The 56,761-nt window shown below is 63.6% G+C and carries 53 protein-coding genes and 2 tRNA genes (2 of these 55 running past the window's edge); 18 read left to right on the top strand and 37 right to left on the bottom strand.

Features of this window, described 5'->3' with window-relative positions:
• The 3 genes in view from KHO41_RS07380 to KHO41_RS07370 are tightly spaced (at most 15 nt apart) and all read right to left on the bottom strand, a layout consistent with a single transcriptional unit that may run on beyond the window.
• Positions 1–802 carry the 5' portion of an ABC transporter permease gene (locus KHO41_RS07380; RefSeq protein WP_211952633.1) on the bottom strand. It extends 323 nt beyond the left edge of the window, so 802 of the gene's 1,125 nt are visible here — the first part of the coding sequence; the start codon lies at positions 800–802; the stop codon falls past the left edge of the window.
• Entirely contained in the window at positions 799–1,851 is a 1,053-nt protein-coding gene (locus KHO41_RS07375; protein WP_211952632.1) for a microcin C ABC transporter permease YejB, read from the bottom strand. Before KHO41_RS07375 ends, KHO41_RS07380 begins: the two co-directional genes overlap by 4 nt.
• A 15-nt stretch (positions 1,852–1,866) precedes the next feature.
• A complete protein-coding gene (locus KHO41_RS07370) occupies positions 1,867–3,750 on the bottom strand; it encodes an extracellular solute-binding protein (RefSeq protein WP_211952631.1) in 1,884 nt (627 codons plus the stop codon).
• 208 nt (positions 3,751–3,958) lie between these two features.
• On the opposite strand from KHO41_RS07370, the gene fabI reads away from it, so the two are divergent.
• Entirely contained in the window at positions 3,959–4,741 is a 783-nt protein-coding gene (gene fabI, locus KHO41_RS07365) for an enoyl-ACP reductase FabI (protein WP_211952630.1), read from the top strand.
• A 93-nt stretch (positions 4,742–4,834) separates the two neighbouring features.
• Here the strand turns inward: fabI and KHO41_RS07360 are convergent, their stop codons facing one another.
• Complete coding sequence (locus KHO41_RS07360) at positions 4,835–5,170, bottom strand: hypothetical protein (protein ID WP_211952629.1); 336 nt, start codon at positions 5,168–5,170, stop codon at positions 4,835–4,837.
• 438 nt (positions 5,171–5,608) lie between these two features.
• Between KHO41_RS07360 and KHO41_RS07355 the strand changes: the two genes are divergently transcribed.
• From KHO41_RS07355 to KHO41_RS07345, 3 genes are all read left to right on the top strand, one after another.
• Complete coding sequence (locus KHO41_RS07355) at positions 5,609–6,931, top strand: MFS transporter (RefSeq protein WP_211952628.1); 1,323 nt, start codon at positions 5,609–5,611, stop codon at positions 6,929–6,931.
• Positions 6,932–6,966: 35 nt separating this feature from the next.
• Entirely contained in the window at positions 6,967–7,536 is a 570-nt protein-coding gene (locus KHO41_RS07350; protein ID WP_211952627.1) for an RBBP9/YdeN family alpha/beta hydrolase, read from the top strand.
• A 143-nt stretch (positions 7,537–7,679) separates the two neighbouring features.
• On the top strand, positions 7,680–8,843 hold the full coding sequence (locus KHO41_RS07345) for a porin (protein ID WP_211952626.1): 1,164 nt from the start codon (positions 7,680–7,682) through the stop codon (positions 8,841–8,843).
• A gap of 551 nt (positions 8,844–9,394) precedes the next feature.
• Here KHO41_RS07345 and KHO41_RS07340 read toward each other — a convergent pair.
• The 8 genes from KHO41_RS07340 to KHO41_RS07305 all read right to left on the bottom strand — a co-directional run bounded on the left by KHO41_RS07340 (position 9,395) and on the right by KHO41_RS07305 (position 17,986).
• The gene (locus tag KHO41_RS07340; RefSeq protein WP_211952625.1) at positions 9,395–9,904 is read right to left on the bottom strand and encodes an SgcJ/EcaC family oxidoreductase; all 510 of its coding nucleotides are present in this window, start codon (positions 9,902–9,904) and stop codon (positions 9,395–9,397) included.
• 256 nt (positions 9,905–10,160) lie between these two features.
• Positions 10,161–11,003 (bottom strand): poly(3-hydroxyalkanoate) depolymerase, encoded by an 843-nt coding sequence (gene phaZ, locus KHO41_RS07335; protein ID WP_211952624.1) that lies wholly within the window; start codon positions 11,001–11,003, stop codon positions 10,161–10,163.
• Positions 11,004–11,064: 61 nt separating this feature from the next.
• Positions 11,065–11,478 (bottom strand): phasin family protein, encoded by a 414-nt coding sequence (locus KHO41_RS07330; RefSeq protein ID WP_211952623.1) that lies wholly within the window; start codon positions 11,476–11,478, stop codon positions 11,065–11,067.
• A gap of 53 nt (positions 11,479–11,531) precedes the next feature.
• Positions 11,532–13,271, bottom strand: coding sequence for an alpha/beta fold hydrolase (locus KHO41_RS07325; protein ID WP_376989338.1), 1,740 nt, complete (start codon positions 13,269–13,271; stop codon positions 11,532–11,534).
• A 54-nt stretch (positions 13,272–13,325) separates the two neighbouring features.
• Entirely contained in the window at positions 13,326–13,790 is a 465-nt protein-coding gene (locus KHO41_RS07320; protein WP_211952622.1) for a MaoC family dehydratase, read from the bottom strand.
• A 37-nt stretch (positions 13,791–13,827) separates the two neighbouring features.
• On the bottom strand, positions 13,828–15,630 hold the full coding sequence (locus KHO41_RS07315) for an acyl-CoA dehydrogenase (RefSeq protein WP_211952621.1): 1,803 nt from the start codon (positions 15,628–15,630) through the stop codon (positions 13,828–13,830).
• Between the two features lie 246 nt (positions 15,631–15,876).
• Positions 15,877–16,875 carry an AraC family transcriptional regulator gene (locus KHO41_RS07310; RefSeq protein ID WP_280519691.1) on the bottom strand — a complete coding sequence of 333 codons (999 nt, stop codon included), beginning with the start codon at positions 16,873–16,875 and terminating at the stop codon, positions 15,877–15,879.
• Positions 16,876–16,966: 91 nt separating this feature from the next.
• Positions 16,967–17,986: an AraC family transcriptional regulator gene (locus KHO41_RS07305; protein ID WP_211952620.1), complete on the bottom strand. Its 1,020-nt coding sequence runs from the start codon at positions 17,984–17,986 to the stop codon at positions 16,967–16,969.
• A 162-nt stretch (positions 17,987–18,148) separates the two neighbouring features.
• Here KHO41_RS07305 and KHO41_RS07300 point away from each other — a divergent pair, with 162 nt between their 5' ends.
• The 3 genes from KHO41_RS07300 to KHO41_RS07290 all read left to right on the top strand — a co-directional run bounded on the left by KHO41_RS07300 (position 18,149) and on the right by KHO41_RS07290 (position 20,226).
• Positions 18,149–19,207 carry a BKACE family enzyme gene (locus tag KHO41_RS07300; RefSeq protein ID WP_211952619.1) on the top strand — a complete coding sequence of 353 codons (1,059 nt, stop codon included), beginning with the start codon at positions 18,149–18,151 and terminating at the stop codon, positions 19,205–19,207.
• Positions 19,208–19,286: 79 nt separating this feature from the next.
• Entirely contained in the window at positions 19,287–19,487 is a 201-nt protein-coding gene (locus KHO41_RS07295) for a DUF1289 domain-containing protein (RefSeq protein ID WP_211952618.1), read from the top strand.
• 40 nt (positions 19,488–19,527) lie between these two features.
• Positions 19,528–20,226, top strand: coding sequence for a DsbA family oxidoreductase (locus KHO41_RS07290; RefSeq protein WP_211952617.1), 699 nt, complete (start codon positions 19,528–19,530; stop codon positions 20,224–20,226).
• Between the two features lie 912 nt (positions 20,227–21,138).
• Here the strand turns inward: KHO41_RS07290 and KHO41_RS07285 are convergent.
• Genes KHO41_RS07285 through KHO41_RS07275 form a run of 3 tightly spaced genes read right to left on the bottom strand, consistent with a single transcriptional unit; the run spans position 21,139 to position 24,649 of the window.
• On the bottom strand, positions 21,139–22,785 hold the full coding sequence (locus KHO41_RS07285) for a fatty acid--CoA ligase (RefSeq protein WP_211952616.1): 1,647 nt from the start codon (positions 22,783–22,785) through the stop codon (positions 21,139–21,141).
• A 23-nt stretch (positions 22,786–22,808) separates the two neighbouring features.
• Positions 22,809–23,657 (bottom strand): TauD/TfdA dioxygenase family protein, encoded by an 849-nt coding sequence (locus tag KHO41_RS07280; protein WP_211952615.1) that lies wholly within the window; start codon positions 23,655–23,657, stop codon positions 22,809–22,811.
• Positions 23,658–23,668: 11 nt separating this feature from the next.
• Positions 23,669–24,649, bottom strand: a complete 981-nt coding sequence (locus KHO41_RS07275) for a quinone oxidoreductase family protein (RefSeq protein ID WP_211952614.1) — start codon at positions 24,647–24,649, stop codon at positions 23,669–23,671.
• Positions 24,650–24,851: 202 nt separating this feature from the next.
• On the opposite strand from KHO41_RS07275, the gene KHO41_RS07270 reads away from it, so the two are divergent.
• Positions 24,852–25,886: an AraC family transcriptional regulator gene (locus KHO41_RS07270; protein WP_211952613.1), complete on the top strand. Its 1,035-nt coding sequence runs from the start codon at positions 24,852–24,854 to the stop codon at positions 25,884–25,886.
• Positions 25,887–25,905: 19 nt separating this feature from the next.
• On the opposite strand, the gene KHO41_RS07265 is transcribed toward KHO41_RS07270, so the two are convergent.
• The 3 genes from KHO41_RS07265 to KHO41_RS07255 are packed head-to-tail and all read right to left on the bottom strand — an operon-like array spanning position 25,906 to position 27,845.
• Complete coding sequence (locus KHO41_RS07265) at positions 25,906–26,493, bottom strand: hypothetical protein (RefSeq protein ID WP_211952612.1); 588 nt, start codon at positions 26,491–26,493, stop codon at positions 25,906–25,908.
• Between the two features lie 53 nt (positions 26,494–26,546).
• The gene (locus tag KHO41_RS07260; protein ID WP_211952611.1) at positions 26,547–27,563 is read right to left on the bottom strand and encodes a hypothetical protein; all 1,017 of its coding nucleotides are present in this window, start codon (positions 27,561–27,563) and stop codon (positions 26,547–26,549) included.
• 27 nt (positions 27,564–27,590) lie between these two features.
• Positions 27,591–27,845 (bottom strand): RNA-binding protein, encoded by a 255-nt coding sequence (locus KHO41_RS07255; RefSeq protein WP_211952610.1) that lies wholly within the window; start codon positions 27,843–27,845, stop codon positions 27,591–27,593.
• Between the two features lie 200 nt (positions 27,846–28,045).
• Between KHO41_RS07255 and KHO41_RS07250 the strand changes: the two genes are divergently transcribed.
• A complete protein-coding gene (locus tag KHO41_RS07250; RefSeq protein WP_211952609.1) occupies positions 28,046–28,396 on the top strand; it encodes a hypothetical protein in 351 nt (116 codons plus the stop codon).
• 228 nt (positions 28,397–28,624) lie between these two features.
• On the opposite strand, the gene KHO41_RS07245 is transcribed toward KHO41_RS07250, so the two are convergent.
• Both KHO41_RS07245 and KHO41_RS07240 read right to left on the bottom strand, forming a co-directional pair.
• The gene (locus KHO41_RS07245; protein ID WP_211952608.1) at positions 28,625–29,008 is read right to left on the bottom strand and encodes a hypothetical protein; all 384 of its coding nucleotides are present in this window, start codon (positions 29,006–29,008) and stop codon (positions 28,625–28,627) included.
• A gap of 147 nt (positions 29,009–29,155) precedes the next feature.
• Positions 29,156–29,359, bottom strand: coding sequence for a cold-shock protein (locus KHO41_RS07240; RefSeq protein ID WP_010812830.1), 204 nt, complete (start codon positions 29,357–29,359; stop codon positions 29,156–29,158).
• A gap of 748 nt (positions 29,360–30,107) precedes the next feature.
• On the opposite strand from KHO41_RS07240, the gene KHO41_RS07235 reads away from it, so the two are divergent.
• Positions 30,108–30,839, top strand: coding sequence for a S1 family peptidase (locus tag KHO41_RS07235; protein ID WP_211952607.1), 732 nt, complete (start codon positions 30,108–30,110; stop codon positions 30,837–30,839).
• Between the two features lie 753 nt (positions 30,840–31,592).
• Positions 31,593–31,814 (top strand): translation initiation factor IF-1, encoded by a 222-nt coding sequence (infA, locus tag KHO41_RS07230; RefSeq protein ID WP_211952606.1) that lies wholly within the window; start codon positions 31,593–31,595, stop codon positions 31,812–31,814.
• Between the two features lie 314 nt (positions 31,815–32,128).
• Here infA (KHO41_RS07230) and KHO41_RS07225 read toward each other — a convergent pair whose 3' ends face one another.
• Positions 32,129–33,265 (bottom strand): zinc-binding dehydrogenase, encoded by a 1,137-nt coding sequence (locus KHO41_RS07225; RefSeq protein ID WP_211952605.1) that lies wholly within the window; start codon positions 33,263–33,265, stop codon positions 32,129–32,131.
• Between the two features lie 159 nt (positions 33,266–33,424).
• Here KHO41_RS07225 and KHO41_RS07220 point away from each other — a divergent pair, with 159 nt between their 5' ends.
• The gene (locus tag KHO41_RS07220) at positions 33,425–33,583 is read left to right on the top strand and encodes a hypothetical protein (RefSeq protein WP_211952604.1); all 159 of its coding nucleotides are present in this window, start codon (positions 33,425–33,427) and stop codon (positions 33,581–33,583) included.
• 273 nt (positions 33,584–33,856) lie between these two features.
• Here KHO41_RS07220 and KHO41_RS07215 read toward each other — a convergent pair.
• Together KHO41_RS07215 and KHO41_RS07210 are read right to left on the bottom strand one after the other, a co-directional pair.
• Positions 33,857–33,933 (bottom strand) — tRNA-Arg (locus KHO41_RS07215).
• Between the two features lie 41 nt (positions 33,934–33,974).
• Positions 33,975–35,210, bottom strand: coding sequence for a GGDEF domain-containing protein (locus KHO41_RS07210; RefSeq protein WP_211952654.1), 1,236 nt, complete (start codon positions 35,208–35,210; stop codon positions 33,975–33,977).
• Between the two features lie 395 nt (positions 35,211–35,605).
• On the opposite strand from KHO41_RS07210, the gene KHO41_RS07205 reads away from it, so the two are divergent.
• Positions 35,606–35,682 (top strand) — tRNA-Pro (locus KHO41_RS07205).
• Between the two features lie 500 nt (positions 35,683–36,182).
• Here the strand turns inward: KHO41_RS07205 and KHO41_RS07200 are convergent.
• Positions 36,183–36,716: a hypothetical protein gene (locus KHO41_RS07200; RefSeq protein WP_211952653.1), complete on the bottom strand. Its 534-nt coding sequence runs from the start codon at positions 36,714–36,716 to the stop codon at positions 36,183–36,185.
• Between the two features lie 614 nt (positions 36,717–37,330).
• Here KHO41_RS07200 and infA (KHO41_RS07195) point away from each other — a divergent pair.
• From infA (KHO41_RS07195) to KHO41_RS07185, 3 genes are all read left to right on the top strand, one after another.
• Entirely contained in the window at positions 37,331–37,552 is a 222-nt protein-coding gene (gene infA, locus KHO41_RS07195) for a translation initiation factor IF-1 (protein ID WP_006578938.1), read from the top strand.
• 227 nt (positions 37,553–37,779) lie between these two features.
• Positions 37,780–38,256, top strand: coding sequence for a SixA phosphatase family protein (locus tag KHO41_RS07190; RefSeq protein ID WP_211952652.1), 477 nt, complete (start codon positions 37,780–37,782; stop codon positions 38,254–38,256).
• Positions 38,257–38,606: 350 nt separating this feature from the next.
• On the top strand, positions 38,607–39,449 hold the full coding sequence (locus KHO41_RS07185; RefSeq protein ID WP_211952603.1) for a GNAT family N-acetyltransferase: 843 nt from the start codon (positions 38,607–38,609) through the stop codon (positions 39,447–39,449).
• An 82-nt stretch (positions 39,450–39,531) separates the two neighbouring features.
• Here KHO41_RS07185 and ppx read toward each other — a convergent pair whose 3' ends face one another.
• Positions 39,532–41,064 (bottom strand): exopolyphosphatase, encoded by a 1,533-nt coding sequence (ppx, locus tag KHO41_RS07180; RefSeq protein ID WP_211952602.1) that lies wholly within the window; start codon positions 41,062–41,064, stop codon positions 39,532–39,534.
• 133 nt (positions 41,065–41,197) lie between these two features.
• Between ppx and ppk1 the strand changes: the two genes are divergently transcribed.
• A complete protein-coding gene (gene ppk1, locus KHO41_RS07175; RefSeq protein WP_211952601.1) occupies positions 41,198–43,321 on the top strand; it encodes a polyphosphate kinase 1 in 2,124 nt (707 codons plus the stop codon).
• 92 nt (positions 43,322–43,413) lie between these two features.
• On the opposite strand, the gene phoR is transcribed toward ppk1, so the two are convergent.
• The 11 genes from phoR to KHO41_RS07120 all read right to left on the bottom strand — a co-directional run bounded on the left by phoR (position 43,414) and on the right by KHO41_RS07120 (position 55,560).
• Complete coding sequence (phoR, locus tag KHO41_RS07170) at positions 43,414–44,748, bottom strand: phosphate regulon sensor histidine kinase PhoR (RefSeq protein WP_211952600.1); 1,335 nt, start codon at positions 44,746–44,748, stop codon at positions 43,414–43,416.
• Positions 44,749–44,871: 123 nt separating this feature from the next.
• Positions 44,872–45,579: a phosphate regulon transcriptional regulator PhoB gene (phoB, locus tag KHO41_RS07165; RefSeq protein ID WP_211952599.1), complete on the bottom strand. Its 708-nt coding sequence runs from the start codon at positions 45,577–45,579 to the stop codon at positions 44,872–44,874.
• Positions 45,580–45,607: 28 nt separating this feature from the next.
• Positions 45,608–46,312, bottom strand: coding sequence for a phosphate signaling complex protein PhoU (gene phoU / locus KHO41_RS07160; RefSeq protein WP_211952598.1), 705 nt, complete (start codon positions 46,310–46,312; stop codon positions 45,608–45,610).
• Between the two features lie 57 nt (positions 46,313–46,369).
• A complete protein-coding gene (gene pstB / locus KHO41_RS07155) occupies positions 46,370–47,158 on the bottom strand; it encodes a phosphate ABC transporter ATP-binding protein PstB (protein ID WP_011298322.1) in 789 nt (262 codons plus the stop codon).
• 56 nt (positions 47,159–47,214) lie between these two features.
• Positions 47,215–48,117 carry a phosphate ABC transporter permease PstA gene (pstA, locus tag KHO41_RS07150; RefSeq protein ID WP_211952597.1) on the bottom strand — a complete coding sequence of 301 codons (903 nt, stop codon included), beginning with the start codon at positions 48,115–48,117 and terminating at the stop codon, positions 47,215–47,217.
• On the bottom strand, positions 48,114–49,079 hold the full coding sequence (gene pstC, locus KHO41_RS07145) for a phosphate ABC transporter permease PstC (RefSeq protein ID WP_211952596.1): 966 nt from the start codon (positions 49,077–49,079) through the stop codon (positions 48,114–48,116). The genes pstA and pstC overlap by 4 nt, the downstream gene beginning before the upstream one ends.
• Before the next feature lie 106 nt (positions 49,080–49,185).
• Entirely contained in the window at positions 49,186–50,217 is a 1,032-nt protein-coding gene (gene pstS, locus KHO41_RS07140; protein ID WP_211952595.1) for a phosphate ABC transporter substrate-binding protein PstS, read from the bottom strand.
• Positions 50,218–50,464: 247 nt separating this feature from the next.
• Positions 50,465–51,808, bottom strand: a complete 1,344-nt coding sequence (gene glmM / locus KHO41_RS07135; protein ID WP_211952594.1) for a phosphoglucosamine mutase — start codon at positions 51,806–51,808, stop codon at positions 50,465–50,467.
• A gap of 49 nt (positions 51,809–51,857) precedes the next feature.
• On the bottom strand, positions 51,858–52,658 hold the full coding sequence (folP, locus tag KHO41_RS07130) for a dihydropteroate synthase (RefSeq protein ID WP_211952651.1): 801 nt from the start codon (positions 52,656–52,658) through the stop codon (positions 51,858–51,860).
• A 207-nt stretch (positions 52,659–52,865) separates the two neighbouring features.
• Positions 52,866–54,749: an ATP-dependent zinc metalloprotease FtsH gene (gene ftsH / locus KHO41_RS07125; protein WP_211952593.1), complete on the bottom strand. Its 1,884-nt coding sequence runs from the start codon at positions 54,747–54,749 to the stop codon at positions 52,866–52,868.
• A gap of 133 nt (positions 54,750–54,882) precedes the next feature.
• A complete protein-coding gene (locus tag KHO41_RS07120) occupies positions 54,883–55,560 on the bottom strand; it encodes an RlmE family RNA methyltransferase (protein ID WP_011298329.1) in 678 nt (225 codons plus the stop codon).
• 206 nt (positions 55,561–55,766) lie between these two features.
• Between KHO41_RS07120 and KHO41_RS07115 the strand changes: the two genes are divergently transcribed.
• Entirely contained in the window at positions 55,767–56,267 is a 501-nt protein-coding gene (locus KHO41_RS07115) for a YhbY family RNA-binding protein (RefSeq protein WP_211952592.1), read from the top strand.
• A 42-nt stretch (positions 56,268–56,309) separates the two neighbouring features.
• Here KHO41_RS07115 and KHO41_RS07110 read toward each other — a convergent pair whose 3' ends face one another.
• Positions 56,310–56,761, bottom strand: the 3' portion of a protein-coding gene (locus KHO41_RS07110; RefSeq protein WP_211952591.1) for a DUF4149 domain-containing protein. Its footprint extends 52 nt past the window's final position; 452 of the gene's 504 nt are visible here — the last part of the coding sequence; its start codon lies off the right edge, out of view — the gene reads right to left on this strand; its stop codon occupies positions 56,310–56,312.

Below are 56,761 nucleotides of genomic sequence, written 5' to 3'. Positions count from 1 at the left end.
TGGGCAGGATATGGCGCCACATGATCTGTACGTTCGACAAACCCAGCGCCCGTGCCGCCTTGACATAGTCGAGCGAACGATTGCGGTAGAACTCCGCGCGTACGTAGTCCGACAGGCCCATCCACCCGAACAGCGACAGCAGGATAATCAGCAGCGCCAGGCTCGGCTCGAAGATCGAGGCAAAGATGATCAGCAGGTACAGCTCGGGCATGGAACTCCAGATCTCGATGGCCCGCTGCGAGAACAGGTCGAACCGCCCACCGAAGAAGCCCATCAGCGCGCCAGTCAGGGTACCGATGACCACGCCGATCAGCGTAAGCGCAAGCCCGAACAGCACCGACACGCGGAAACCATAGATCAGGCGCGCGAGCACGTCGCGGCCGCGATCGTCGGTGCCGAGCCAGTTCTCGGCCGACGGCGGCGCCGGGTTCGGCTCCTTGGCGAAGTAATTGAGCGAATCGTACGAATAGTGGTTCAGCGGGAATACCGCGAAATTGCCATTGGTAGTGATGCGGTCGCGGATATACGGATCCAGGTAATCCGCAGGCGTAGCGAAATCACCGTCGAACGCGGTTTCCGGATAGACCTTGACGATCGGGAAATACCACGCGTCCTTGTACCGCACCACGAGCGGGCGATTGCTCGACAGGACTTCCGCGCACAGGCTGAGCACGAAGATCGCGACGAACAGGATCAGGCTCCAGTAGCCCAGGCGATTGCGCCGGAAACGCTGCCACGCCCGCTGGCGCGGGGACGGCGAATGCGGCAGGCCGTTCGGCACCGATTGCGAGAGGACTTTCATTTGTGCAGGGCCTCGAAGTGGATGCGCGGGTCGACCAGCACGTAGCAAACGTCGGAAATCAGCCGGGTCACCAGGCCGATCAGCGTGAACAGGTAGAGCGTGCCGAGCACGACGGGATAGTCGCGCCGCAGTACAGCTTCATAGGACAACAGCCCGAGGCCATCAAGCGAGAACAGCGTTTCGATCAGCAGCGAGCCCGTGAAGAACGCGCCGATGAACGCAGCCGGAAACCCCGTCACGAGCGGGATCAGCGCATTGCGGAACACGTGCTTCCACAGCACGCGGCGCTCCGACAAACCCTTGGCCCTTGCCGTCAGTACATACTGCCGGCGGATCTCGTCAAGGAACGCGTTCTTGGTCAGCATGGTCACTACGGCAAAGCTGCCCACCACCGACGCAGTGATCGGCAGCACCAGGTGCCACAGGTAGTCCATGACCTTGCCCATCAGCGAGAGCTGGTCCCAGTTGTCGGAAGTCAGGCCGCGCAGCGGGAACCATTGCACGAAGGTGCCGCCGCCGAACAGCACGAGCAGCAGCACGCCCAGCACGAAGCCCGGAATCGCGTAGCCGACCAGCACGATCATGCTGGTGACCACGTCGAAGCGGCTGCCCGCGCGGATTGCCTTCGAAATGCCGAGTGGCACCGATATCAGGTAGGTCAGGAAGAACGTCCATAGCCCGAGGCTGACCGAAACCGGAAGCTTGGACCTGACCAGCTCCCACACGCTGCGGTGCTGGAAGTAGCTCTGGCCAAGGTCGAAGCGCGCAAAGCGCTTGAGCATCAGGAAGTAGCGTTCGAGCGGCGGCTTGTCGAAGCCGTACAGCGCCTGGATTTCCTTGATCTTTTCGGGATCGACGCCGCGCCGGCCACGGTACTCGGCACCTCCGCCGCTGGCTTCGCCGCCACCGCCGCCACGCCCCTTCAGTTCCAGCATCATCTGCTCGACGGGGCCACCCGGCACGAACTGGATGACGACAAAGGTCAGCGTGATGACGCCGATCAGCGTCGGGATCATCAGCAAAATGCGCTTGAACAGATAGGCAAGCATCGCCGTTCCTTTTGCTCAGCGAGCCTTCGGTTGCACGTCGGTGCGCCACCAGTTGCTCAGAATCCAGCCTTCGGCCGTGTAGTAATAAGGCAGCCGGTCCTTGGGGTAGCCCAGTTCCTTGCGATACGCCACCCGATGCGAGGCACTGTACCAGTTTGGCACGATGTAGTACCCATGCATCAGCACACGGTCCAGCGCCCTGCCCGCAGTGACGAGTTCTTCACGCGTGTTGGCATGCAGCACGTTGTCGACAAGCTGGTCCACCTGCGGCGACTTCAGCCCGAACAGGTTGTCCGAGCCCGGTGTGTCGGCCGCCTCGCTGGAAAACCGGTCACGCAGTTCGTTGCCGGGGCTCTGCGAATCGGGGAAACGGATCGACACCATGTCGAAATCGAAATCCTCGAGCCGCTTCTGGTACAGCGCGTAGTCGGTGGTGCGCTGGTTCACCTGGATGCCGAGCTTCTCGAGATTGCGGACATAGGTGGTGATCACCCGGCTCATCGCGCCGCCATCGTCGAGGAACTCGAACACCATCGGCTCGCCCTTGGCGTTGCGCAGCGCATCATCGGTATAGGTCCAGCCGGCCTGCGCCAGCAGGCGGCGCGCCTCGCGCAGGTTGTCACGCAGCGTTCGCGGCGGGTTCGTGGACGGCTGCACGACATCGGGGCCGAAGACTTCGGGCGCCAGTTTGGCGTGCATCGGCTCCAGCAACTTCAGTTCGCCCGGCCCCGGCTTGCCCCCGAACGCGGCGCTGGCAGCGAGTTCGCTGTTGGAAAACCAGCTGTCCAGGCGCTTGTATGCGCCATAGAAAAGCTGGCGGTTGAGCCATTCGAAATCCAGCGCGAGGATCAGCGCCTGCCTGACCCGCACGTCCTTGAAGATGGGCTTGCGCATGTTCATGACGAAGCCCTGCATGCCCGCGCCGTTGCGGTGCGGGAACTCCGTTTTGATCAACTCGCCCTTGCTGAATTTCGTGCCCTGGTAGCTCTTGGCCCAGTTCTTGGCGCGGTACTCGACGATCGCATCGAACTCGCCCGCCTTGAAGGCTTCGAGCTTGGCGGTTTCGTCCTTGTAGAGCCGGTAGATGACGCGGTCGAAATTGAAGGTGCCGCGCCGTACGGCCAGCTTCTTGCCCCAGTAGTTCGGGTCGCGCTTGAAGATGATGCCGCGGCCCGCGTCATAGCGATCGATGATGTACGGGCCGCTGGTCACCGGCTCCTCGAACGTCAGCTTCTCGAAGGGCACGGCCTGGGTCCACTTTTTCGAGAACACGGGCAACGAGCCGACGATCAGCGGCAGTTCGCGGTTGCGTTGCTTGAAATCAAAGCGCACGCTGCGCTCGCCCGTGACCACGACCGACTTCACGTCCATGCACATGCTGCGGTAGCCCGGGCTGGACGCCTTGCTCATCAGCATGTCGTAGGAATATTTCACGTCCGATGCCAGCACCGGGTCGCCGTTGGAAAAGCGCGCTTCTGGCCGGATATGGAAGACGACCGAAAGCTCGTCCGGCGCCACCGTGACATCGTCGGCCAGCAGGCCGTAGGAACTGGCGGTTTCGTCGGCGCTGCTGATCAGCAGCGACTCGAACATCAGCGCGTTCAGCCCCGGCGCGGCGGTGCCCTTCAGCGTGAATGGATTGAACTTGTCGAAGCTCGTGCGGCGGTCCGGGTTGGCCAGCACCAGCGTGCCGCCCACCGGAGCGTCCGGATTGACGTAATCGAAATACTTGAAATCGGCGGGGTATTTGAGATCCCCGTGCAACGCAAAGCCATGCGCCGCATTCGCCGTTGCGGGAATGCCCGCAGCGAGCGCCAGCGCCAGCCCGAACCGCAGTACCGTGTCTCGACGGAAGCACTGCCATGCCGCCTGAAGCGGCCAACGTGCTTGTATAGGCATCCCGCTGGATTCCTCCAATATGACTCTGGGGTCCGGCGTTCTGCGGCCGGGCCAAGTTGTGAGACAATTTTACATGCGTCCGGGTAGGCTCCAGCCATCCGGACATTCCCTCTACTCGGCGCAATAAAGTGGCCGTCGGACACCGCGGCATGCCACGGCCGTGTGGCCACAGCACGAAGCGTGCCCGATACAACACCTTGGAGAATTTATGGGATTTCTGGCAGGTAAGCGGATCCTCATCACCGGCTTGCTATCGAACCGTTCGATCGCCTATGGCATCGCATCGGCCTGCAAACGCGAAGGCGCCGAACTCGCCTTCACCTACGTCGGCGAACGGTTCAAGGACCGGATCAGCGACTTTGCCAAGGAATTCGGCACCGATCTCGTCTTCGAATGCGACGTCGGCAGCGACGAGCAGATCGCCGCGACCTTCGACGGCCTCGGCAAGCGCTGGGAAAAGCTCGACGGCCTGGTGCACTCGATCGGCTTCGCCCCGCGCGAAGCCATCGCCGGCGATTTCCTGGAAGGCCTGTCGCGCGAAGGCTTCCGCATTGCGCATGACATCTCCGCCTACAGCTTCCCCGCACTGGCCAAGGCCGCGCTGCCGATGCTGTCGGACAAGGCTTCGCTGCTGACGCTGACCTATCTCGGCGCCGAGCGCGTGGTTCCGAACTACAACACCATGGGCCTGGCCAAGGCAGCGCTTGAGGCGAGCGTGCGCTATCTGGCGGCGTCGGTCGGCCCGCGCGGCATCCGCGCGAACGGCATCTCGGCCGGCCCGATCAAGACGCTGGCTGCGTCCGGCATCAAGGACTTCGGCAAGCTGCTCAATGCCTTCGAGAATTCGGCCCCGCTGCGTCGCAACGTGACCATCGACGAAGTGGGCAATGTCGCGGCCTTCCTGCTGTCCGACCTGGCCAGCGGCGTAACCGGCGAGATTACCTACGTCGACGCCGGCTTCAACATTGTTGGCGCGGGTCTGCCGGAATAAACGCAAGCTGCAGTTCGCCAACCGGCCCTGAAGGGGTGCCAGCATTGCTGGCACCCCTTTTTCATTGGATCAGCACGGGCACATCCGCCAGCCTCAGCGGCCCATGCGCCGATCGTAGCGATTCGATATGCGGCCTAGCAGGTTGGGATCGCGCGAGTCGCTCGCATCGAACTGCACGCGCACCGAGCCGTCGGCCTGCCGCTGCACACTGGCGCGGACGACCGTGTTGCCGTAGTTCCCCGCAATGGAGCCGCTCGCGTAGTCCTGCACGCTGACGGCCACCCCTTCATCGCGCATGGCGCCCGCCGCGGCATCGAAGGAACGATCGAAACTCGCCGGCGCCCCGGGTGCGGGAACGCCATAGTAGGTACACCCGCCCTGCAGGAGCAGCAGGACGACGGCAAACACTGCCAGCAGGATGCGTTTCATGGCGCCACCTTCGTCCGGACCGGACCGAGTGCTGTTCCCGATACGACCTTAGTGCGTCGCTGCCACTTTTTCAATTTCTACTGCGACAACGCGGCCTGCCGCTGCGCAATCCGCGCGCCGTTCCCTTCCCAGCCCAAGTCGTCGTCGCCCTTTTCCTGCCATGTGCCTACTCCCTGCCTAATATGGGGAAACACCGGGTCGCCTCATGCCTCGCGACCCTGGCGCAATGCCTCTTTCCGCACGCCTGAGACCGCCGCCGGTCGCGCCCTACGCGTTTTCCCCGACTGTCCCGAGATGCAAACAGGTTGTCCCGCATAGTCAAACCGCGCCCTGCCAATCTCCGATACTTCGCCAGTCGCTTCCGAGGCCATGTCTGAGCCTCGGGCCGCCCGGCCGGCAGGTCCGAACGGGCGATCAAGATTCTCAGGAGAAGCATTCATGCTTGGACATTCTTCCACTCAACCCGCCATGGTGACCGGCACGCAGACCGTGGCCGCATCCCGCTTTTATCCATGGCTGGTTTTCGCGCTCAGCTTTGGCCTGCTGCTGTCGGACTACATGTCGCGCCAGGTGCTCAACGCGGTATTCCCGCTGCTGAAAGCGGAATGGGCACTCACCGACACCGAACTCGGCGCCCTGGGCGGCATCGTGGCGCTGATGGTCGGCCTGCTGACGTTTCCGCTGTCGATCCTTGCTGACCGGTGGGGCCGCGTCAAAAGCCTGACGCTGATGGCCGCGCTCTGGAGCGTGGCGACGCTGGGCTGCGCGCTGGCCAACAACTTCGGCGAAATGTTCATCGCCCGCCTGTGCGTCGGCATCGGCGAAGCAGCCTACGGCAGCGTGGGCATCGCCGTGGTGCTGTCGGTGTTTCCGCGCCACCTGCGCGCCAGCCTGAGTTCTGCCTTCATCGCTGGCGGCGCGTTCGGCTCCGTGCTCGGCATGGCTGCTGGCGGCACGCTGTCGGCCCAGTTCGGCTGGCGCTGGGCGTTCGCCGGCATGGCGATCTTCGGACTCGTGCTCGTGGTGATCTATCGCGCGCTGATCACCGAACCGCGCCTGCAGGCGCAGCGCCGCGCATTGGGCGAAGATGCAGCCCCGGGGGCACAGCGCGAGAGCCTGGCCATTCGTCCGCTGTTGTCGGCCCTGTTCTCGGCGCGGTCCATCCTTTGCGCCTATGTAGGCAGCGCGCTGCAACTGCTCGTGATGGGCGCACTGCTCGCCTGGATGCCCAGCTTCCTGTCCCGCTACTACGGCATGGCCACGGACCGTGCAGGCATTACCGCTGCGGCGTTCGTGCTGGCCGCCGGCGCGGGCATGGTGGTGTGCGGCGCGCTGACCGACTGGGTCGCCCGTCATTCGCCGTCACGCAAATGGCTGATGGCCATCGGCTACAGCGTCACCTGCTGCGTGCTGCTGGCCGTGGCGTTCCGGCTGCCGGCCGGTGCAGCGCAGCTTGCGCTGATCGGTGCGGGCATGCTGCTGGTCGGCGGCACGGCCGGCCCCGCCAGCGCCGTCGTGGCCAACCTGACGCGTCCTGCCATCCACGCCACCGCGTTTGCCACGCTCACGCTGGCCAACAACCTGCTGGGCCTGGCCCCGGGCCCGTTCGTCACCGGCGTGCTCGCCGACCGCATCGGCCTGCTCGGCGCCCTGCAATGGGTTCCGCTGACCGGCCTGCTCGCCGCAGTGTGCTTCATCGCCGGCCGCCGCTACTACGCGGCTGACCTGCAGCGCCTGGAACGTCAGCGCGGCGCCCAGTAACTCAATACCCGACCCACTCGATCTCCGGAAATTCAATGAGCCTTACCCCTGACACCACCGTCCTGCTGGTTCCCGGTTTGCGCGATCACGTCGCCGAGCACTGGCAGACCCTGCTGCAGGCGCAGCTGCCGAACGCCCGCTCCGTGGCGCCGCTGGAACATGACAAGCTGAGCCGGGACGCGCGCGTGGCCGCCATGGACGCCGCGCTCGCACAGATCGACGGTCCCGTGGTCCTGGTCGCGCACAGCGCCGGTGTGATGATCACCGTGCATTGGGCCGCGCAGCACCACCGCAAGATCCGCGGTGCACTGCTGGCGACGCCAGCCGATCTCGAAACCCCGATGCCGGCCGGCTATCCGCAGCCCGAGACACTGGCCGACCACGGCTGGCTGCCTGTACCGCGCAAGCCGCTGCCCTTCCCCAGCATCCTCGCGGCCAGTCGCAATGATCCGTTGGCGAAGTACGAGCGCGCCGTGCAACTGGCAAGCGACTGGGGCAGCGAACTGGTCGACCTTGGCGAAGTCGGCCACCTCAATCCGGCTGCCGGCTTCGGGCCGTGGCCGCGCGCCACCGCGCTGATCGATCAGCTGCTCCGCAAGAACTGAAGCCGGCCCCTAAGAAGCCGGCTGCAGACCGCAGGGGCCGCTCCGGCCCCGCAAGCTCCCATGCCGTCACCAGCAGTACCCATTTCGACGGGAAGCCCCGCCTCACAACCCCATCCCCAAAGGAAAAGAAGGAGATTTACCCCATGAAGCTCAGGAGCATGGCCCTGGCCACATTGCTTGCCTGTTCTGGTAGTGCATTCGCGCAGTCGACAGTGACGCTCTATGGCGTCGCTGACATCAACATCGAGTATGTCAACCACGTCGGCGCCATTCCGACGGCAGCCAACCAGTTCAATCCGGGTGCGGCCCACAGCGTGTTCCGCATGGACTCGGGCGGCGTTTCCGGATCGCGCTGGGGCCTGCGCGGCACCGAGGATCTCGGCAACGGCGTGAAGGCGCTGTTCGTGCTGGAAAACGGCTTCAGCCTGGATTCGGGCGCGCTGCAGCAGCAAAGCCGCATGTTCGGCCGCCAGGCGTACGTCGGCGTGCAGAGCAGCAGCCTCGGCCAGATCACGCTTGGCCGCCAGTACACCTCGATCTTCGAAGCGCTCGCCAACTTCGTGCCGGGTGCCTATGCCACGCAGTACGAGCCCGCAGCACTGCTGACGGGTGCGAACTTCCGTGAAGACAACACGGTCAAGTACACCGGCCAGTTTGGTCCGGTCACGGCGCTGGCTCACTACTCGTTCGGCACCGGCCTGGCACTGCCGGCCTTTGTCGGCGTGGCAACGCCGATCGGCGGCAACGGCGAAGTCCCGGGCCAGGCCCGTCGCGACAGCGCGTACGGGGCGGCACTGGCCTACACACAAGGTCCCTTCGGCGTGACCGCAGGCTATGACCAGTGGAATCCGACCATTGGCACCAGCAGTGGCACCGCCAGGAAGGCTGTCATCGCTGCCAGCTACACCTACGGACCGGCCAAGGTCATGGGCGGCTACCGTTGGGGGCAGAGCAAGAATGCGGCAGACGTCCTGATCGGGCGTGATGACTTCTATTGGATCGGCGCCGCTTACCAGGTGACGCCCGCCGTCGCCCTGTCCCTCGAGTACGACTACGACAACCTCAAGAACCAGTTCGGCAATACCAGCCTCGCCAACCCCTGGCAGGTTGCGTTTATCGCGAACTACGCGTTCTCCAAGCGTACCGATGTGTACCTGAGCACGGCTTACGCCAAGAACGCCGGCCTCGCGCTCGACTCGGCGTCCAACTTCTACGCCACCAGCCTTGCCACGGGCAACAGCTACGCGCTGCCCAATGGGAAGAATTCGATGCTGGGTGCGGCTGTGGGCGTGCGCCACAAGTTCTGAGCGCAGCAGGTCTCAACTGATGCTCGTTTGGCCATGCCAGGGAAACTTGGCATGGCTTTTTTTTGGTTCTTCGCGGAATTTAGAGGTGATCGTTCTTGGCTGGCGCCGCTGTTTCGCCGGCGTAGCCGGCGGGGGTTTTGTGGTTGGGATTGAGGTGATCGCTCTTCGCTGGCGCCGCTGTTTCGCCGGCGTAGCCGGCGACTTACTCTTTTGTCCGAGCGACAAAAGAGTAAGCAGAAAAACGCGTCGTTGCCGCTGGCCATCAATTCCACGGCGGCAGTGATTCCAACGGCTTTGGACGCCTGTCACGGTGGTCAGCCGTTCCAACCTGCTACGCCATGTGAGTCAGAACCTATGCCTCACGCGGCACGACTTTTGTACGATCCCCAAGACGGACTCAGGTACAGCGTTCCAATCAGGTCGGTGGTGGGACGCCTGCGGCTGCGCTGCGCGCACGTCGTAGTCGGGGTGCGATCGGCATTACCACTGCTCGCCCCCGAGGGCACTCATGACACGCTTTTGCCGAAGCGCCAGCCAGGAACGACAACCGGCTACATCTTCTCCGGCATGGCCGACGAGTGATGACTCGTAATCAGCCACTGCGAGCCATCCCACCGATACGTGTAGGTGTAGCGTGCCTTGACCACGGCGCCCGTCCGCGCGAAGGTGAACGTGTAGAGGCCGGCATCCACGGCGGAATTGCATCCGATTTCGATCGTGCGGAAGTCGATCTTCCCGGATGGCCTGTCTTGCAGGAAGTGCTGGAAGTAGTCTTCCTTCTCCGCGACCGTCAAGCGGGGCTTGTTCGATACCGTCGGAAGAAGAATGGAGCGATCTGCATAGTTGGCTGCCACCTTGTGCGGGTCGCCTGTCTGCAATGAGCGATTCCATCGATCAAACAGCGCCGAAATCTCCTGCTCCGACGTCGCCTTGCAGCTTTCCGTGCGCAACGCCTGCGTGCTCCCTGTCGTGCCTGTAGTGCCTGCGGTGCCTGGCGTGCCCTGATTCATGGCACATCCCGCGAGTACAAGCGTCAACGCTGCAATGCGATAGGGCTTCATGACAGAGCTCCTCAATTTCAGTTCTTGGTATTGAGAATGGAGCCTGGGCTCAACGCATGGAGTATGGTACATCCCGACAGCGTTAGCCATTTCCATCTGCCGTCCGCAACGTCCGCAGCCCGCAAAGGGGTCTGGGCGCCACTCCGGATGACCCGTACAGATGGGGAGCGAAATCTCGCGTACCGGCACTTGGCGCGCCGCCCTTTCGCTACCAGGCGTGAAAGCAAAAACGCCCCGTCATGGACGGGGCGCTGTGTCAGCGGCCTTCGCGCAGGAACTCTCCCACGACCCGCGCCGATTCGCGTGCGGCGGTCAGAAGGAAGAGATGGCCATCGTCGTGGAACACATGCAGCGCCGAGTCCGGAATACAACCGGACAGGATCTTTGCATTGATCAGCGGCACGATCGGATCATCGCTGCCGTGCAGGACCAGCGTACGCTGCTTCAGCGCACGCAGCCACGGCAGGCTGCTCCAGCCCCATGCGGCCAGCAGTTGATACAGGTAGCCGCGCCCCCGTGGCGGACGCATATGGCACCCATGGACATCGAGCAATGACGGGTCGTCGCGAAAGGCGCCGCCGTAGATGTCCGCACCGACCCGCCGCAGGTACTCCGCATCGGTGTAACGCCGTATGCCGATCATCTTGGTGAGGACGGATGGGCTGCCCGGTACCATGAGCACGCCAGGCGATGTGGCGGCCAGCACCAGGCGGCGGCAGCGCTGGGGATACAGCCGCGCGAATTCCTGTGCCAGTGCGCCGCCCCATGAAACGCCGAGCGTATCGACTGGCCCCGCATAGCCAAGGTGCGACAGCAGCTTGTCTGCCATCACACAAAGATTGGAGAAGCGATAGGGGAACAGGGGCGCCGGAGAGCCGCCGGCACCGGGGATGTCGAAGATGATCACTTCCACATCCGGCAGCGCATCGACGAAAGGTTCGACGAGTTCGAGGTTGGCGCCGATGCCATTGAAAATAAGCAGCGGCGGATGATCGCCGCTGCCGGGCCGGATGCCGACCCTGAGTGCCTGCCCGTCAAGGTCTACCGTACGGGTCTGCATGATATGTCCAGCTTCGGGGCTGGCATTGTTAGTTGTCATCAAGTCGTCCCGGAGAGGTTGGCGGTGAAGCATGGCCACCGGCGGCCATGCTTCCTTGCGCTTACTGCCTGGGACGCAGGATCCCCTTTGCCTCTTCGACGTTTTCCGCCAGGCGCTTGCCCACCGTGGCAATGCTGTCGGCCTGGACCTTGTACACGGTGTCGGTCAGGTTGCGCAGGCCATCAACGGCCTTCTGCAGCGAACGCGGCAGCACTTCCGTGACCTTGGCGACCTGGCCTTCTGCGGCCTGGTCGCGACGGGCGAGCGACTGCAGTTCGGCAGCGGTGTCGGTCATGAACGCAGCCTGCTGGCGCACCAGTGTTTGCAGGCCGCCCAGCAGCGTGGCGTTGACGCTGGCGATTGCCTCGATGTCCTTGCGGCGCGATTCCAGGATCGCGGCCGGATCCAGCCGGTTCTGCTTGACGAAGTCGAACAGTTTGCGTGACGCAGCGGCTGCGGCATTGGTGGCTTCCATCTTTACTCTCCTTACAGATTACAGTTGACGTTACAGAAATCGGGTAGCCGGGCTTACGCCTCGGTCACATAGCGCCCCGGCGCGTCGGCGCATGGCGCATGGCGGTCGCTGCCCAGGCGGGACGGCGCTGCGCCCAATGGGCCAGAACGCGCCTTCAGCCACTCGCTCCAGTGCTCCCACCAGGACGACGGGGTGACCGCGGCACCCTCCAGCCAGGCTTCCGGGTCCGCCGTCTGCGCGTCGTTCAGGAAGAACTTCGCCTTGGCATTCCCCGGCGGGTTGATCAGGCTCTGCACATGGCCGCTGGAGCTGAGCACGAACTCGGTGTTGCCGCCGAACGCGCGCACCGAGCGGTACACGCCCTTCCACGGCGTGATGTGGTCGGTCATGCCGGCAAGCACGTACTTGTCGCAATCGACGGCCGAAAGGTCGATCGGCTCGCCAAGGACGCGCAGCGCGCCCGGTGTCGAGAACTGGTTCAGCGTCAGCATGTCCAGCAACTGGCCATGCAGGCCGGCAGGCAGACGCGTGGTGTCGTTGTTCCAGTAGAGGATGTCGAACGCCGGCGGCGCCTTGCCCAGCAGGTAGTTGTTGACCCAGTAGTTCCACACCAGGTCATTGGGCCGCATCCAGGCGAACACGCGCCCCAGTTCTCCGCCATCGAGCACGCCGCGCGCCTGACTGCCCTGCCGCGCCGCATCGATGGCTTCCGGCGTGGCAAACAGTCCAAGCTGGGACTGCGAATCCAGGCCGAACACGGACACCATCAGCGTGGCCGAATGCACGAGCTTTTCACCGCGCGCCGCGCAGTAGCCCATCAGCGCCGACATCGTCATGGCGCCCGAGCACGCGCCATGCAGGTTCACGTCGGGGCTGCCGGTGATGTCGCGGATCGCGTGGATCGCTTCGATCAGCGCACCCACGTAGGTGTCGAGGTTCCAGTCACGGTGCAGCGAAGTGGGATTGCGCCAGCTCACCATGAACACCTGCATCTCGTTGCGCAACAGGTACTCGACCATGCTCTTGCCCTGCGACAGGTCAAACACGTAGAACTTGTTGACCTGCGGCGGCACGATGAGCTGCGGACGGGCATGCACGTTGGCCGTGGCCGGCGTGTACTGGATCAGTTCCAGGACATCATTGCGGAACACCACCGCGCCCGGCGTGGCGGCCAGGTCCTTGCCGATACGGAATGCGCTCTTGTCCACCTGCGACGGCATGCCCTGGTTCGTCAGCGTATCGGTCAACAGGTTGACCAAGCCGCTGACCAGGTTCAGCCCGCCCGACTCGAAGGTCTTCCGCAATGCGGCCGGATTGCCCAGCAGCGTATTGGTCGGAGCCACGGCGTCGATGAGCAGGTCAGTGAAATACTGCGCACGCTCCTTGCTGCGACCGTCCATGACCGAGCCGGTGACGAAGCCAGTCAGCGCATCGCGCCAGGCCTGGTACCCCTGCAGGGCCATGCGATAGATCGGGTTGTCCTGCCATGCCGGATCGCCAAAGCGACGGTCACGCGTGCACGGCGGCGGCGCGGAGCCGTCCACCACCGCGAACAGGTCTTGCGCGAGCTTGGTCTGCTGTTGCAGCAGCAAGGTCGGTTCCTGCACGCACTGCGCGCCGATCTGCTGGGCGGTGCTGACCATATCTTCGGGGCGCAGGCCCACGAACGGGTTCGGTCCCGTCATGGCCGGCACGTCGTTGACGATTGCCGCCGCAGCGGCTGCGCCTGCTGCCGGCTTCTTCGCCTTCTTTGTTGTCTTCGCCGGCGTTTTTGTACTCACGGCTGTCGTCATGCTGCTACTCCTCGTCCTGCTTGTTCGTACTTTGTTCGTTGCTTTCGTCAGGCGTCAGGCGACCAGCAGCGCAAGCGCTTCGGCCACCAGCGCGGGCTTGCCCTCGCCTTCGATTTCCACCGTGCTCTGCGTCCTGACCAGCACGCGGCCATCGCCCTTGCTGTCGGCAGCCAGCAGGACCACGCGGTTGCGCACGCGCGCACCGGCCTTCACCGGCGTCAGGAAACGCGTCTTCTCCAGCCCGTAGTTCACGGCGGCGCTCGCGTCGTGCGGCACCACGCCCAATTCGGTAAGCTGGCTCGCCACGAGTGAGAGCGTCAGGTAGCCGTGGGCGATGGTGCCGCCGAACGGGCTTTCCCGCCGGGCGCGTTCCACGTCCACGTGAATCCACTGGTGGTCGCCGGTGCACTGCGCGAATGCGTTAATGCGCGCCTGGTCGATCTCTTCCCACGCCGATACGCCGAGTTCCTTGCCAACGAACGCGCCGAGCGTGGCCATGTTGTAGCCTTCGATTGCCATCTCTATTCCTTCCTGATCTTGTGTGCCGAGCGCTGCGTCAGAAGCAGGCTTCGTCCAGACCCAGGAATCCGTCCTGGCCGGTCGTGCTGATCACTGCCGCTTCGAACGCGGAGGCGCGCGGCAGGATGTGGTTGGCGAAGAACTCGGCCGTCGCAATCTTTGCGCCGTAGAACGCTTCGTCTTCACTCCGCTTCTGCGTGGCGACGATCAGCGCCCGCGCCATCTGCCAGCCCGTCAGCACGATGCCGGTCAGCTTGAGATAGGCAACGCTGGCGCCGAACACCGCGTTCGGGTCCTTGCGGCCCTTCTCGACCACGTGGTCCACCGCATTGCCGAGCGCCAGTCGCGCAATACCAAGACGCATCAGCATGGCACTGCACGCGCCGTTGCGGCAGCCGTCGGCGTATTCCTTGAGCGCTTCCAGCGTCTTGTCGATTTCCGCGAGGACGGCCTGCGCCGCCGCGCCGCCGTCGCGCATGGTCTTGCGGCCAATCAGGTCGTTCGCCTGGATTGCCGTCGTGCCTTCATAGATCGGCAGGATGCGCGCATCGCGATAGTGCTGCGCCGCGCCGGTCTCCTCGATGAAGCCCATGCCGCCATGCACCTGCACGCCGAGGCTGGTCACCTCCAGCGACATCTCGGTGCTCCAGCCCTTGATGACGGGCACCAGGTATTCGTACGCGGCACCATAGTGGGCGCGCGTCTCGGCATCCGGCGACTGGTGCGCCAGATCGGAATAGCCTGCCGCCACCAGTGCCAGTGCGCGTGCGCCTTCCGTCAGCGCGCGCATCTCGATCAGCATGCGGCGCACGTCGGGATGCTGGATGATCGTCACAGCGTCCTTCGACGAGCCATCCACCGGGCGGCTCTGCACGCGCTCCTTCGCATAGGCGACAGCCTGCTGATAGGCACGGTCCGAGATGGCGATGCCCTGCACACCCACGCCGAAGCGTGCGGCGTTCATCATCACGAACATGTACTCGAGGCCGCGGTTCTCTTCACCGATCAGGTAGCCGATGGCACCGCCGTTGTCGCCGAACTGCAGCACCGCGGTCGGGCTCGCCTTGATGCCGAGCTTGTGTTCGATCGACACGCACTCCACGTCGTTGCGCGCGCCGAGCGAACCGTCGTCGTTGACCAGGAACTTCGGCACCAGGAACAGCGAGATGCCCTTCACGCCTTCGGGCGCGTCCGGCGTGCGCGCCAGCACCAGGTGCACGATGTTCTCCGCCATGTCGTGCTCGCCGTACGTGATGAAGATCTTGGTGCCGGACACCTTGTAGGAACCGTCCTCCTGGCGATCGGCGCGGGTGCGCACCAGGGCCAGGTCGGAGCCGGCTTGCGGCTCGGTTAGGTTCATGGTGCCGGTCCACTCGCCGGCGATCAGGCGCGGCAGGTAGCGTTGCTTGAGTTCGTCCGAACCTGCCGTGAGCAGCGCTTCAATGGCGCCATCGGTCAGCAGCGGGCACAGCGCAAACGACATGTTGGCCGCGTTCATCATCTCGATGCACGGCGTCGCCACCAGCTTGGGCAGGCCCTGGCCGCCAAACTCGGCCGGATGGACGATGCCCTGCCAACCGCCTTCGCCGAACTGGCGGAAGGCATCACGGAAGCCCGCGGTGGTGGTGACCTGACCTTCGTGCCAGCTACTGGGCTGGCGGTCGCCAGCGGCGTTCAGCGGTGCCAGCACCTCGCCGTGGAATTTCGCGGCTTCCTCGAGCACCGCCTCGACTGTCTCGGGGGTGGCATCTTCGTAGCCGGGCAGCGTGGCAATCTTTGTCAGTCCGGCCAGTTCGCGCATGGCGAACAGCATGTCCTTGGTGGGCGCGGTATAGCTCATCTCATTCCTCTCGCGGAGATGCAGCGTCGGCTCCGGCTCTATGCCCTGCGGCGCTGCGACATCATTGATGGCCCTGATCGTAAGGGCCATCTACGCGAAAGCTATTACCCAAACCCGCCCTTCGAATGACAAATCTTGCCGCATTGCACCATGCCACGACCGAGGCATGCATAGTGCGGCGTTACAGGCGCCTGATGTGGCAGGATTTGTCAGTGGGCGGCCAGTCTTGCCAGCCGCCGCGTACGCTCACAACGCGCGTCGGTAGGCGTTTGGCGTGCTGCCGGTCCAGTGGCGGAACGCGCGATGGAACGCGGTGGGGTTGTCGAAACCCACATCGAACGCAATGGCCGCGATGGGGTCTTCGGAGCGCGTGAGGCGCCGGATGGCGATATCGCGCCGCACCTCGTCCTTGATGGCCTGGAAGGTGGTCCCTTCCGCCGACAGCCGGCGGCACAGCGTGCGCACCGAATGGTGCAGCGCCTGTGCCACCTCTTCGATGGTCGGCGATGCCGGCAGGCAGTCGGCCACGTGTTGGCGGACCCTGTGACAGGTCATCTCCTCGGCGAACGAGACGAAGATCCAGTCCTCCGGTGCGCGCGCGAGGAATTTCTCGAGATCGGGCTTGCGCTGCCGGACCGGCAGATCGAGATACGCAGCATCGAAGACGATGCGCGTGTGCTGCCGATCGAAATGCACGGGTCCCGGAAACAGGTACAGATGGTCGCTGGCGAGCGCTGGGCGCGTATCCGGCAACTCGACCGCCTGCAGCGGTATGCGCTGGCGGATCAGCCACGACGCCACGCCATGCACGAGCTTGAGCATCAGCTCGCGCCCCAGCATGCTCGCGGCCGGTCCGGCCGGGTTGTCCGCCAACTCGACGATGCCGCTCGGACCGTCGCGCCGGGACTCCATGCGGAAGTCGTCAAGGATCAGATGGAAGAACTGCCCGAAGCGGCGCAGCGCGACTTCCAGTCTTGGCGCGTCGAGCAGGCTCAGGCAGAGGTACTTGAGCACGCCATTGCGCAAGGGCCGGCTGAAGATGCCCGGCATTTCGTCGTCCAGCTCTTTCGCGAGCAGGCGGTAAAGCGTCGAAAACTGTTCCTGCGTGACCCGCGCGGCAGGCTCCGACAACAATTCCGATGCGATACCGGAGCATTCGGCCAGCCGTGCCATGGCCGCAGGATCGGCACCGGACAGGAAGCCGTTGACGACAGAGATGGGGACAGTAGCGGAAAAGTCGTTCACGTCATTCACACGAGGCACTGGCAATGCGTGCGATGAAAAGGTGGCGGCTGGTGCATTCTGTCACAGCCGCCGCGCCGTGAGAATCCGTCAGCTACGCGGTGTCCCTCGCCTGGCCCTCATGCTGCAAGCGCCATTTCGACACGCTGCAGCCAAACTGGCTGCCGAACCAGCGCGAAAACGCGCTCAGCGACGAGAAGCCCAGCAATGTGGCCACTTCGGACAGCGGCCGCTCGCGGTTGTCGATATAGCGCACGACCAGGCTCGCACGCGCTGCATTGACGATATCGGAATAACTCGTCTTCTCCTGCGCCAGGCGCCGGTGTACCGTGCGGCGGTCCACCCCGAGGTGCTGCGCCACGCGGTCGACCGAGCACATGCCGGACGGCAGCAGCACGTGGACGAGTTCGCGCACCTTGTCAGGCAACGTGGTGTTTGCCTGGGCCAGCAAGGTGCCGAGGTAGCGCTTGACCTGATGCGCCATGACCGGGTCATACGAAGGCAGCGGCGCTTCGAGGTCCGCGGCAACACAGACAATGCCGTCGAAGTCCTGGTTGAACACGCACGGCATGCCGAACACGCGCTGGAAAGTCGCCTGGCTGGCGGGCGCCGCGTGCGTGAAGCAGATGCTGCGCGGCCGCCACGATGCTCCCAGGCACACGCTCAGCAGGCGGTAGACCACGCCGACCGCAAGGTCGGTGGCCTGGCGTAGCGTACCGGGTTGGTCGTTGAGGATATGCAGCCGGATCATCAGCAATCCTTCGGACTCTTCCATGCGCATCGCCAGCGCTTCATTCTGGACGCCCATGTACCTCACCATCGACTCCAGCGCGCGCCGCAACGTCGGCTGCTCGCGCACGACGAAGGCGAGCGGCCCGAGGTTGGAGACCTGGCGCAGTTCCGCCATGCGCAGGCCGAAATCATCCACGTGCGCAGCGCGCGCGGAGTCGTCCAGCAGGCGGCCGACCTTCTTGGCTGGTATGCGGATATCGGGATCGAGCAGCACATCGCGGCTGATCTTCGCCGCGCGCAGATACTGATGCGGATCCAGGCCCACGGCGCGGGCCACTTCCACGTAATTGGTAAGGCTGGCACTGCGAAGGTAGTAGGACATCGCGTTTTCCCTGACTGTCCCGAAATGTAAATCGTGCGTCCCGAATCGTCAAATTACTGCGCACCATTCGCCGATACTTTGACCATCGGAACAACGGTTCCCAGGACAAGGCAGGACGGCAGCAAACATAGCCGGCAGCCAAATACATTCAGGAGCAACGCAATGCAATTCCTCGACGATTCCCTGCACCCCGAAAACCAGGACAAAGTGGTCATCACCGTGGCCCCGTACGGCCCCGAGTGGATGCCGCAAGATTTTCCGGAAGACATTCCGGTGACCATGGAAGAACAGGTGCAGAAGGCCGTGGATTGCTACAACGCGGGCGCCACCGTGCTGCACCTGCATGTGCGCGAACTGGATGGCAAGGGCTCCAAGCGACTGTCGAAGTTCAACGAGCTGATCGCCGGCGTGCGCGCTGCGGTGCCCGACATGATCATCCAGGTCGGCGGTTCGATCTCGTTTGCACCGGAAGATGACGGCCAGGCCGCCAAGTGGCTGTCGGACGACACCCGCCACATGCTGGCCGACCTCGACCCGAAGCCGGACCAGGTGACCGTGGCGATCAACACCACCCAGATGAACATCATGGAACTGCTGTACCCCGAATACCTCGCGGGTACGTCGCTGTCCCACCCGGCCTACGTCGAGGCCTATCGCGAGATGACCGTGCCGGCCGGCCCGGGCTGGGTCGAAGAGCACCTGCGCCGCCTGAGCAACGCCGGCATCCAGCCGCACTTCCAGCTCACCGGCATCCACGCGATGGAAACGCTGGAGCGCATGGTGCGCGCCGGCAAGTACAAGGGCCCGCTGAACCTGACGTGGATCGGCATCGGCGGCGGCTTCGACGGTCCCAACCCGTTCAACTTCGTCAACTTCGTGCATCGCGCTCCGGACGGCTGCACGCTGACCGCCGAGTCGCTGCTGAAGAACGTGCTGCCGTTCAACATGATGGCGATGGCCATGGGCCTGCATCCGCGCTGCGGCATCGAGGACACCATCATCGACCAGCACGGCAACCGCATGACCTCGGTGCAGCAGATCGAACAGTGCGTGCGCGTGGCCAAGGAACTGGGCCGCGAGATTGCCTCGGGCAAGGAAGCGCGCGAGATCTATCGCATCGGCACGTGGTACGACAGCGCCGAAGAAACGCTGGCAGCCCACGGCATGGTGCCGAACCGCAAGGCCGGCCAGAAGAACCTTCCGCTGCGCAAGGCAGCCTGACACGCCCAGCTGGCCGACCCGGGGCACATCGCCCCTGCGTCGGCCTTTGTCGTAACCGGCGTCTCACGCAAAGGACATCATGACCCCGTCTACTTCCGTCGCGAACCCCTGCATCAACATCTGCCGAATGGACCAGGCGGGCAAGTATTGCCAGGGTTGCGGCAGGACCCTGGTGGAGATTGGCCGCTGGGAGCAGATGACCGAACCCGAGCGTGCCGAGGTGATGGCCGCGGTGTCGGCGCGTCGCCCGCGGCGCAGCGTCCCGGTGTCTTGCGCCTGAGCGCCGCGCGCATATTTCCCTGCGCCCTCCCGCAGTAGCCATGACCCCTTCCAATATTCTCTCGGTCGAAGCGTATTTCGACCTGATCTGTCCGTGGTGCCTGATCGGCAAACGGCATCTTGAAACCGCCATCGACCTGCTCGCGCGCGAACGCCCCGACGTTACCGTGCAGTTGGAGTGGCGCTCTTATCCGCTGATTCCGGCCACGCCGCCCGATGGCATTCCTTACCGCGATTTCTACGTAGCGCGGCTCGGCAGTCCGCAGGCCGTGGCCGTGCGTCAGGCGCAGGTCATTGCCGCGGCACGCGAAGCCGGCCTCACGCTCGCACTGGACCGCATCGAGACCTTCCCCAACACCATGCTGGCCCATCGCCTGGTGCGCTTCGTGCGCACGCAGGACGGGGCAGCTGCCGCCGCCACGCTGGTCGACAACCTGTTCACGCGGTACTTCATGCGCGGCGCGAACATCGGCGATGGACATGTGCTCCGGGAAGCCCTGGCCGAGTGCGGCATTCAATCCCCGCTCGAACAAGGTGCCTCTGTGCAGCACGACATGGACTGGCTGCCACCGCTGAACGGCCCAGACGATCCGCCACCGCGCGCCGGCCTTGGCGTACCGCATTTCATCTTCAACGGCACGCACAGCGTGTCCGGCTCGCGGCCGCCTGAAGCGCTGCTCGAAGCCATGCTTCGTGCGCTCGCACGGGCCAAGCAAATCGCCACGCGGGCAGTTGCCTGAGGTGTTGGTTTGGATGGATTTGAAATCGCCCTCCTTTTTGGAGGGCGATTTCGTTGGGGGGTTTGTGGTTGGGATTGGGATGGCGCTCTTGGCAGGCGCCTCTGTTTCGCCGGCGTAGCCGGCGAGTCACTTTTGTCCGAGCGACAAAAGTAACCAAAAACGCGTTTTGGTTGCCCCAAAGGGGCGAATTTTTATCGTAGTGTGCCAGGGGTGTTGTACGGGTATGGGCTTCAGAGTCCGTCAGGCTGCCTGCCGCGTGGTGCACGACCGTGGTCGGGAATACGGCGATGATTGAACGAGCCCTGCAAGCGTCTGTGGACCCTGCTGCGAGCGATATCGTGTGATCGCCTTCGGCTGCGCTATGCGCAGAGCCCAAGTCTGAGCACGCAGGCCCAGGGTGAACTACTCCTCGGTGACGATGCCTGCCAATGCATGAGCGGAGTAGAGAGAGGGGCGAGAAGAATGCAGACCTCGGGCGCCAGCGAGGTTGATCAGCTTGCGCCCAGACGACGACGTGCGCGCAGCGCAGCCGAAGGCGTCCCACCACCGACCTGGTTGAAACGCTGTCCCCGAGTCCGTCTTGGGGATCGTCCAAAAGCCGTGCCGCGCAAGGCACAGGTTCTGACTCACATGGCGTAGCAGGGTCGAACGGCCGACCACCATCGCAGGCGTCCAAAGCCGTTTGAACCACTGCCGTCGTGGAATTGATGGCCAGCGGCAACGACGCGCTTTTTGGTTACTTTTTGTCGCTCGGACAAAAAGTGACTCGCCGGCTACGCCGGCGAAACAGCAGCGCATGCCAAGAACGACATCCCCCCAAAAACCTTAGCCCTCTAAATCCACCCCCCCCAAAAAAAACACGCTGACTCCCCCTTCAAAGAGCCAGCGCACAATCCCTTCCTACCTTTCCCTTCAGGCTGCCTGTTCCCGCAGCTGCTTCTTGTTGATCTTCCCGACACTAGTCTTCGGTATCTCCGCGACGAAGGCGATCCGTTCCGCTTCGGGCACCGCGTACTTGCTGATGCGACGCGAATCGACATGTCCCAGCAGCTTTTCGCGGATGCTGTCCGCACCGACTTCCGCGCCGGCCTTGCGGACGACGAAGGCCATCGGCCGCTCGCCCCACTTGTCATCCGGCACGCCGATCACCGCGCATTCCTGAACGCCCGGCACTTCGGAGATGAGGTTCTCGACTTCGATCGACGACACCCATTCGCCGCCGGTCTTGATGACGTCCTTGATGCGATCCACGATCTGCACGAAGCCGTCCTTGCCCATGACTGCAACGTCCTGCGTATGCAGATAGCCACCCGCCCACAGCTCTTCGGAGGCGCCAGGCTTCTTGAAGTACGACTGGGTCAGGTAAGGCGCACGCAGCACGATCTCGCCGCGGTTCTGGCCGTCGCGCGGCAGGTCCTGCATGTCTTCGCTGACGATGCGGAAATCTGCCATCACCACCGGTCGGCCCGTCGAGCAGCGCATGCGAACTTCTTCGGCGCGATTCGCCGGCTTCACGTTGGGCGGAAGTTGCGCGAGCGAGACGATCGGGCCGGTCTCCGACATGCCATATCCGGCGAAGATGTCGATGCCGCGATCAAGCGCTGCTTCGCACAGTGCCGGCGGCAGTGCGGAGCCACCGATGATGATCTTCCAGCCGGAGAGATCCTGCCCGCTGTCCTGCGAGGACTGCAGCAGCATCTGCAAGATGGTCGGCACGCAGTGCGAGAACGTGACCTTTTCCGCTTCACGCAGCTTCAGCAGCACGTCGGGCGCGTAGCGGCCAGGCAGCACGGTGCGCAAACCCAGCGTGACGGCCAGGTACGGAATGCCCCACGCCAGCACGTGGAACATCGGCGTGATCGGCATGTACACGTCTTCGCGGTGCATGCGCTGCCCGTCGCGCGGCGAGCAGAGGCTGGCCGACGTGGACAACGTGTGCAGCACGATGTCGCGATGGCTGTAGCAAACGCCCTTCGGATCGCCGGTGGTACCGGTGGTGTAGAACGTTGCCGCCTTGGTGTTCTCGTCGAACTCGGGAAAGTCGAAATCCGGCGAGGCATCTGCCAACAGCGCTTCATACTCGCCCGCGAACTGCAGTTCCGTCTGCGGCGTGGCCTGGCCGTCGGCCAGCAGCACGAAGCGCGGATTGCAGGTGAGCTGGTCGCGAATCTGGTCGAGCACCGGGACGAAATCCGGATGAACCAGCACGATGTCCGCGTCAGCATCGTTGAGCGTGTACAGGATCTGCTGCGGTGACAGGCGCACGTTCACGGTGAACAGCGTCGCGCCCATCATCGGCACGCCGAAGTAGCACTCGAGATAGCGATGGCTGTCCCAATCCATCACGGCCACAGTGGAACCATGTTTCGCGCCGAGCGATGCGAGCGTCGAAGCGAGCTGGCCGACACGGCGGCGGAAATCGCGATATGTGTAGCGCATTTCGCCGCGGTAGCTAATCTCCTGGTCGCCGTAGAGGCTCATCGAGTGGATCAGCAACTGCTTGACCAGCAGCGGATAGGAGTACGCCGACGGCGTGGATACGATCAGGTTTTGTTGCATGTAAGTCTTCCTCCAGCGTTCGGTCAGTACGGCTTGCTGCCGATGATGCCGGCACGCTCCATCTTGCGGTGGCAAGGCGGGTAATCCATCACGGCATAGTGCTGCGTGGCGGTGTTGTCCCAGATTGCCATGCTGTTGGGTTCCCAGCGCCAGCGCACCTGGTACTCGGGGATGTACGCCTGGCTGATCAGGTAACGCAGCAGGTCGGGCGCGCCCGGGTTGGCGTCCTGGCCGAAACGCACGCGATCCGCCGTATGGAAATTGGTGAAATGCGTCGTGAACGCATTCACGTAAAGGATCTTCTCGCCGGTCTCCGGATGCGTGCGCACCACCGGGTGCTCGGCATCGGGATACTGCGCCTTCAGCGCCAGGCGCTTTTCGATCGGCATGGCCGCACCGAAGCTCGCCTCGATGCTGTGGCGCGCGCGCAGGTCGGCAATCTGCGTCTTGATGTGTTCGGGCAGGCGCTCATAGGCCAGTGCCATGTTCGCCCACATGGTGTCGCCACCGACCGGCGGGCATTCCACGCAGCGCAGCACGGCACCGAACTGCGGCGCCTCACGCCACGTGGTGTCCGAGTGCCACGCGTTCTCGTAGCGGTCGTTGGGCTGGTCAGGCGTCTTGTAGATGCGAACCAGGCCCGGGTGCTCCGGATCGCTGCCGGCAACGGGGTGGTCTTCGAGCTCGCCGAAACGGCGTGCGAACGCGACGTGATCGGCACGGCTGATGTTCTGGTCGCGCAGGAACAGCACGCGGTGCTGCAGCAGCAGTGCGCGGATTTCCGCGAACAGGCCATCGTCCCTGACAGCGTCAGCGAGGTTTACGCCGACCAGTTCGGCGCCCAGCGAGCAGGTGATTTGCTTGACTTGCATGACGCGCTCCCTCAGATGACAAAGATCGACGAACCGGTGGTCTTGCGCGACTCCAGGTCCCGATGGGCTTGCACCGCGTCTTCCAGGGCATAGCGCTGGTTGATCTCGATCTTGATCCGGCCTGCGCCGACATGGCCGAAGATCTCGCCGGCCAGCTCGGCCTTCTCGGCGGGATCCGCGATGTAGTCGGCCAGGGCCGGGCGCGTCAGGAACAGGGAGCCCTTCATTGCCAGCAGTACGGGATCGAACGGCGGGATCGGGCCCGAGGCCGTGCCCACGCAAACCAGGGTGCCGCGGCGCTTGAGGGAATCCAGCGAAGCCATGAAGGTGTTCTTGCCCACGCTGTCGAAAACCACCGACACGCCGACGCCGTCGGTCAGCTCACGCACGCGCTTGGCCACGTCCTCGTGGCTGTAGTTGATGATGTGGTCGCAGCCATGGGCACGCGCCACTTCAGCCTTGGCCTCGCTCGATACCGTGCCGATCACCGTCAGGCCGAGCAGCTTCGCCCATTGCGACACGATCAGGCCGACACCGCCGGCGGCAGCATGCAGCAGGATGGTGTCACCCGCCTTGAAGTTGTAGATGCGGCGCATCAGGTACGCCGAGGTCAGTCCGCGCATGGTCATGGCGGCAGCAGTCTCGAAGCCGATGGTCTCCGGCAGCCGGATCAGCGGCGCGGCCGGCACAAGGCGTTCCGTGCTGTATGCCCCCAGCGTGTTGATGAAGCCGGTATAGGTCACGCGGTCGCCCACGGCAACATTGGTCACGCCCGGACCGATCGCCTGCACCACGCCGGCCGCTTCCACGCCCATGCCGGCAGGCAGCGGCACCGGGTACGTGCCATTGCGGAAGTAGGTGTCGGCGTAGTTCAGGCCGACCGCCACATGGCGGATCCGGACCTGTCCCGGTCCCGGCTCGCCAACGTCCATGTCCTCATAGCGAAGGACTTCCGGTCCACCGGTTTCATACATGCGCACGACTTTTGCCATCTTGCTCGTCTCCGAAATCTGTGTCGGCGCGAAGGGGCGCCGCTCATGCAGTGAAATGTAGGGGGTGCCGGAACGCACCGCTTTGCATTGGCTTCCGCCAACTTTGCATTTCATGCCACGGCCGCCTATCATGCGGCTGCATGGACAAAGCGGGCGCACCGCAACGGCGCGCACTGCACAAAGAGCGAGATGGAGACATGCCTTGGACACACTGGTGCGCGCGGGCGCGCTGACCAATTTCTTTGAAGTCGCCCGGGACCTGGGTCTTAACCCGCAGCCACTGCTGAGCGAGGTCCGTTTGAGCCGCGCACTGCTCGGCGATCCGGATCAGCGCGTGTCGGTCAATGCCTGCGCCCGGCTGCTGGAACGTGCGGCACAAGCGGCGAACTGCGAGACCTTCGGCCTGCGCATGGCCGAATCGCGCCAGCTGTCCGACTTCGGCGTAATGAGCCTGCTGATCAGCCAGCAGCCCACGCTGCGCGCGGCGCTGGCCACGATCATCCGTTACCGGCACCTGGTCAATGAATCCCTTGCGATCCTGCTCGAAGAGACCGGCAAGATCGTCATCATCCGTCAGGAAGTGGTGCTCGATACGCCTTCGCGGCAGGCCAGCGAGTTGGCCGTCGGCGTGGCGTTCCGCCTGTGCCGCGCGCTGCTTGGGCCGCACTGGCACCCCCTGAATGTCAATTTCACGCACGCGGCTCCGGCAGACCTGCAGGTCCACCGGCGCCTGTTCGGCTGCCCGATCGAGTTCGAAAGCGAGTTCAACGGGATTTCCTGTCTCGCGGCAGACCTTGATGCCGCCATCCCGACTGCGGACCCTGGCATGGCACGCTATGCGCAGCGCTTCGTCGATACGCTGCCGCGCGTCAATGCGCCGTCGATCGGACGCGACGTGCGCAGCGCCGTCTACCTGATGCTGCCCATGGGCCGCGCCACCTGCGAAGGCGTGGCTCAAGGCCTCGGCCTGAGCCTGCGCACCATGCAGCGCCAGCTTGACGATGCCGGCGAAACCTTCACCGACATCCTCAACGAAGTCCGACGCGAACTGGCGCAGCGCTATGTCGAGAACCCGCAGTATTCCTTGCTGCGCGTAGCCGAATTGCTGGGCTACGGCTCGGCAAGTTCGTTCACGCGGTGGTTCTCCGCCCAGTTCGGCGAAGCGCCGCTGCTCTGGCGGCGCCGGCACGACGGCCGCCCCCGGCAGCCAGCGCAGCCGGCGCACGGCACGCTGTAACGCCGGCAGGCGCCGAGCGTCAACGGCTGGCCTTGGGTGTCACGGAGACGGCCAGCGCTTCGGTGTAGACAGCCTGCACCTGGTCACCCTTGCGGATGCCCTTCAGTTGGGCCGGATCGTCGACATGCAGGTCCACCGTCTTGCCTTTCGGGCCCTTCAGGGTGACCTTGCCGGTCTTCTGGTTCACGGCGACGACATCAGCCGTGACGGTCACCTCGCGCCCGACCATGCCGCCGGGCTTGGCGCCCGGCGCGGCCCGGTCCTCAATCTGCCGCTCGGTGCTGGACCGCATGCCGGTCTGCTTGCTCAGATTGACCGACAGCGCCTCCTTGTATTCGGCGGTGACCACGTCGCCAACGCGGAGCTGGTCGAAATTGCGCACTTCGTCGCCGACCTGCAGGTCCGTGACCTTGCCCTGCTTGTTCTTCAGCGACACCGTGCGCGTGGCGGCATCGATCGCCGTGATGGTCGCCGTGGACTTGACGGTGCCGGTCACCATCGCGGCCCCGACGCCCGATGCCATTTCCACGCGGGCTTCCGGCTGGGCCATGGCCAGGTGGGATGCCGCGGCCAGGGCGGCTGCTACCAGTAGCTTGCTGGAATTCATGCTTTGCTCCTTGCGGGAGTTCAGGAAAACCGCGGCGGTGGGCGCCCGCGGGGCTACAACATGCGTGCTGCCTCGTCCAGCAGCGTAGCCTGCGACAACATGTCGGCCCGCGCGTACCGCACAAGGGAAAACCAGCGCACGAGCGGCGGATCGCCCGGCACGTGCGCACACAGCAGTTCGAGGTCTTCGCCGGGCACGGTGCTGTCCGCGGACAACAGCACGTTCACCTGGCTGAGCCGTACCGTGCGGCTGTCGACATGCATGCGGTTGGCGGCGTCCGCCAGCACTTCGCCGAGGCATTCGAGCTGCCGCTCGAGCGTATCGCCGCCGTGGCCCAGCGCCGCGAGTTCGCTGTCGTTGCTGGCGATCTCGTCCTTGACGGCCTGGATGGCCGACGCATCGGCCATCGCGCCGCCCACCATCGAACGCAGGCCGGTGCCCTGGCGCTCATAGAGCTTGAGCTGCGCCTTGAGCAAGGTGATTTCGCGCTCCAGTGTGTCGCGCCGGCCCTTGCCCGCGGCAAACTGCGCAATGGCTTCGATGGCAAGCTGATCCAGCATGCGCAGCAGGATCTCGGCACGCAGCCCCGCATCCGAGTCGGCGCAGATCCTCACCTGGTGGTCGGTGAAAGACACGAGGGTCTGGGGCACGTCGGCGCGCATGACATCGCCCTCCAGCGCCACCCCGAGCGTGCGCCGCTCGTTCATGGCCATGCCAAGCACGGCATAGGCGTGGTCCGCTTCGGGCGTACGTTCGAAGAATTCACGCAAATCGGGGCAACGGCTGAAGGCGCGCGGGACATCGGCAGGCGTGCCGAAATACGCATGGATATGCGGATCGGTCGCCCATGCGGCCTCGCTCGCCTCGCGCGGCGCGGGCAGGCTCGTCACGGTCGGCCGGATTGCTTCGAGCGCTGTGGCGAGCCGGGACGCCAGCCGCTTCTCATAGTGCGGGACAAGGCGCAAGCGCGGGCTGAGCGCTGTCAGGCGCTCGGTGAGTCCGGCCAGTTCCTGGTCGTCGCGGCGCCGGGGGGTATCGCCTCGCCGTCGGATCCACTGCAGAAAGCCCATAGCGCGCGTAACCGTGAGAACCCGTGATCACCGGAAGCGTTCGGCCATCACCATGGCGTTGATCTTGTGTCCCTTCCAGAACATGCCGTGGATACGGGGCTGGAGCTTGCGCAGCGCATCGGGGTCGAGTTCGTTGAAGACCACCGTCACACCAGGATGCGTGCCATCGCCCGCGACATGCTCGATTTCGTCATAAGCGGGCAAACCGTACTTGACCAGGAAATCACGGACCTCCTCGTCAGTGGCGGCAGCATCAACATTCCCGAGATACAAGACAGCCATGATGAGCTCCCATTCGCAGCGGCGCACGCGGCCGCGTCCTCGTATGTTCTAGATCATCCTTGGTGAAGTACAAGGCTGTTTTCTTGGGGTGGCCGCATTCCGCGGCAACGCACGCCGCTTTGACAGACTGAGCCCGGCTTCGCTACCCTTCGTCTTGCCCGACGGTTTCGCCGGCGGCGCTGCCACATTCCGGAGAGCCTATGCGCAAGCACTTGCCGCTGTTGCTGACCGCCCTGATGACATTGGGCGTGGCCACCACCTCCCAGGCGCAGTCGGCCCCGGGCACCGGCGCGGCTAACGCCATATCGGATGCCGTGCAGGAGGGCTCCAACCCCTATCGCCCACCGTCAGGCGGCAGCACCGATCCGGAAGAAGCCAGGCGCGCCAAATGCGAGGCACTGAAGGAAGAGTTCAACGCGACGTCGAAGAAGAGAACCTACGAGTCGTCGGGCACGTCAACGCAAAACGCACAGGGCCGACCCGTCCCGAAGATCGAACGGGGCACGACACGGAAGGACCTGCAGGAGACATACCGCGCCAATTGCACCTGACGGTACAAGCGTGCAGGCTACACTTCCACGCGCTCTCCTTGCCCGGCAGCACGATCGCATTCCCCAGTGCTTTGCGCTGATCAACAACGTTGAGGGAACCGAGCCTGCCCGCTCACGACGCCCGTGCCGCAAGCATCTGAACACGGTCTGCTCGCGTACTTGATGCACTGGGCCGGCACACCGACGCGCACGTTCACATGGAAACGGTGCTTCCTGCTTGCCCCTGGATCAATCGCCCGAGCCGGCCCAGCGCCGCCGTGGAGGCTTTGCAGTACTGCTGGTCCCCACGGGTCTGAGTTCGCCCTCCCATGGCAATGCCTCCGGATCCAGCACGTGCTCTCCTTCCGTGGCCCTGTCATAGAGATGGTCTCGTACAACCTGGCCAATCGCGATTCGACACAGCACTTCAGCGGGCTGGTCGATTGCAGACTGCAGATCGGTAGCGACGCCTCGTACAGTAAAAGAACGTCTTCCCGTGCCGACAAAGCTGGTGAACTGGATGCCCGCGGCATGGGAGCTGTCGCGGACGCTGACGGACACGTGATAGGCGAGACCCTTGCCATCAGCGATCAGCGTGCAGAGAAAACTGGATGGCGAGGTTGCACTATGCATGACGGGAGCGCGAGAAGTTTAGGGAGAGTCTCCAGCTTCAAGACCTGCTTCCGACTCTACTCCTTCCGCACCCCTCACGGTGAAACCAGCAATGAAAAAGCCCCGCGGTTTCCCGACGGGGCTTCTTGCACAACTTGGGCGGATGCTTCAGATCGGCTCGATCTTGGTAGCGGCCGGACCCTTCTGGCCGACACCAGCCACATAGCGCACTTTCTGTCCTTCCTGAAGTGACTTAAAGCCGTTTCCCTGAATTTCAGAGAAATGCGCGAACAGGTCGTTTCCACCTGCATCAGGTGTAATAAAGCCAAAACCCTTTGAATCGTTAAACCACTTTACCGTACCGGTTTCCATGTGAGGACTCCATAAAAGATTCTCGCCCAGCCGAAAGAGCAAGCGAGGCATGACGATCAAGGAGGAAACATGGAGAGAAAGTGGCGCCGCCGGGGCGTGTACCTAACACTTCGAGGTTACGCTTGAAGATCCTGCACCGATTCTTATACAGGCATGCCGCATCGCGGTCAACGAAGATCTCACTGCAACCGATACTCCGTCGCCAGGCTCGCCAGACGCCAACGTGATGAAGACTTCCGGTGAAAGAGTTCCTGACTCTTCAGCGATGCATGCTACAGTCGGATTCCTTCAGCACAAGAGGTCGGTATGTTGCTCTGCGCAACTTGTCTTGCAGTGTTGCGTGACGCCTCCGGTGCCCCTGGACATCTCTCGTTGCGCATCATCGATACGCGGCGGAGCAAGATTCCTCGATCCGTCACGGTCACTATCAGCACATTCCGTTGCTCGGACTGCGGCGCAATCTGGCGCTACCGCGAAGCAAAGGACAGCGGTCCGCAAGGCTGGGCGCTGGTGCCCAGCGACGAAACAAGCGATGGTGGCTGATACCCGAGACCGATGCGGGTAACTTGCGCAGACTCGGGGAGATAACCGGTCTCTTGCACCGCCCACATTCCCATCAGCGCCTGTAGTCGATGGATGCCAACCCCGGCACGATCTTTTCAAGCAGTGACAGCGACCGAATTGGCAGGCGTGTAATCGCGGCGCATTTCGACCATGCGGTCGAGCGAGCAGGAGATACCGGCGAATCATGATCGAACCAATCCTGCTGGCCGTCACGCGTGTTGCCACATTCGAGGGCCAACAAGCCAAGACCAACGCCACTGGCTTTTTCTTCGAACGAGCGCAGCGACTGTTCGTTGTCACGAGCCGGCATGTGCTGATCGATGAGCCGACCAAGCACTTTCCCGACCGGATCGAGATAGAACTGCATGTCGATCCGGACAACATGGGAGCGTCCACCGGCTTCTCGATTCCGCTGTATCGCGACAGCAAGAGTGTCTGGCGTGACGGACTCGATGGCGGCGGCGGCATCGACGTGGCCGTGATCGAACTCGACCGCGCCGCGCTGCCGCCGAGCATGGTCTATCGTGCCTTTACGCCCACCCACCTTTACCGGCCACGCGACCGCATCGAAGCAGGCACGCCTGTGCTGATCGCCGGCTTCCCGCTGGGATTCCATGACACGCTTCATCATTTGCCCGTCGTGCGCCAGGCAATCATCTCATCCTCGTTCGGCATGCGCTTTCAAGGGCATGGCTACTTCCTGACCGATGCGAGGACGCATCGCGGCACGAGTGGAGCACCGGTGGTCATGCGCATGCCCAGAACCGACGCATCCACGCGCGCGCTGCCATGGATGCTGCTTGGCACACACTCGGCGCGACTCGACGTGGGCCCCCGGGACTTTGTACTAGATGAAGCCCTGGGCTTGAACACCGCCTGGTATGCCGACATCCTGCTGCCTCTGACCGAAGCATGATCCGGTAACGGCGGTCCGACTTGATGGATCCTGCGCTCCATGGAGCTATCCTGGATCCGTGGTGCTTGCCCGCGCAGGACATCCTCAGGCAAGAAATTCCCAGGCGTGGTACCATTCGCCCCTGTCGACAGATCGTCGATTTGCGCCGTCCGCCAAAGATCATCATTAAAAGAGTACTGGCGGCAGCACGGGTGTACACCCGAACCTTTCGCGGCAACAACCGGCCGCAACCATTTCCGACCCGCGGCACGTCCGCTCCGCAGCCACCGCACATGTACCAGGCGCGCTGGCTGATGCAAGAACGGTCAATCCCATACCAGTTTCTCCGTCTGCGCTAGCGCGCGGGACGCGACACTGACATTTTCAATGGCCACCGATTGCCGGGACCACGCGCGCCGCTTCCACAAGGAAGGACCAGACGCGCACCCCCAACCGCGCGCCTACCGAGCAGGAAACAGTTTGAATCAAAGCACGACCCCGTTCACCGTTTCGGTGTACCCCATCCAACAAGAGCCCGGCGTATGGTTCGCGAACTACATGATCTCCGAGTACAAAGACGGCGCTGAATGCGTCGTCGCCAACGTCTCGATGCGTCATGCCACGCACCACACCGAAGCCAAAGCCCGGCATGCCGCCCGCCGGGCAGGGGAAAGCGCTGTCGCGCGCATACGGTCCCAACCATCCCCTTACCGGCACACGACACTCGTATCCACGTTGTCGCGTGGCACTCGCTAACGCCCAAAGGAGCATCCCATGGCAAAAGAAGAACTAGTGGAGTTCGGCGGCAGGGTTTCGGAAGTCCTCCCGGATAGCCGCTTTCGCGTCACCCTGGAGAATGGCTTCGAGGTCTGGGCCTACTCGTCTGGCCGGCTCAAGAAGAATCGCATACGGATTCTCGCAGGCGATCGCGTCACGCTTGAGATGTCGCCATATGACCTGACAAAGGGCCGCATCAACTATCGTCACAAGAACTGAGGGAATGCTATTCCCGCATTCCTGATCCCTGAGCTGGCATGGAGTGCTGAGGTTCCCAGGCAGCCGCCGAGCGCTCGGCTTACCGATGCGACGTCATCATCGCCATGGGGCCTCGAACAAGCGGCACCGAGCAATAGTTGGTCGACTTGCGACGTCGGCGACTGCTTCTGTCTGCAACCCTCTTTCCTGTCGAGCAGATCGAAAGGCCCTTCGCAAGATCATTGCAGCCATGCGATATAGCGAAGGAGAACGACAGAGACGGGTCGACCAGAGACGGCCGTGGCATCTGGGCGCCAAAGGCGCCCACGGGCGATTTATCCAGCCGAGCCCTTGTTCGGATTGATCAGGTACTTCTCCCCCGTCGCTCGCTTGTTGTAGAGGGCGATCATGTCCAGATCCAGTACCTCGGCCAGCGAGATCTCTTTTGAGTAGTGGCTGGCAAAGGTGGTCTTCAGCTCTGCGACCACACGTTGCTTCAGCGCGTTGGCGCGCTCGCGCCCGATCTTCTGCAGGAACGGGAACAGCAGCCAGCCGCCCATGCCCCACGCCATGCCGAAGTTGCGGCTAAACTCGGTCGGGCTTGTGTCCAGGCCGCCGTAGAGGTAGACCTGCTTGTGGGTGGTCGAGCCATAGCGGCTGTATTCGCGGGCCGATTTATTCAAGGCCGCTTCCATGCAGGTGAGGATCTGGCCGCCGAGCTTGCCGCCGCCCGTGGCGTCGAACGCGATCGTTGCACCAGTGGCGATGAGTGCCTCGGTGAGGTCCTGCATGAACGTGGGCGACGCGGCGTTGCAGACGTGGACCGCACCTTGTGCCTTGAGCAGGTCCGCCTGCTCTTGCTTGCGCACGATGTTCACCAACTTGATGCCATCCTTGAGACAGATCTGATTGAGCATCTGGCCAAGATTGGAGGCCGCGGCGGTGTGCACTAGGGCGCTATGTCCTTCGAGCCGCATGGTCTCGACCATGCCCAGTGCCGTGAGCGGATTGACGAATGACGACGCGCCGTCGGCAGGTGTGGCGCCCTCGGGAAGAACCAGGCACTGGTCCGCGGAAATGCAGCGGTACTGCGAGTACATCGCGCCGCCGATGGCAGCCACAGTCTTGCCCATCAGTGCTTGCGCCGCTGTGGACGAGCCCGCCTCGACGACCACTCCCGCGCCCTCGTTGCCAACCGGCATGGACGCATCCAGGCGGCCCGCCATGCTGCGCATCGCGCCTTCCGGAACGCGTGCGGTGACGATGGGGCGTTCGGCCGTGCCGCTGGCCTTGGCCGTGCTCATGTCCGCAGCACCGAACAGCAGGCCGAGATCCGACGGGTTGAGCGGAGACGCTTCAATGCGGATGAGCACTTCATCCGGGCCAGGGTGCGGCGTGTCGATGCTGTCTAGCGACAGCTCGAGTTCACCGCTGCCCTTGATTCGCGAACGAAGTTGAAGTGCACTGTGCATTCGATGTCTCCCTGGTCTGTCGGTTTGCGGTGAGCGGGGCTGCAGCGTGGAGCTGTTTTTGCCGGCAGTCAGCAATGTAGCAAGTTCCTGGGAATCCCGTACTGGGTGAGCGATTCAGGTCATGCGTGGGCCGACAGGCCATCATGCATTGCACTGATAGTGGCTGATCTCCAACTGGACATGTTCCGCGCGGCGGTCCTGCGCACGCCTGACGCCGTGGCGATTCACTACTTCGACGCCGCGCTGACCTACACGGAACTCGATGGACTGAGCGACGCCCTCGCCGAGATCCTGCGCCGCGAACTCTGCGACGACTGACCGGTGCGGTCCCGTCTCACGCCCACCTCCAGACGGAGAACACCGCATGAACTACGAAATTGTCGCCGGAGGCCTTCGGTTTCCCGAAGGTACGTCTGGATGCAGGACGGGTCGGTGATCGTCGTCGAGATCGCCGCCGGCAGGCTCACCCGGATCGAACCGGACGGGAGCAAGGAAACCATCGCAAGGGCGGCTTCCCCTCAGGGCTGTCACTGGGGCCGCAGCCGGGGTGCGTCCCGTACGGGCCGATCGCCCGCAAACCCGCGCCAGGACTGGCGCGTCCTAGAGGACTCGAACCTCTGACCGCTCGCTTAGAAGGCGAGTGCTCTATCCAACTGAGCTAAGGACGCGGAGGGCAGCATTCTACCGCAGTGCGATGCCGCACGGCGGATCAGGATGCCGCCTGCTGTTGCCAGTGCGCGGAGTCGTCAAGGGCTGCGCCATGCGACGGCTTGGTCGCGCGATGCAGCGATACGCAGTTGCGCCCCCGCTGCTTGGCATCGTAGAGCGCCTGGTCGGCGCGGCGCATCAGGCTGTCTACACCCTCCCCCGGCTCGCGCTGTGCCATGCCGATGCTGGCGGTATAGGCAATGGCGTCCGGCTCGGACGGGCACGGGGTGTTCCTCACGGTCGTGCTGAGATGCATGCTGACCGCACGGCCGCGCTCGAGCGTGGTGTCCGGCATGACCACGGCGAACTCCTCGCCGCCGAGCCGGCCGATGATGTCCTCTGCCCCCGCCGTCTTGCGCAGCAAGCCGGCGAAATGCCTCAGCACACTATCGCCCGCCAGATGTCCGTACACATCGTTGATGGCCTTGAAGTGATCCAGGTCGACAAAGGCAACCGTCAATGGCTTGCCGTGCCGGTCCGCGTGCGTGCTGGCTGCCTCGAGCGCCTGCCAGAATGCGGTGCGCGCCAGCAGGCCGGTGAGATCATCGTGACTGGCCTTGTGCTCCAGCATCCGGCGCAGACGGTCATGAGCCATCAATGCAAAGCTCACCGACAACCCCACCACGGCAAACACATTCAGTACGACAAGGGATCCGTCGCGCAGCAACGGGCCGGCAACGCCGGACTCGCCGATCGAACCGGCGAGACTCCACGCGTTCAACCCGGCGCAAGCTGCGGCAATCACCACCAGCGACAGCGCAGCCAACCTGCCTGTTCCGCGCTTTTGGGCAAACAACGGCGCAACGCTGCGCGCGAGGTCGAGCAGCAGCAGCACCTGCCCAAACTTCAGCACTAACGGCACCCATGGACGCAACGTCTCCAGCCAGTCCACATGCGTCAACCATGTGCCGCCGGCGATCGCCGCAACCAGCAGCACATTCACGGCGAGCAGCACGGAGGCACGCCCGGGCTTTCCGGCGAAATGCCGAGTGCCCACGGCCATGAGGGAAACTGCCAAGAACAGGCCCATATCGACGGCATCTGCCGCCAGCCAGTACCCGGCGAACCCCGCCGCGACCGGCATCGCTGCCGCCAGGGCGGCCAACAGATCGCCGATCGCCCAGGAAGTCAGGCCGCTCATCGCCATTCCCGGCGTGCGGCGCAGCACGGCGCAAACTACCGCCATCTGCAGGGCAAACAAGCCTGCAATGAGCACAATCAAGTGCGACTGAAACATCTTCATTCCCGTCCAGCGACAAGCAGCGCCCCGCACGACGCCACCGCCCCTTTTTTGTCGGTCCTGCTTTGGGACCGTTGTTTTCAATTTGCCGCCACACCGGGTCCGGACGTTCTACGCAAGGGTGCTGACGCGTCCGGATGCGCCCTTCTAAAACGAGGCGCCTTTTTGATGATGGTCAGATCAGTCCGTCCAGCAATGGCCCGGCCGTCGAACACAGCAACGGCAACGGATTCCGGCGGTCTGGCGATTATCGCCGGGCGCGAAGGCAAGTCAAGCCGAAGTTGGCACGTCCCAAGGCCGGCGCTCGTGCCAGCAGGCATCGGGGCGCCGCAGGCGGCACCTTTACGTATGGATTGACCGTTGGGTGAGAAGCCAGCTACAATCGCCGGCTTCGGAGCGTAGCGCAGCCTGGTAGCGCATCTGATTTGGGATCAGAGGGTCGTAGGTTCGAATCCTATCGCTCCGACCAGTTTTGGCTTGATGGAACAACGGCCTGGACAGCAATGTCCAGGCCGTTTTTCTTTGCCTCCAAGGAACACGCCACCTTAGTATCGCGGCCCTCCTTGCCAATGATCTCTGTCTCCGTAGTCGCGATGATCGCCCCGGTCATGGTCCCAATGACCGCGGTCGTGGTCCACCCGGCCGTCTCCGTGGTAATACCCGTCCCGGTATCCGTCGTGATCAGGTGCCACAACGCAGCCGCTCAGCAATGCAACGGACGTGGCAAGCAAAACAAGAATGGTCTTCATAAGGCTCTCCTGTTCGTCCTTCGATCCCTTTTTCAGCTTATGCCCCGGAGTCAGGCTCGAATGTAGGAAAGCAGGCTCCCGTCGCAGGCTCGATTCCTACAGCGGGGGTGCTTTCGGTTTTGGGATCAACGCGCTATGAACGAAAAAGAACAGCTTACGTCGCAAAGACATAAGCCGTTCTTCTCTTGGCCGCCTTTCTGTTTCTTTTGCGGATCGCGTGTTACGGCGGCGAACTGCTCTGAGGGGCCCCCGCCGCCGCGTTGCGCCGCTCGAAATGGCAATAGGCGTCCGCAGCCACCAGCCCGAACAAGGCATGGGCAAACAGGCTTTCCCAACCGCGGGCCTCATCGAACCAGTTGAAGTAGCGGCCCAACACGTAGAAATTCAGCAAATAGGCCGCCACGCCGAACACGATGCCAACGACGGAAGCCAGGCCCATGCTGGAATCCAGACGGAAAGAGCCGAGGATCAGCGCCAGTGCAGCAGCCAGGATGATGGACAGCGCGTAATGGACGGTCGCCGCCGCCAGCACAATGGTCCAGTTGAAGGCATCGGGAGACGACAAGGCTTCCCGGCCAAGGATAATGGCCGCCACCATTTTCACGGTGTCCCAGGCACCCAGGTAGAACAGGAAGCGCGCTGTCAGCAGCTCCAGCACCATGTAAGCCGTGCCTGCGATCAGGCCAGCGACGACAGCCGCCCGCCAGTCGGGCCGGCAGCGCACATAATGGTGCGATTGCAAGTGGAGTTCCATGGACACCTCCGGTTTGCAAAGGCCTCTGCGGACGCAGGCCAGTGAGTTAGTTCTAGCTCATATCGCGCAAATACCAAGGCTACCCGCACACCGAAAGTGCCTTATAGATTGCAATAAGCGAGTCCGACAGCTTGTGCCGGCAGAATGCACACCTTTCGCGCTCACGCAACGCTGCGCTCATTGAAAATTGCTGCACGTGCTACAATATATCGTTAGCCCGGGGTGTTCCGCGCATCCCTGTCACCGGGCGTTCTCTCCAGCGTGAAGGCCGGCCCTTCAGATCCTTCCGCAACGCACAACTATGGCGAGCGACCGGTAACACGGTGCGCGCGCATCCGCGACTCGCACGGCCGAGGTTCTGCGGCCGCAATCGGCAAGACAGATCGGCCGGGCAGACTGCGCCCCCTGGACGATTCCCTAACTGGACCGGATGGCACGTGGCCTGCTGCGTCGCCCGGCCCTGTCAGCTTGCCGGGGACCATCCAAGGCGCGACCCGCCGCCGTGCGGCAAACCCGTGCACATGTGCTGGACCGGCATGCCCGCGCGTCGCGTCACAACGGATCGGTAAAACGTAACCATTGCAGCCCCCGGGCTGCCGAAAGAGGAAGATAGATTGGCTAAGGAAGAACTCATTGAATTTGGCGGTGTGGTGTCGGAAGCCCTGCCCGACAATCGTTACCGAGTCCTGCTGGAGAATGGCGTCGAGATCTGGGCCTATGCGTCGGGCAAGATGCAGAAGCACCGAATCCGCATTCTGGCGGGCGACCGCGTCACCCTGGAAATGTCGCCGTACGACCTGACCAAGGGCCGCATCAACTTCCGCCACAAGTCCTGAGTCTTTGCCAGCGCCGGTGCAGCGGAACAATGCCCGCTTCCGCCGGCGTCAGCACATTGAGTGCGCACCAGCGTGTGTCACGCGCCTGACACCACGCTTGGAGACACTTGCGGGCTGCCCCACCGGCAGCCCGCATTGTTTGGGCAGCGCGCCACCGCGTCCTGCCCCGATTGCGCCTGTCGGACGGCTTCACCATACTCGAAGCACGACCTTTGCCTCGCTCCGACATGAACCTGATCCTGTGGCGTCACGCCGAAGCCGAAGAACTCCCTGATCCGCTCAGCCTCAGCCGGCATGCGGACCTGCAACGTCCGCTCACGCGCCGCGGGCGCAAGCAGGCGGACGCCTCTGCGGCATGGCTGCGCGCCCATTTGCCAAGTGGCACCCGCGTGCTGTGCAGCCCTGCGCTGCGCACGCGCGAGACGGCGGCGGCGTTCAGCAGCCACAGCGAGGTCGTGGGTGACCTGGCTCCCGGCGCCGACGTCAGCGCCGTGCTCGCCGCAATCGGCTGGCCACAGGGCGACGAACATGTCGTGGTCGTGGGCCACCAGCCGTGGATCGGACGGATCGCAAGCCTGCTGCTGGCCGGCACGGAAATGGACTGGAGCGTGCGCAAGAGCGGCATCTGGTGGTTGACCAGCCGTACCCGCGAAAGCGAAGCGCAAACCGTGCTGCGGGCGGTCATCAATCCCGAGTTCCTCTGACGACATTCGATAAGTCGATTCCGAATTCCCGCCCATGGCGACGTGGGCGAGCCGGCCGCCGCCGTGCCGCCCTGGAAATTCAAGAAAGTGCGATAGCCCCCTGTTTCTCCGCTCAATAGAGTCGCGTGGTTCGCCGGCCCATCCGGCACTGGTGACCCGGAGAAACAAGCATGCCCCACCCGCCCGCCCCGCCACTTTGCCCTGCCCAGGCCGAGCCCTTGCCGGCGGCCGGGCCACGCGACCCCACCGCCCCGGGGTGCGTCATGGAAGCGTCATCACCGGTTCACGGCACTGTCACCGCCACTGACTACATTGCTTCGCAGCAGTTTCGTCACCAAAAGGACACACTGATGCGAGACCTTCCGACGCCTACCCAGCCGCTTTTCGACTCCCTGCCCAATGGCCTCGGCGGCCAGTCGGCGCGGAGGCGTCTTCATCGCCCGTCGGATACACCGGCAAGTGAACCGCCTGTTCTCAGCGTGGCGTGGGCGCGCCACCAGGATGAAGTAATCGAAGCGCAGCGCCTGCGCTACAAGGTGTTCGCCGAAGAGATGGGCGCACGCCTGACGTCGAAGGTGCCCGAACTGGACGTCGACATGTTCGACGCCTTTTGCGATCACCTGATCGTGCGGGACATGGCGACGCTCAAGGTCGTCGGCACCTACCGCGTACTCCCGCCGCACCAGGCCAAGCGCATCGGCTGCCTGTACGCCGAATCGGAGTTCGACCTGGTCCGCCTGTCGCACCTGCGCCCGAAGATGCTCGAGCTCGGCCGTTCCTGCGTGCATCGCGACTACCGCTCGGGCAGCGTCATCATGGCACTCTGGGGCGGGCTGGGTGAATACCTGCAGCGCTGGGGAATCGAGTCGATGCTGGGCTGCGCCAGCGTGCCGATGAGCGATGGCGGCCACTATGCCGCAAGCCTGCACCGCCTGTTCAGCGAGCGCTTCTTGGCGCCGATCGAATACCATGCGTTCCCGCGCCTGCCGTTGCCCGTGGAAGACCTCAACCAGCAGCTCGATGTCGAGCCGCCCGCGCTGATCAAGGGCTACCTGCGCCTCGGCGCCCGCATTTGCGGCCTGCCAGCCTGGGATCCGGACTTCAACGTGGCCGACTTCCTGACGCTGCTGCGCGTGAACGACATGAATCCGCGCTACGCCCGCCACTTCCTGGGACTGAACAAGACCGACTGAAACAAGCTGCCTGAAGCGCTGCGGCGCAATGAAAACGGCGGCCAATGGCCGCCGTTTTCCGTTTGGCGTCTGGCGCCCCAACTCAGGCGTACACGACCTTGTAGCGCTTGCCGATGCGCTGCCATTCATCAGATTCTTGCGCCAGGCTGTATTCGACCAGCGGATTGGCTTCGATCCAGACCTTGGGCACACGCACCTCGAAGCCCTCGTCGAGTGCGTCCGATCGCTGCGACACCTTGATGTCGGGCAGTGGCGAGTCCGAGCGCCGCCGACACAGCACGAAGGCAAGCCGCAGGCTGAAAAGCATGCGCCAGTCGAGGAACTTGCCGCTGCCGGAGAGCTTGCCCAGCTTCCCGGCATGGCCAAGCAGCAGTGCCGCCAGGCGAGCCTGGTCGGTCTTTGAGAAGCCCGGCATATCGGCATGGGTCGCGATATACGCCGAGTGCTTGTGGTAGCCGCTATGGGAAATCGACATGCCGACTTCATGCAGGCTCGCGGCCCAGCCCAGCAGCCCGAGGTTGTCCTCGCGCCGCTCATGGCGCGGCTGCGGAAACTGCGACAGCAAGGTGGTCGCCGCACGGCGCACGCGAGTCGCCTGAGCCCGGTCCACACCGTAGCGCCGCATGAACTGGTCCACCGTCACGGTGCGCATGTCCTCGTGATGACTGCGTCCCAGCAGGTCATAAAGCACGCCGAGGCGCAACGCGCCGTCGGTCACGTCCATGCGATCGATGTCGAGTTCGGCAAATACGCCCAGCATGATCGAGAGCCCGCCTGGCAGCACCGGAATACGGTCGGCCTTCAGGCCGGTCAGCTTGACGCGGTTGGTGTTCTCGGCCTTGACCAACGCGCGCTTGAGCCGCTCGAGCCCTTCGCGCGTGATGCCATGCTCGGCCGCGCTGTCGTTCATGCCGTTGAGCTCGATCAGTTCGGCCAGCGCACGCGCGGTGCCCGATGAGCCGACCGCCTGCTCCCATCCTGCCGCACGATACTGGCGCACCAGCACCTGGATCTCTCGGCGCGCGGCGAGTTCGGCCTGCTTCATCGCATACTCGTCGACGTTGCCGCTCGGAAAGAACTGGCGGCTGTGCGACACGCAACCGATATAGAGGCTTTCCATAAGCTTCGACTGGTAGCCGCTGCCGATGATGAATTCGGTCGAGCCGCCACCAATGTCCACGACCAGGCGATTGCCCTGGCACACCGGCGCATCGTGCGATGCGCCCAGGTAAATCAGGCGCGCCTCTTCACGACCGGCGATGACTTCAATCGGGAAGCCAAGCGCGGACTCGGCCTCGATCAGGAATTCCGATGCATTCTTGGCCACGCGCAGCGTGTTGGTCGCGACGGCACGCACCTGGTCCGGGGCGAAGTCGCGCAGCCGGTCGCCGAAGCGGCGCAGCGCGTCGATGCCACGGCGCCGTGCCGGCTGGTCGAGGTACTTGTCCGGGGTCAGGCCTGCGGCGAGCCGCACCGGCTCGCGCAGCGCGTCGACCTGGAAGATCTGGCTGGCCGGTCCGTTGGCAGTGGGGGTCTCGTCCACCCGCCCGATCATCAGGCGGAAGCTGTTCGAACCCATGTCGACGGCGGCCAGCAGGCGTGGAGTGTTGTTCATTCGGTATCTGGAAAACTGAAACGCAGGAGCGACGGACGCTCCACCGGAGTGACGGCTGACACCCCAGAAAATTATGTCCTCGGCATGTCATCATCATGACAAAATCGAAGTGTCATAAAAGTGACATGAATGTATGAAAAAGTCGCCACATTACCAAAAGAAGGTCATGACCATGTCGACGACACCGTCCAGCACGCTGCTCAATCGCGAGCTGGGCATCCTGGAATTCAATGCACGCGTTCTGGCACAGGCTGCCGACCCCAAGGTCCCGCTGCTGGAAAGGCTCAAATTCATTTGCATCGTGTCCAGCAATCTGGACGAGTTCTTTGAAATCCGCATGGCCGGGTTGAAGGAACAGCTGCGAGACAACGCCTCCGGCCTTACCCCCGACGGCCTCTCGTTCCAGCAGGCCTACCAGCTTGTCACGGCGCGGACGCAGCAACTTGTTGCTTCGCAGTATGACATGCTGCAGAACGTCATTTTTCCCCTTCTTGAGAAGGAAGGCATCTTTTTTCACCTGACGACCACCTGGACCGACGCGCAGCGCGAGTGGGCCCGGGACTTCTTCGTGCGCGAGCTTGGGCCGGTGCTCACACCGATCGCGCTGGACCCCGCGCACCCTTTCCCGCGGGTGCTCAACAAGAGCCTGAACTTCGTCGTCGAGCTTTCGGGCAAGGACGCGTTTGGCCGCGAGGCCGATCTGGCCATCGTGCAGGCGCCGCGGGCGCTGCCGCGCGTCGTGAAGATGCCCGAAAAGCTGTCGGGCTATCCGTTCGGATTCGTGATGCTGTCGTCGTTCATGCAGGGCTTCGTGCATGAACTGTTTCCCTCCATCGAAGTCCAGGGCTGCTACCAGTTCCGCGTCACGCGCAATTCCGACCTCTTCGTTTCCGAAGACGAGATCACGGACCTGCGCGAAGCGCTGCAGGGCGAACTGCCGACGCGGCACTTCGGCGATACCGTGCGGCTCGAAGTCTCGTCAGACACGCCACCCGCGCTGTCGCGCCGCCTGCTGCTGGAATCGGGCCTGGGCGAGCAGGACCTGTACCGCGTGTCGGGGCCGGTGAACCTGGTGCGGCTTATGCAGATCCCCGACATGGTGGACCGCCCGGCGCTGAAGTTTCCGCCGCATGTGCCGGCGCCGGTCAAACCGTTCACGAGCGGCGCACCGATCTTCGATGTCATTCGCCAGCAGGACGTGCTGCTGCATCACCCGTACGAAAGCTTCAACTCCGTACTGGACCTGCTGCAACAGGCCGCGACCGACCCCAACGTGGTGGCGATCAAGCAGACGGTGTACCGGACCGGCAACGAGTCGCTGGTCATGGAAGCGCTGATGACCGCAGCGCGCAATGGCAAGGAAGTCACGGTCGTGGTGGAACTGCTCGCACGCTTCGACGAAGAAACCAACATCAACTGGGCCGAGCGCCTGGAGTCGGCGGGTGCCCATGTCATCTACGGCGTGGTCGGCCACAAATGCCATGCCAAGATGCTGCTGATCGTGCGGCGCGAAATGGCCGGAGCAAAGGCCAAGCAGGTCAAGCTGCGCCGCTATGCCCACCTCGGTACCGGCAACTACCATCCGCGCACGGCGCGCCTGTACACGGACTTCGGCCTGCTGACCGCGAACGAGGCGATCTGCGAAGACGTCCATCACGTCTTCCAGCTGCTGACGGGCACCGCCGGCACGATTCGCCTGAACCACCTGTGGCAGTCGCCGTTCAGCATGCATAGCAACCTGGTCGAGCATATCCGTGCCGAAGCGCGTAATGCGCGCGCCGGCAAGCCTGCTCGCATCATCGCAAAAATGAACGCGCTGCTGGAACCGTCGATCATCGACGAGCTCTACAAGGCGTCGCGCGCGGGCGTGAAGATCGACCTGATCGTGCGCGGCGTCTGCGCGCTGATGCCGGGCGTGCCCGGCATGTCAGAAAACATCTCGGTGCGCTCGATCGTCGGTCGCTTCCTGGAGCACCATCGCGTCTACTACTTCCTGGCCGGCGGCGAGGAAGTGCTCTACCTGTCGAGCGCCGACTGGATGGACCGCAACCTGTTCCGCCGCGTAGAAGTCGCGTTCCCGGTCCTCGACAAGGCGCTCAAGGCGCGCGTGATCAAGGAAAGCCTGCAGGTGCACCTGCGCGACAACGCCTCGGCGTGGATCATGCAGCCCGACGGCAACTATGTACGCAAGCAGACGCGTTCCAAGCATCCGCACGTCAGCCAGAACGACCTGCTGGCATCGTTCGGAAGCGCATAAACCAAGGCGCAGCAGAAAAGAATGGCCCGCTTATGCGGGCCAATTTTCCAAGGGAAAGGATGTTGCCGGCGTCAAATAGCCGCCAGGCGCGTTCAGGCGGCGCGGCGCGAGGGATCGGTCGCGTCGGCCACCTCGCGCACGCTGCGCTCGATCGGAAAAATGATCCGAAACACGCTGCCTCGCCCCACTTCGCTGTTCACGCGCAGTTCGGCATGGTGGCGCGAGACCACGTGCTTGACGATCGCCAGGCCAAGGCCGGTACCGCCGGTGTCACGCGACCGGCTGCGGTCGACGCGGTAGAAACGCTCGGTCAGCCGGGGAATATGCTCGGGCGCGATGCCAAGCCCGGTATCCGCGACCGAAAACACGGCATGCCCATCATCCCAGCCGAGCCGGACCGTGATTCGCCCGCCTGCGGGCGTATAGCGCACGGCATTCGATACCAGGTTCCCCAGCGCCGACATCAGCTCCGACTCGGTGCCGCGCAACTCCACGGTCGGATCGATCTCCGCGGCGATATGGTGGCGGCCCTGTGACAGCGCCTGCGCATCGTGGACGAGATGGTCCACCATCTCGCGGACTGGCACGAGGTCCTGCCCTGGCGGTTGCGCATCGCTTTCGAGCTTGGCCAGCGCCAGCAGGTCTTCCACGATGCTCTGCATACGCATGGACTGCACCAGCATCATATCGACATAGCGCTGACGGTCTTCCTCGGAAACAGGCAGGTCACGCACGGTTTCCAGGAAGCCGGTCAGTACGGTCAACGGCGTCTTCAACTCGTGCGAAACGTTCGCGACAAAGTCGCGCCGCATGGCTTCCGTATTCTCGAGCTTGGTGATGTCCTGCGTAATGACCAGCTTGCGATTGTCGCCGTACGGCAGCACCTGCACCGAGATCACGCCCTGCTTGTGCTCGCCCATGTCGCGCATGGCCAGCGGTTCGTCGAAGCGCTGGCGTGTCAGGTAGTGGACGAACTCGGGACGGCGGATCAGGTGTGTAATGCGCTGGCGCACATCGCGCCGTGCATTCAGGCCGAAGTGCAGTTCGGCCACGCTGTTGCACCATTCGATCTGGTCAGCATCATCGAGCATCAGCACGCCGTTGGGTGAAGCCTGGATCGCCTGGATGAAGCGTGTGTGCTGCTGCTCGACTTGCAGCACCTGCAGGCGCCAGCGTTTGACCAGCCGGTGCAGGCGGTAATAGACCTCGCCCCATAAACCCAGCGCGCTGGGAATTTCACCGTACGCCGGCGCGTCCAGCACTTTCCACAGCCGGTTGATCTGGTAGAGATGGAATGCGAGCAGGCACAGCAGCGACACGCTCATCACCGCCAGCGCAGGACCTGCGCCCGCCAGGAAAAAGACCCCGACGGAAACCACCACCAGGCTGATCAGGATGGCCACGGAGCGGGCCCAGATGACATTCATGCGCGCAAAGGAGACTCAGGAACCCGCGATGCGGGCAAGTGGCGGTAGAACCGCCGTTTTGCGGCAGAGTTTGCCACGGAATCCATGTCAACTGGCCACGCACGGAGATGGCCAGGGCCAATCTCAGATGCCTGGCGTGCGGGCCAGCCGGTAACCGCTGCCGCGTACGGTTTCAATCATATTGCTGTAGCCGCCCGGCGTCAGCGCGGCGCGAAGTCGCTTGATATGCACGTCGACCGTACGTTCCTCGACGAACACGTGATCGCCCCAGACCTGATCCAGCAGTTGCGAACGGCTGTGCACGCGTTCCGGATGCGTCATCAGGAAGTGGAGCAAGCGGAACTCGGTCGGACCGAGGTCAAGCTTGATCGGACCGGCGTTGTCTTCACCGGTCACGCGGTGCGTGGCCGGATCCAGACGCAGGCCATTGATCGCCACCACATCGTCGGTGAGCTGCGGCGCACGGCGGCGCAGCACGGCCTTGATGCGGGCAAGCAATTCCTTGGGCGAAAACGGCTTGGTGACATAGTCGTCCGCACCGGCTTCCAGTCCCATCACCTTGTCCTGCTCTTCGCTGCGCGCAGTGAGCATGATGATGGGAATCTGCTTGGTGCGATCGTTCGCACGCAACTCCTTGGCGAAGGTAGCGCCTGACTTGCCCGGGAGCATCCAGTCCAGCAGCACCAGGTCAGGCAGCACGTCGCTCATCAGCGACAGCGCCTGCTCGGCGTTGTAGGCCCGGATAGGATAGTGCCCCGCGTGCTGCAGGTTGACGGCGATCAGTTCAGCGATCGCCGGTTCATCTTCGACAACGAGAATACTGCTTGGCATGTGTATGTTTCTCCGGAGATAACGCCGCTCAGCTCAGGGCTTCACGCTCCATGTCCTCGCGCGAAGTGTGGCGGACATCCGTCCCCTTGACGATGTAGATGATGAATTCCGCAATGTTCTTGGCATGGTCGCCGATGCGTTCGATCGCCTTGGCCACGAACAGGAAGTCCAGCGCGACCGAGATCGTACGCGGATCTTCCATCATGTAGGTGATCAGCTTGCGCACGAAGCCGCGGAATTCCTCGTCGATGGCCTTGTCGTCCTTGACGATGCGCGCGGCCGCCACCGTGTCCAGGCGCGCAAACGCGTCCAGTGCCTGGCGCAGTAGCGTGATCGCCATTTCGCCCGACAGCTTCACTTCGGCATAGTTGATATTATGCGCCGCCGCATCTTCCATGATGTGCTTGGTGCGCTTGGCGATCTTCTCGGCTTCATCGCCCGCACGCTCCAGGTTCGTGATGGTCTTGGAAATGGCCATCACCAGGCGCAGGTCGCGTGCGGTAGGCTGGCGGCGCGCGATGATGTTGCCGCAATCGGCGTCGATCTCGACTTCCAGCGCGTTGAGCTGCTGTTCGCGCGCAATGACCTGGTCGGCCAGCGAGCTGTCGAAATCGGCGAGCGCACGCATCGCGAGTTCGATCTGCGATTCGACCAGCCCTCCCATCTGCAGCAGCTTGGTATTGATGGCGTTGAGGTCGGCGTCGAATTGCGTTGACAGGTGCTTGTCAGTCATGGGTATCTCCAGACCGCTGTGGGTTTCCGGGGCGTTGGCGTGGCACGGCGGACGGCATCAGCCGAACCGGCCGGTGATGTAGTCTTCGGTTTCCTTCCGGTGCGGCTTGATGAAGATCTTCTCGGTCTCGCCGAACTCGATCAGTTCGCCCAGATACATGTAGGCCGTGTAGTCCGAGCAGCGGGCGGCCTGCTGCATGTTGTGGGTCACGATCACCACCGTATATTCGTCCTTGAGCTCGGCGATCAGTTCCTCGATGCGGCCCGTGGAAATCGGGTCCAGCGCCGAGCACGGCTCGTCGAGCAGCAGCACTTCAGGGCGGATCGCAATGCCGCGCGCGATGCACAGACGCTGCTGCTGACCACCCGACAGGCCGTAGCCCGACTGGTGCAGCTTGTCTTTGGCTTCGTTCCACAGCGCAGCCTTGGACAGCGCCCACTCCACGCGATCGTCCATTTCGGAGCGCGACAGCTTTTCAAACAGGCGCACGCCGAACGCGATGTTGTCGTAGATCGACATCGGGAACGGGGTCGGCTTCTGGAACACCATGCCCACCTTGGCGCGCAGCAACGCGATGTCCTGGCGGCTGGTCAGCAGGTTCTCGCCGTCCATGTTGATCTCGCCCTCGGCGCGCTGCTCCGGGTAGAGGCCGTACATCTTGTTGAACGTGCGCAGCAGCGTGGACTTGCCGCAGCCCGACGGGCCGATGAACGCCGTGACCTTGCGGTCCGGGATCGACATATTGATGTTCTTCAGGGCGTGGAACTGCCCGTAGTAGAAGTTCAGGTTGCGCACGTCGATCTTGGCGCGCACCGAGTCGGGGATGTCGATGACAGTCGAAGTCATGCTGGTATCTCGCTAGATATTCGGGTTCCGGTCCGATTCCTGGAATCGCGCGCCGGTTACTTCTTGAACAGCATGCGCGCCACGATATTGAGCGCGAGCACACCGATCGTAATGAGGAACACGCCGGCCCAGGCCAGTTGCTGCCATTCCGTGAACGGGCTCATGGCGAAGCGGAAGATGGTCACAGGCAGGTTTGCCATCGGCTTGTTCAGGTCGCTGGTCCAGAACTGGTTGGACAGTGCGGTGAACAGCAGCGGCGCGGTTTCGCCAGCAATACGCGCAATGGCCAGCAGCACGCCGGTAACGATGCCGGCGTAGGACGACTTCACCGTGATCGACAGCACCATCTTCCATTTCGGCGTGCCGAGCGCGAAGGCCGCTTCACGCAGGGCATTCGGCACCAGGTTCAGCATGTTCTCGGTGGTGCGGACCACGATCGGAATCTGCAGCAGTGCCAGTGCGCACGCGCCCGCCCAGCCCGAGAAGTGCCCCATGCGGGTCACCACCAGCGCGTAGACGAACAGGCCGATCACGATCGACGGCGCCGACAGCAGGATGTCGTTGATGAAGCGGATGAGGCTGGCCAGTGGCGACGACTTGCCATACTCGGCCAGGTAGATGCCCGCCAGGATGCCCAGTGGCGTACCGAGCAGCGTGGCGATGCCCACCATCACGAAGCTGCCGAAAATCGCGTTGGCGAGGCCGCCACCGGCGGTATTCGGCGCCGGCGTCATCTGCGTGAACAGGTCCAGTGACAGGCCGCCCACACCCAGCGTGACCGTGGTGAACAGGATCCAGGCCAGCCAGAACAGGCCGAAACCCATGGCGCCCAGCGACGCGGCCAGTGCAATCAGGTTGGTGCGGCGGCGGCGCGCTTGCAGGCGCGTGCGCACGGCATCGGCGTCGGGCCGTACAGCAGGAATCGATGCGGAAGACACAGCGTGGCTCGCCTGGTTCATTTTGCCCCCTCATTCTTGGCCAGTCGCAACAGCAGCAGCTTGGACAGCGCCAGCACCACGAACGTGATGAAGAACAGGATCAGACCCAGTTCCATCAGCGCGGCCGTATGCAGGCCGGCGCCCGCTTCCGCGAATTCGTTGGCCAGCGCGGACGTAATGCTGTTGCCCGGAGAGAACAGCGACGCGCTGTCGAGCAGGTTGGTATTGCCGATCACGAAGGTGACGGCCATGGTTTCGCCCAGCGCACGGCCAAGGCCGAGCATGACGCCGCCGATCACGCCGGCGCGGGTGTAGGGCAGCACCACTTTCCACATCACTTCCCAGGTCGTGCAGCCTACGCCGTAGGCGGATTCCTTCAGCAGCACCGGGGTGACTTCAAACACGTCGCGCATCACCGAGGCGATGTACGGAATGATCATGATTGCCAGGATCACGCCCGCACACAGCAGGCCGATGCCAAGCGGCGCACCCTGGAACAGCTTGCCGATCACCGGCACCTGGCCAATGGTGGCAGCCAGCGGCTTCTGGAAGTACTCGCCGAAGATCGGCGCGAACACCAGCAGACCCCACATGCCGTAGACGATCGACGGCACGGCGGCCAGCAATTCAATGGCAGTGCCAAGCGGACGGCGCAGCCAGGCCGGCGACAGCTCGGTCAGGAACAGTGCGATGCCGAAGCTCACCGGCACAGCGATGATCAGTGCGATCAGCGAAGTCACGAGCGTGCCGTAGATCGGCACAAGCGCGCCATAGACGTCAGCGGGAGGATCCCATTCCGCAGTCCAGAGGAATCGGGCGCCGAATGTCTGGATCGAAGGCCATGCGCTGATGGCCAGCGACACGATGATGCCGCCCAGCAGGAGCAGCGTCACGATGGCAGCCCCGCGTGTCAGGCCGCCGAACAGGATGTCGCCAGTGCGGCTGGGGGGCCGGACGGCTGAAATTTCGGACGAAGTCGCCATGGTGCAGAGAATACGGTCGATGGTTTGGCAGGCGCCGGCGGCAAGCCGCCGGGCCACTCAGCCAGCCGCGGCGCATGCCGCAGCGGGCTGCCATGCGGACAGTGGCTTAGTACAGCGCCTTGCCCGAAGCGTCCTTGACGCTGGTCTTCCAGGTCGTGCGGATCTGGTTCACGACCGCTTCCGGCAGCGGCACGTAGTCCAGGTCGGCGGCCATGTTGGCGCCGCTCTTGTAGGCCCAGTCGAAGAACTTCAGCACTTCCGCGCCTTGCGCAGCTTTTTCCTGGTTCTTGTGGACCAGGATGAAGGTAGCGCCGGCGATCGGCCATGCTGCCTTGCCCGGCTGGTTCGTCAGGATCTGGTAGTAGGTCTTGCTCCAGTCCGCACCGGCGGCGGCGGCCTTGAAGGCGTCGTCACCCGGCTGAACCACGGCCCCGGCCGAGTTCTTCATGTTCACGTGCGTCATCTTGTTCTGCTTGGCGTAGGCGTACTCGACGTAGCCGATCGCACCATTCAGACGCTGCACGAAAGCGGCCACGCCTTCGTTGCCCTTGCCGCCCGTGCCGCCGCCCGGCCAGTTGACAGTGGTGCCTTCGCCCACCGACTTCTGCCACTCGGGGCTGACCTTCGACAGGTAGTTCGTGAAGATGAAGGTGGTGCCCGAACCGTCAGCGCGGCGCACCGGCAGGATGTCCTGGTTCGGCAGCTTGGCGTGCGGGTTCAGTGCCTTGATGGCCGCATCATCCCACTTCTTGATCTTGCCCAGGTAGATATTGGCCAGCACCTCGCCGGTGATGGTCAGGTCGCCCGGCTTCACGCCCTGCAGGTTGATCACCGGCACCACGCCGCCGATCACAGTCGGGAACTGGACCAGACCCTGCTTGTTCAGGTCTTCGTCCTTCAGCGGAGCGTCAGAGGCGCCGAAATCGACCGTCTTGGCGCCAATCTGCTTGATGCCGCCCGACGAACCGATGGATTGATAGTTGACCTTGTTGCCCGTTGCTTTTTGGTATGCGTCGGCCCACTTGGAATAGACGGGCGCCGGGAAGGAAGCGCCTGCACCGGTAATTTCCGCCGCGAACGCAGTACCCGCTACGACCATCGAAACGATGCCTGCCACGGCAGTCTTGACCAGCTTCATATGTCCTCCAGAGAACATTGGTTGGGAATGACAAATTTTTGACAAGACGAACTGTATGCTCCGCACATGACAATTCCGTGACATCGCAGAATCTTCTTGGAAGCCCGTACGGACGCGGGCGGACCCGACATGCAATCCCCCACCGCCGTGGGGAAAGGGCAGTCGGTTAATTGCGTAATGCCGCAAAAAAAAACGCCGGGCATTCCCGGCGTGATGATGATGAAGTAGCGTTTCCGATTGGCCGCTGTCAGGCGCGCAATGCCTCCGCCAGCGTCTGTGCAGCCCGTTCGGCCGTCTCGGCGTGCTCGGCCTCTACCATCACACGGACCACGGGCTCGGTGCCCGACGCGCGGATCAGCACACGGCCGCGCCCAGCCAACTCCGGCTCCACGACCGCGCGGGCCGCCTTCAGGCCCGCATGCGATTGCCAGTCGAATCCCTTTTCGACCCGAACGTTGATGAGCTTCTGCGGGAACAGGCTGACGCCGTCGAGCAAGCCGGCCAGCGTCTTGCCGCTACGGCGCAGCGCCGCCAGCACCTGGAGCGCCGAGACGATGCCGTCGCCCGTGCTGTGCCGGTCCAGGCACAGCAGATGGCCGGAGCCTTCGCCGCCCAGCGTCCAGTGGCGCTTGTTCAGCTCTTCCAGGACATAGCGATCGCCGACTTTCGCGCGCACGAAGTCCACGCCGATACGCTTGAGCGCCAGCTCCACGGCCATGTTGGTCATGAGCGTGCCCACCGCGCCTTCGACCGCAAATCCTGCCGCCATGCGGTCGCGCACGATCAGGTACAGCAGTTCGTCGCCGTTGTAGAGGCGCCCTTCGCTGTCCACGACCTGCAGCCGGTCCGCATCGCCGTCGAACGCGAGACCCAGGTCGGCGCCGTGCTCCCGGACGGCTTCAATCAGCTTGCCGGGAGCGGTAGCGCCATAGCCATCGTTGATGTTGCGGCCGTCAGGCTGGTTGCCGATCGCGACGACGTCGGCGCCGAGTTCATGGAAGACGTGCGGTGCGATGTGGTAGGCGGCACCGTGCGCGCAGTCCACGACCAGCTTGAGACCACGCAGGTCCTGGCTGTTCGGGAACGTGCTCTTGCAGAACTCGATATAGCGACCGGGCGCGTCGTTGATGCGTCGCGCGCGGCCCAGGTCATCGGACGGCGCGCAGGTCATCGGCTCTTCAAGCGCTGCCTCGATCTTGGCCTCGACCTCGTCAGGCAGCTTGTCGCCGTCGGCCGAAAAGAACTTGATGCCGTTGTCGTAGTACGGATTGTGGCTGGCCGAGATGACCACGCCCGCCGACAGGCGCAGCGCGCGCGTCAGGTAGGCAATGCCAGGCGTCGGCAACGGTCCGGTCAGCAGCACATGGACACCGGCCGAAGTAAAGCCAGCCTCAAGTGCCGCCTCAAGCATATAGCCCGAAATCCGCGTGTCCTTGCCAATCAGCACGGTGGGCCGTCCCTGCCCGGTACTCGCACCATGTGCCAGTACCTTCCCAGCGGCGTGTCCCAGCCGCATGACGAAATCCGGCGTGATCGGCGACTCGCCGACCTTGCCGCGTACGCCATCAGTCCCGAAATACTTGCGCGTCATTCCCTTAGATCCTTTCTTGCTTGCTCTGTCTGGCAACTATGAATAGTGACTACTGCGGTTCCACTACTGTCACGGTCTCATTCCGGACTGCCCACCAGGTCTTGAGGGCATCCACCGTATCCTGCACATCATGCACGCGCACGATATACGCTCCGCGCTCTGCCGCACATACCGCCGCGGCAATGCTGGCCGCCACACGTTGCAGCGGCGGCCGGCCACCCAGGATGGCGCCAAGCGTCGACTTGCGCGACAGGCCCACCAGTAACGGCAGCCCGGCTTTCGCAAGCGCGGGCAACTGGCCAAGCAGGCGCAAATTATGATCCGGAGTCTTGCCGAAGCCAAATCCCGGGTCGAGCGTGATGCGGGCCGTATCGACACCAGCCTGGCACAGCACGGCCACGCGTTCGTCGAGGAAAGCAACCACCTCGGCCACCACATCGGTGTACTGCGGATCCTCCTGCATCGTCTGCGGGTCCCGCTGCATATGCATCACACACAGGCCGGCCTGCCCCTTCGCCACCGCTTCGACAGCGCCAGGCATGCGGAAGCCCCAGATATCGTTGATGAGATCGGCACCGGCCGCAAGCGATGCGCGCATGACCTCGGGCTTGTAGGTATCGATCGATAGCGGCTTGCCGCAATCGCGCAGGGCCTCGACGATGGGGATCACGCGCGCCAGTTCTTCATCAAGCGGCAATGCATCGGAACCGGGACGGCTCGACTCGCCACCGATATCGATGATGTCCACGCCTTCGGCGATGAGTTGCTCGGCATGCCGGAGCGCAGCGTCGCGCGTGGCGTGCTTGCCGCCATCGGAGAATGAATCAGGCGTTACGTTGAGAATGCCCATGACGAGCGGGCGACGATCCAGCGCAAAGCGAAAGCGGCCGCACTGGAAATGCCTGGATTGCGAAGTCTGCTGCAAGGTAGAAAGCTGGAAATGAAAAGAGAAGATCTGCGCACGGACCGCGCAGAAACGAGAAAGCCGGTGCCAAGGGCACCGGCTTGTCGGAACAGCTAGGTCGTCACCGTCTCGCTGACAGTGCGATCCGTGCCATCAGGCCGTGGCAGGCGCGTTGGTCGGCGCCACCGGCGAACCACCGGACGGGGCATTGCCACCACCGTTCGGGCCCGACACGCCACGCGGCGGACGCGGAGGCTTGCCAGCCATGATGTCGTTGACCTGATCGGCGTCGATCGTTTCCCACTCCATCAGCGCCGAGGTCATGGCCTCGACCTTGTCGCGGTTCTCTTCGAGCAGGCGCTTGGCCAGGCCGTACTGGTCGTCGATGATGCGGCGGATCTCGGCGTCAACCTTCTGCTGCGTAGCTTCCGAGACCGTCTTCGACGACAGCTTGCCGAACATGCCGTCCTGCTCAGTGTCGACGTAGACCATAGCGCCGAGCTCATCGCTCATGCCGAAACGGGTCACCATGTCGCGGGCGATCTTGGTGGCGCGCTCAAAGTCGTTGGATGCACCCGTGCTCATGGCGTTGAGGAAGACCTCTTCCGCCGCACGGCCGCCGAAGAGGATGGCGATCTCTTCGAGCATGTTGTCCTTGTACTTCGAGTACTTGTCATGCTCCGGCAGCTGCCAGGTCACGCCCAGCGCCCAGCCTCGCGGCATGATGGTGACCTTGTGGACCGGATCGGCCTTCGGCAGCAGCTTGGCGACCACCGCATGGCCGGACTCGTGGTAAGCCGTGGCCTTGCGCTCTTCCTCGCGCATGACCGTCGACTTGCGCTCCGGGCCCATGTAGATCTTGTCCTTCGCGTCTTCGAAGTCCTGCATGTCGACCACGCGCTTGCTGCGGCGGGCGGCGAACAGGGCGGCTTCGTTAACCAGGTTGGCCAGGTCCGCGCCCGAGAAGCCCGGGGTACCGCGTGCGATCACCGAAGCGTCCACATCGTTACCGATGGGCACCTTGCGCATATGCACCTTCAGGATCTGCTCACGGCCGCGGATATCCGGCAGTCCCACGTAGACCTGACGGTCGAAGCGGCCCGGACGCAGCAGCGCCTTGTCGAGGACATCGGAGCGGTTGGTCGCGGCGATCACGATCACGCCCGAGTTGGCCTCGAAGCCGTCCATCTCGACCAGCATCTGGTTCAGGGTCTGCTCGCGCTCGTCGTTGCCGCCGCCCATGCCGGCGCCGCGATGGCGGCCGACCGCGTCGATTTCATCGATGAACACGATACACGGCGCCTGCTTCTTGGCGTTCTCGAACATGTCGCGCACGCGGGCCGCGCCCACGCCAACGAACATTTCCACGAAGTCGGAACCCGAGATGCTGAAGAACGGCACCTTCGCCTCACCGGCGATGGCACGGGCCAGCAGCGTCTTGCCGGTACCCGGGGGGCCGACCAGCAGCACGCCGCGCGGGATACGGCCGCCCAGCTTCTGGAATTTCTGCGGGTCCTTCAGGAAGTCGACCAGTTCGACCACTTCTTCCTTGGACTCGTCGCAGCCGGCCACGTCCTGGAACGTGACGGCATTCTGGTTCTCATCGATCAGGCGCGCACGGGATTTACCGAACGAGAAGGCACCGCCTTTCCCGCCGCCCTGCATCTGTCGCATCATGTAGAACCAGAACACGATGATCAGCAGGGTCGGCCCGAGGTAATACAGGGCCTGCACCAGCACGTTAGGTTCGTCGTCAGCCTTGCCGGTCACCTGAACGCCATACTTCATCAGGTCGCCGACCATCCAGATGTCGCCCGGCGAGATGATGGTGTACTTGGCGCCCTCTTTCGGCGACACCACGAGGTTGCGGCCCTGCACGTCGACACGCGACACCTTGCCGTTCTTGGCGTCATCCATGAACTGCGAGTAGGTGACGCCGTCCTGTGCACGGGGCTTGTCGAACTGCTTGAAGACGGTAAACAACACCAGCGCGATCACGAGCCAGATTGCCGCCTTTTGAAACAGGTTGTTATTCAAGGCCGAACTCCTTTGCGATTGCCTTGCCAACGGATAGCTGCATTGTAATGCAGCGCCCGCCCCGAAGGGGAAACAGCGAAACTATGGAGCCGATAGCCCCGGGCCCAGAACTGCCCTCCACCTGCCGGATCCGTCAATTCACCACTTTCAGGTAACGCCCAAGGATAAAAGTTTCAGAGGATTTGTCGCGCGACGCCTTGGGCTTGCGTGGGGCGACCACTTTGAACTGTCGTTTGAACTTCTCGACGATCTGGCTATAGCCACTGCCGTGGAAACACTTTACCAGCAATGCGCCGTCCGGCTTCAGGTGGGTCTGGGCAAAATCCAAGGCCAGATCACACAGATATTCGATCCGCGCAGAGTCGGCAGAGGCTACACCGGACAAGTTGGGGGCCATGTCCGACAATACAAGATCGATTTTTGCGCCACCGGAAGCGGCCATGACCACTTCCTCCAACTGGCGGAATACGTCTTCCTCGCGAAAATCGCCCTGGATAAACGTGACATCCGCGACCGGCTCCATCGGCAGGATATCGATGGCCACTACGGCGCCGTCTGGCTTGCCGCCGGTCGCGCGCGGTGAAGCTGCCAGCTTGTTGCGCGCGTACTGGCTCCAGCTTCCCGGCGCTGCTCCCAGATCCACGATGACCTGGCCGGGCTGGATCAGCTTGTCCTGCTCGTCGATTTCCTTGAGCTTGTAAGCCGCGCGGGCACGATAACCCTCGCGCTGCGCCATCTTCACATACGGGTCGTTGATGTGGTCGTGCAGCCACGACTGGTTGAACTTGTTCTTGGACTTGCCTTTGGCCATTCTGATTACGCCTGTTTCCTGTCTGCCGGCGCCGCGAAGACGGGCGCGCCGCAATTTCTTGCCTGTTTTGCCGTTTTTTGCCGCCAACCTGTACTGGTTTGGCGGATAATACGCGCCAATCGCATGCCAGCGGCGGCCACTCCGGCTCGCCATTGCCCACACGGGCCGCTGGCAGCACTTATTGCCTGCGCCGTCAGCGCCTATTTATGTCCGCACTCCAACTTATTCCAGCCCAGCGCTCCGAACTCCGCTCCCGTGCCCATGGCCTCAATCCGGTCGTGATGATTGGCGCGGAAGGCCTGACGCGCGCGGTGCTGGCCGAAATCGACCGCAGCCTGGCGGCCCATGACCTGATCAAGATCCGCGTATTCGGTGATGACCGCGAAGCCCGCGTCGCCATCTACGAAGCCATTTGCGATGAACTCGACGCCGCGCCGATCCAGCATATCGGCAAGCTGCTGGTCGTCTGGCGCCCCGGCGAGGCGCGCCTCAAGGAAAACCAGCCGCAAGACCTGGGCCGTCACACCCCCGCCCGCCGTGGCGCCGCGCCGCGTACCGTCACGGTGAAAAAGCCGAGCGGTGCACCGAATCGCCGCCCGACCCGCAAGGATGTGACCGTGCTCGGCAATGAACGCGTTACGGCTGGCGGCAACGTCAAGCGCTCGCGCGCCCGGCCCACCAGCCAGAAGAAGAAGGCACTGGCCTGAAACAACGGCGGCCCGTGCGGGCCGCCCTCCCTTCCCGGCTGGCTATTCGCCGGCCGAGCGCGGCGCCGAAGCGCGCCACACCAGCGCCAGCGCCAGTACGCTCTGCAGCAGATAGAAGGCGCTGGACACGCCGTGCAGCATGCCGAACTGCGCACGGAACGGCGACTCCGACACCCCGACGCCGAGCGCCGTCGCCTTCTCCTTGAGGCTGCCCATGAACGGCTGGGTGCCGAAATAGCCCACCAGCACGCACACCAGCATCGCCAGAACGAGCCAGCGCAGCGCCCGATAGCGGCTGGCACCACGGCGGATCAGCACATTGCACAGCACGAGCTGCAGCACACCGATGGTCACGCCGAGGATGGCCTCGGTCTGGAACAGGTGGCCGGCGATCATGCCCGCCGTCTCGCGGCTGGGCAGCACGGAAAACAGCGTGGGGGCCACCATGTAGCCCACCGTCCACAAGCTGCCGGCCCAGACGACCGTCAGCAGCA

The sequence above is a fragment of the Cupriavidus numazuensis genome (genome assembly GCF_905397435.1).
Lineage (GTDB): Bacteria > Pseudomonadota > Gammaproteobacteria > Burkholderiales > Burkholderiaceae > Cupriavidus > Cupriavidus numazuensis.
The sequence above is the reverse complement of the archived record's forward strand: the minus strand, read 5'-3'. Positions and strand labels throughout refer to the sequence as shown.

Coding starts and splice junctions, on each gene's coding strand:
- KHO41_RS07375 (WP_211952632.1), bottom strand. CDS start 1,851: ATGCTTGCCTATCTGTTCAAGCGCATTTTGCTGATGATCCCGACGCTG.
- KHO41_RS07370 (WP_211952631.1), bottom strand. CDS start 3,750: ATGCCTATACAAGCACGTTGGCCGCTTCAGGCGGCATGGCAGTGCTTC.
- fabI (WP_211952630.1), top strand. CDS start 3,959: ATGGGATTTCTGGCAGGTAAGCGGATCCTCATCACCGGCTTGCTATCG.
- KHO41_RS07360 (WP_211952629.1), bottom strand. CDS start 5,170: ATGAAACGCATCCTGCTGGCAGTGTTTGCCGTCGTCCTGCTGCTCCTG.
- KHO41_RS07355 (WP_211952628.1), top strand. CDS start 5,609: ATGCTTGGACATTCTTCCACTCAACCCGCCATGGTGACCGGCACGCAG.
- KHO41_RS07350 (WP_211952627.1), top strand. CDS start 6,967: ATGAGCCTTACCCCTGACACCACCGTCCTGCTGGTTCCCGGTTTGCGC.
- KHO41_RS07345 (WP_211952626.1), top strand. CDS start 7,680: ATGAAGCTCAGGAGCATGGCCCTGGCCACATTGCTTGCCTGTTCTGGT.
- KHO41_RS07340 (WP_211952625.1), bottom strand. CDS start 9,904: ATGAAGCCCTATCGCATTGCAGCGTTGACGCTTGTACTCGCGGGATGT.
- phaZ (WP_211952624.1), bottom strand. CDS start 11,003: ATGACAACTAACAATGCCAGCCCCGAAGCTGGACATATCATGCAGACC.
- KHO41_RS07330 (WP_211952623.1), bottom strand. CDS start 11,478: ATGGAAGCCACCAATGCCGCAGCCGCTGCGTCACGCAAACTGTTCGAC.
- KHO41_RS07325 (WP_376989338.1), bottom strand. CDS start 13,271: ATGACGACAGCCGTGAGTACAAAAACGCCGGCGAAGACAACAAAGAAG.
- KHO41_RS07320 (WP_211952622.1), bottom strand. CDS start 13,790: ATGGCAATCGAAGGCTACAACATGGCCACGCTCGGCGCGTTCGTTGGC.
- KHO41_RS07315 (WP_211952621.1), bottom strand. CDS start 15,630: ATGAGCTATACCGCGCCCACCAAGGACATGCTGTTCGCCATGCGCGAA.
- KHO41_RS07305 (WP_211952620.1), bottom strand. CDS start 17,986: ATGTCCTACTACCTTCGCAGTGCCAGCCTTACCAATTACGTGGAAGTG.
- KHO41_RS07300 (WP_211952619.1), top strand. CDS start 18,149: ATGCAATTCCTCGACGATTCCCTGCACCCCGAAAACCAGGACAAAGTG.
- KHO41_RS07295 (WP_211952618.1), top strand. CDS start 19,287: ATGACCCCGTCTACTTCCGTCGCGAACCCCTGCATCAACATCTGCCGA.
- KHO41_RS07290 (WP_211952617.1), top strand. CDS start 19,528: ATGACCCCTTCCAATATTCTCTCGGTCGAAGCGTATTTCGACCTGATC.
- KHO41_RS07285 (WP_211952616.1), bottom strand. CDS start 22,785: ATGCAACAAAACCTGATCGTATCCACGCCGTCGGCGTACTCCTATCCG.
- KHO41_RS07280 (WP_211952615.1), bottom strand. CDS start 23,657: ATGCAAGTCAAGCAAATCACCTGCTCGCTGGGCGCCGAACTGGTCGGC.
- KHO41_RS07275 (WP_211952614.1), bottom strand. CDS start 24,649: ATGGCAAAAGTCGTGCGCATGTATGAAACCGGTGGACCGGAAGTCCTT.
- KHO41_RS07265 (WP_211952612.1), bottom strand. CDS start 26,493: ATGAATTCCAGCAAGCTACTGGTAGCAGCCGCCCTGGCCGCGGCATCC.
- KHO41_RS07260 (WP_211952611.1), bottom strand. CDS start 27,563: ATGGGCTTTCTGCAGTGGATCCGACGGCGAGGCGATACCCCCCGGCGC.
- KHO41_RS07255 (WP_211952610.1), bottom strand. CDS start 27,845: ATGGCTGTCTTGTATCTCGGGAATGTTGATGCTGCCGCCACTGACGAG.
- KHO41_RS07250 (WP_211952609.1), top strand. CDS start 28,046: ATGCGCAAGCACTTGCCGCTGTTGCTGACCGCCCTGATGACATTGGGC.
- KHO41_RS07245 (WP_211952608.1), bottom strand. CDS start 29,008: ATGCATAGTGCAACCTCGCCATCCAGTTTTCTCTGCACGCTGATCGCT.
- KHO41_RS07240 (WP_010812830.1), bottom strand. CDS start 29,359: ATGGAAACCGGTACGGTAAAGTGGTTTAACGATTCAAAGGGTTTTGGC.
- KHO41_RS07235 (WP_211952607.1), top strand. CDS start 30,108: ATGATCGAACCAATCCTGCTGGCCGTCACGCGTGTTGCCACATTCGAG.
- infA (WP_211952606.1), top strand. CDS start 31,593: ATGGCAAAAGAAGAACTAGTGGAGTTCGGCGGCAGGGTTTCGGAAGTC.
- KHO41_RS07225 (WP_211952605.1), bottom strand. CDS start 33,265: ATGCACAGTGCACTTCAACTTCGTTCGCGAATCAAGGGCAGCGGTGAA.
- KHO41_RS07210 (WP_211952654.1), bottom strand. CDS start 35,210: ATGTTTCAGTCGCACTTGATTGTGCTCATTGCAGGCTTGTTTGCCCTG.
- KHO41_RS07200 (WP_211952653.1), bottom strand. CDS start 36,716: ATGGAACTCCACTTGCAATCGCACCATTATGTGCGCTGCCGGCCCGAC.
- KHO41_RS07190 (WP_211952652.1), top strand. CDS start 37,780: ATGAACCTGATCCTGTGGCGTCACGCCGAAGCCGAAGAACTCCCTGAT.
- KHO41_RS07185 (WP_211952603.1), top strand. CDS start 38,607: ATGCGAGACCTTCCGACGCCTACCCAGCCGCTTTTCGACTCCCTGCCC.
- ppx (WP_211952602.1), bottom strand. CDS start 41,064: ATGAACAACACTCCACGCCTGCTGGCCGCCGTCGACATGGGTTCGAAC.
- ppk1 (WP_211952601.1), top strand. CDS start 41,198: ATGAAAAAGTCGCCACATTACCAAAAGAAGGTCATGACCATGTCGACG.
- phoR (WP_211952600.1), bottom strand. CDS start 44,748: ATGAATGTCATCTGGGCCCGCTCCGTGGCCATCCTGATCAGCCTGGTG.
- phoB (WP_211952599.1), bottom strand. CDS start 45,579: ATGCCAAGCAGTATTCTCGTTGTCGAAGATGAACCGGCGATCGCTGAA.
- phoU (WP_211952598.1), bottom strand. CDS start 46,312: ATGACTGACAAGCACCTGTCAACGCAATTCGACGCCGACCTCAACGCC.
- pstB (WP_011298322.1), bottom strand. CDS start 47,158: ATGACTTCGACTGTCATCGACATCCCCGACTCGGTGCGCGCCAAGATC.
- pstA (WP_211952597.1), bottom strand. CDS start 48,117: ATGAACCAGGCGAGCCACGCTGTGTCTTCCGCATCGATTCCTGCTGTA.
- pstC (WP_211952596.1), bottom strand. CDS start 49,079: ATGGCGACTTCGTCCGAAATTTCAGCCGTCCGGCCCCCCAGCCGCACT.
- pstS (WP_211952595.1), bottom strand. CDS start 50,217: ATGAAGCTGGTCAAGACTGCCGTGGCAGGCATCGTTTCGATGGTCGTA.
- glmM (WP_211952594.1), bottom strand. CDS start 51,808: ATGACGCGCAAGTATTTCGGGACTGATGGCGTACGCGGCAAGGTCGGC.
- folP (WP_211952651.1), bottom strand. CDS start 52,658: ATGGGCATTCTCAACGTAACGCCTGATTCATTCTCCGATGGCGGCAAG.
- KHO41_RS07120 (WP_011298329.1), bottom strand. CDS start 55,560: ATGGCCAAAGGCAAGTCCAAGAACAAGTTCAACCAGTCGTGGCTGCAC.
- KHO41_RS07115 (WP_211952592.1), top strand. CDS start 55,767: ATGTCCGCACTCCAACTTATTCCAGCCCAGCGCTCCGAACTCCGCTCC.